The organism is Acetobacter sp. (assembly GCF_052102375.1).
In the GTDB taxonomy this organism is placed as follows: Bacteria; Pseudomonadota; Alphaproteobacteria; order Acetobacterales; family Acetobacteraceae; genus Acetobacter.
In genome coordinates, this window is the sequence record NZ_JBQDXI010000006.1 from 1 (window position 1) to 57,671 (window position 57,671).

Genomic DNA, 57,671 nt, shown 5'->3' on the forward strand with positions numbered 1-57,671 from the left:
TTCTATACCCACTCACAAACACCGTCAACACCCTATTTCATATTTCTTTCACTCTTTTGACTTAAAAATCATAACACTAATGAAACCATGCCGGTTTTCTGCCGTTTTTGTCTATTTTTCTTTCTCCACAAGCGTTTACCTGCTGCGTGGAATCGGTTTTTTGCCGGGATTAACGCCTGCTACAACGGGGAAGGACCTTATAAGAAAGGCCGACCAGTAAACTGGTCGGCCTTTCAAAAGAGCTCACTGTAATACGGCTTAACTATGCTGTGCCTGCCTGGCTGGTGCATCTGGGTATGTTGTCTCCCAACCCCCACCCAACGCGTTATAGAGACGCACAAGATTGTTAGCGATAACAGACGTGCTGTCCGCCAACTGCGTTTGTGACGCCAGAACACGCCGCTCTGCATCCAGAACCTGCAGAAAGCTTTGCAGCCCATGTTTATATTGCTCTTGCGCAAGATGCAGGGAGCGCTCGTCTGACGCCACCTGTGTCTTGAGCGCGTTATTGCGCTTTTGCTCAGCTTCATAAGCCGTCAGAGCGTTATCGACTTCGTTCCATGCTGTAAGGACGGTCTTACGGTACCGCAGCGCAGCCGTTTTTTGAGAGGCCTTCTTCATTTCAAGCTGGCCTTTCAAACGGCCCCCTTGGAAGATAGGCAATGTGATGGATGGCCCCACATTCCAGGCGCGTGCGCTCCAGAACCCAAGGTCGCGGAATGAGAAAGATTGGAAACCAAAACCGGCATCAATAGTGACTTTTGGGTAGAAGTCCGCCTCGGCTTGCCCGACTTCGGCTGTTGCTGCGTGCAATTCAGCTTCCGCCTGCCGAATATCAGGACGACGGCGCGCCACTTCTGATGGCAACCCTACAGGCACTGTAGCTGGCACCATAGGAATTGAAGCAGCCTGCTCCAGCTCAGCATTCAGGGAGCCAGGTGGAGTCCCCATAAGCAGGTTAATAGCGTTGATCTGTTGCGCAATACGCTGCTCAAACTGAGGAATGCGGGCGTTTGTTTCTTCAACCTGTGAGCGGGCGCTTTCAACATCCAGCTCACTGACTAGCCCACTTTTATAGCGGGATGAGCTGAGGTTAAGAAGATTCTGGGCGGCATCACGGTTGGCTTTGGTAATACGCAACTGCTCCTGTAACCCACGCAGGGACATATAGTCCTGAGCAAGTTCAGCTTGCCGCGCAATAAGAATGCCGCGTCTTTCTTCAAGCGTTGCGGTCAGATAAGCCTTCGCGGCTTCATACTGACGACGAACCCGGCCCCACAGGTCCACTTCCCAACTTGCCTGCAAGCCATCCTGCCATTGGTTGAGCAAGGGGATGGAGACATCTGAGGACAGGGAAGACAGCATCTCGGTCTGGTCGGGCTGTAGATAGTTGTCCGAGACATTCTTTTTCACGCGGTCGATAATACGCGAGATCTGCTTGCTGCTATATTGCGCCCGCTTGTAAGAGCCAGTTGCCGCAAGGTTGGGAAAGCGCTCTGCCCCAGCAATAATTAACTGACCACGACTAACCGCCAACTGCTCTGTTGCTTGCAGAATATCAAGGTTCTGAGAGGCGAGACGTTTTTGGAGTGACGTGAGTTCCGGGTCATGAAAGGCTGACCACCACTCCGGATCCGGGGCCTGGTCACTTGGCACGCTGAGTGCGCGGGATGACCCTTCCAGTTTGGCATGTTGCCATTGCTCTGGTGTCCATGTGGCTGGCTTTTTGAAATCCGGGCCAACCATGCACCCGCCCAGCAGAAATGCCAGAGCCAAAGTACTTGCTCCCAGCGCGTACCGTTTTGCCACCCGTCCGCTCCCAACGAAATTTCTAATTTATACCGAACCGTTCTTGCGCTGACCGATCGGTTCGGTCAGCATGCTAACCTAGCGTTTTTCGATGTTGCGTCAATCGTCATACTTGGGAATAAGCCTTTCATCATGTCTGCTGCACCTCCCCCATCCCACCTGACGCCCACGCCTTGCACGGGGGAGTCAGAAGCAAAACGACAACAGATCCTGTCTGGTGCCAAGGTGATTTTTGCCAACCACGGCTTTGAAGGGGCAAGTATGTCCGCCATTGCGCGGGAGGCAGGCGTTTCCAAAGGGACGCTTTACAATTACTTTACGAACAAAGCTGACCTGTTTGCGGCTTTTGTGGAGCAGAACTGCCGCGAAAAGCTGCCTGCGGCCCTTGCTCCCATCCAGACTGTTAACCTACCGGTCAAAGAAAAACTGGCTGCCATTGCGCGGGCCATGGTGCACCTGATTACGGCACCAGAAAGCATTATGCTGTACCGGATTATTGTTTCCGAAGCGCCGCACTTTCCCGAACTGGCTACCGTATTCTGGCAGCATGGCCCAAAGCTGGCGATTGGGACATTATCCAACTGGATTCAGGAACAGGTTGACCGCGGCGCTTTGCATGTGGACGACCCGGTTTTTGCCGCTGAGCAGTTTTTTACCCTCTGCCAGACACGCATTGGCCACCGCAAGCGTTTCAACATGCCTTTGGAAAATGAAGACGCTGACCGTGAAAAAGTGATTCATGCGGCCGTGCATGTCTTTCTTGCCGCCTATGGTACCGATAAAGCATCCTGACCTGTAAGGCCCGTTTTTACCACCCAACATGACAGCATAAAAAAGCCCGCATGACCTGAGGCACATGCGGGCTTTTTTAGTGTGAGCCTGAACGCTTATTTCAGAGAGTCTGTCAGCTGGGGCACGACCTCAAACAGGTCTCCCTCAATGGCGTAATCTGCAATCTGAAAAATCGGCGCTTCCGGGTCTTTATTGACGGCCACAATGACGCGGCTGTCTTTCATGCCAGCAAGATGCTGGATGGCACCGGAGATACCGAAGGCAAGATAGAGTTCTGGTGCAACAATCTTACCTGTCTGACCGACCTGATAATCGTTAGGCACGAACCCGGAATCCACAGCAGCGCGGGATGCGCCAATGGCGGCCCCGAGTGTATCTGCCAGAGGTTCAAGAATCTTGAATTTCTCTTCACTCTGAAGACCACGGCCACCAGATACGACCACACGTGCTGATTCAAGCTCAGGACGCTCGGATTCGGACAGGTGAACGGCCTCGAAAGTAGAAAGAGCTGGGTCTTCTGCCGGAGCAACCGCTTCAACCGGAGCAGAACCCCCTTCAGCTGCGGCGGCATCAAAGGCAGAACTACGAACCGTCAGCACTTTTTTGCTGTCAGACGATTTGACGGTTGCCAGCGCATTTCCTGCATAAATGGGACGGACGAACGTATCGGCGTCTACAATGCGGATCACGTCAGGGATTGGCTGTACGTCCAGCAGGGCTGCAGCGCGGGGTAGCACGTTCTTACCAACAGCACCTGCCGCAGCCACGATCTGATCATAACTGTCAGCCAGCGACACGATAAGAGCAGCCAGAGGCTCAGCCAGCTCATGCGCGTAGCGGGCATCGGCTGCATGCAGGACCTTTGAGACACCGGCAATTTTGGCAGCAGCCTGAGCTACAGACTCATCACCAGCGACCAGTACATGCACATCCCCAAACTGGGTTGCCGCGGTAATGGCAGAAAGTGCGGCCTGTCTGATCCGGCCTTCTTCGTGGTCAAGAAGAACAAGAGCGGTCATGATCAGATTACCTTCGCTTCGTTACGCAGTTTCTCAACCAGTTCCGCTACGGAACCAACTTTGACACCAGCCTGACGCTGTGCAGGCTCAGCCACAGACACAATGGTCAGGCGGCGCGTGGTATCGACACCAAGGTCTGCCACATTGAGCGTTTCAAGCGGCTTTTTGCGGGCCTTCATGATGTTGGGCAGAGAGGCATAACGTGGCTCGTTCAACCGCAGGTCAGCCGTTACAACGGCTGGCAGCTTGAGGGAGACATCTTCCGTCCCACCATCAATTTCACGGCTGACGCGCACGGTGCCATCGGCAACATCCACTTTACCAGCGAAAGTCCCCTGACCCCAGCCAAGCAGGCCAGCAAGCATCTGGCCTGTGGCGTTCATGTCATCATCAATGGCCTGTTTGCCAAGAATGACCATGCCGGGTTCTTCCTTGGCCACAATGGCTTTGAGCACCTTGGCCACTGCCAGAGGTTCCGGGCTTTCTTCTGCCAGAACCAGAATGGCACGGTCAGCACCCATGGCCATAGCGGTACGCAGGGTATCCTGCGCCTGCTGGACACCAATGGACACCACGACAACTTCAGTCGCGGCCCCTTTTTCCTTGAGGCGGACGGCTTCTTCAACCGCAATCTCATCGAAGGGATTCATGGACATCTTGACGCCAGCGGTTTCAACGCCGCTACCATCTGCCTTTACGCGGGGCTTGATGTTGTAATCCACAACCCGTTTGACAGGTACTACAATCTTCATGGCTTCTTTCGCTTGCAGATGCAGGATCGTTCAGAGGGGGGCATACAGCATTTTTAACAAAATTTACATACCGGCCGGATAGTTAGGCCCACCAGCGCCTTCAGGGACCGCCCAGTCGATATTTTGTGCGGGGTCCTTGATATCACAGGTTTTGCAATGCACGCAGTTCTGCGCGTTAATTTGCAGACGTGGGTCTGTCGTTTCTTCCACCACTTCATACACGCCCGCAGGGCAGTAGCGCGTTTCCGGCGCACGGAAGACATCCCAGTTCACGGTTTTCCACAGAGACTGATTTTTGACCCGCAGATGAACGGGCTGATCTTCCTCATGATTGGTGGCGGACAGGAAAACCGAAGACAATCGGTCAAATGTCAGTTGCCCATCTGGTTTGGGATATGTTGGCTTTTCACACAATGACGCCGGTTTGAGCACTTCATTATCTGAATGCTTGAAGTGAAGGGTCCATGGGGCATGACCTTTGAAGATCATGGCATCCAGCGCTGAATAAACAGCCCCTTTCTTCATGCCGAAACGGGCAAAAGCCGGCCGGATATTCCGGGCGGTACGAAGTTCTTCCCACAGCCAGGAGTCCTTGACCCGCTGTGTAAAGGACGCAGGTTCTACGCGCTCCGTCTGCATGGCATCCACCACAGCTTCTGCCGCCAACATGCCGGACTTCATAGCCGTGTGAGTACCTTTGATTTTGGGTACGTTGAGGAAACCTGCGGAGTCCCCAATCAAAGCGCCACCGGGGAATGTGAGACGTGGGATGGCCTGCAAACCGCCTTCGGACAGGGCACGAGCGCCGTAAGCAACGCGACGACCACCTTCAAGATGTTTGCGGAAGGCCGGGTGCAATTTCAGACGTTGCATTTCCTCAAAAGGAGAAAGCCACGTGTTGGGATAGTCCAGCCCTACGACAAATCCATAAGAAACCAGATTCTCGCCAAAATGGTACAACCAGGCACCGCCATAAGTCTGGTCGTCCATAGGCCAGCCAAAACTGTGCTGTACTAGGCCGGGTCTATGCTTCTCAGCAGGGATTTCCCATACTTCCTTGATACCGAGGCCGTATGTCTGGGGGTCTACCTCTTTACGCAGGTCATAATGCGCCATCACCTGCTTCGTCAGGGAACCACGGCACCCTTCAGCAAACAGAGTGTAGGTGCCGCGCAGCTCCATACCGGGCTGGTAGTTTGGGCCTTGCTGCCCATCCCGCGTGATACCCATATCGCCAGTTGCAACGCCAACTACCCGATTGTTTTCAATCAGCACTTCAGCCCCGGCAAAACCGGGGTAAATTTCAACCCCGAGTTCCTCAGCCTGTGCCGCAAGCCAGCGGCAGACTTCACCAAGGCTGACGATATAATTGCCGTGGTTGGCCATGTGCGGCATGAATTTGTCGAGCATGGGAACGCGCACACTGCCGGTTTCCGTCAGGTACAGCATTTCTTCTGCAGCCACTTTGGTGTTCAGAGGCGCTCCGCGCTCTTTCCAGTCCGGCAGCAGTTCTTCAAGGGCTCGGGGTTCGATCACCGCGCCGGAGACAATGTGTGCGCCAATTTCGCTGCCTTTTTCGATCAGGCAGACACTTGTTTCCGGGGAAAGCTGACGCAGACGTATGGCCGCAGCAAGGCCAGCGGGGCCGCCCCCCACAATAACAACGTCAAACTCCATTGACTCACGCACAGTGTCACTCATCCCAGCTCTCTACTCCCCGATAGCGGCGCGGGGCCCTCTTCATGCCTACTCAGGCTACATTGCAAAAGCACTCTCCCCCATTTGGGGGAGAGCTGCGCCAAACCTTGTTTTATAATGTTTATTGCTGCGCTGCCACAGGACCAAAGGCCAATTCGTGCACAGCCCGCCAGCTTGGATCAACATAATTCACAATAAGAGTCCGACGCGTACCCTCTATCGGGCGGCGGACAAAACCGTGCCATGTCTTGTCGGACGGAATAAACAGAACACCAGAATTAAACGAGCCAGAAGCACGCGCCAGAGACTCGCCATCTGGTGACATCAGGTCCGTGCCCCATTCCCCCGAATGATCATTGGTAGAAAGGGAAACCAGAAGCGTCAGTTTCTTGGCACCGATGTCCGTATGGGGCTCAAGCCAGAAGCCATCCGTATCCAGACATAGCTCCAGACGTAGGGCGGCATCATCCAATTGGGCACCGCAATGTTGGGCGAAAGCCTGACGGACAGTCTGACTTTCAAACACATGCGCCAAGCGGTCCAGACGCGCATCCTGCGCGCGCGTGGTTTTATCCACAAAGACACGGAATTTGTTGCGTGTCTCCCGCCGCCCCCCAACGTCCCCGGCACGGGCTTCTGTACCTGGGTCCCAAGCAACCAGAGCGTCGCAGGCATCAGGCTCCAGAACAGTATCCAGCATCCAGTGCTGGTAAGGGTGGTGTTTAACAGGCGTGGCCGCCAGCATTTGGGGGAATGCCGAAGCTGCGCCAGCACCTAAAACCTGGGCTTCAGACTGCATCTGCCCTGTCCTTCAGTTGCGGTATAAATGCCACTCCCTGCACACCACTCTGGCTACAGTATGGAGCAAACTGCCTTTTCCATGCGCCAAAATGGTCGCACGATCAACATATGCTTATACGCAACAAAGAGAGAGACGTTCAGATAGCGCGTGAAAAACGCTGCGGATCAGGCTGCCCGACAGAGGCCTGCGCCAGAGTTTTACGGTGCGTATCAAACAAGGCTGCAACATTACGCACAAAGGGCCGGCCTTTTTCTGTCATCTGCACTTTTGCGCCAGTTACAGTCACCAGACCGTCCTGCACAAAGGGGGCCAGTCCTTCCAATTCGGGTGTAAAAACATCCAGTCCAGCTTCCATTTGGGCCAGATCCACACCCATGTCACACATCAGGCGCTCAATCACTTTGCCGCGCAGATGGTCATCCGCTGTACGGGCAACACCCCGCGCGACTGGCAGATGGTCCGAATCCGCCAAAGCCCGAACATAGGGAGCAACTGCCGTAATGTTCTGCGTATAGCCGCCGGGCAACATGGAAATGGCGGAAGCACCCATGCCAATCAGCGCATCAGCCGAGTCGGTAGTATAGCCTTGGAAGTTACGGCGCAGGGTACCCTCGCTGGTTGCCTTGACCAGAGCGTCATCAGGCAGAGCGTAATGGTCCAGGCCAACAGGAACATAGCCGTGCTTCTGCAAGACAACGTCCATACAGGCCCGTTGCGCCAGACGCTCCATTGGGCCGGGAAGAGACGCCTCAGGAATCAGGCGTTGGCGCTTCTGTTTCCATGGCACATGCGCGTACCCGAAAACCGCCAGACGATCCGGGCGAAGAGAGGCAATTTGACGCACGGTCTCGGCCACGCTCTCTTCTGTCTGGTATGGCAGGCCGTAAATCAGATCGACATTGATGCCAGACACACCGGCTGCCCGCACGCTAGAGACACAGGCTTCCGTCTGTTCAAAAGATTGGTGCCGCCCACAGGCTTCCTGCACCTTTTCGTTCAGGTCCTGCACACCCAGACTAATGCGTGTAAAACCCAACTCCCCCAACAAAGCCGGGTAATTCTGTGGCACATGCCGTGGGTCAAGCTCCATGGAGCACTCTGCATCGGGCTCAACATGAAACATGGCGCGCACGGAGCGCATGATCTGCCGCAAAGCAGATTCGGGGAGTGTAGAGGGTGTGCCCCCGCCAAACTGCACGTGGCGTACGCGCCGCTGTGACCCAATGAGGGCTACAACACGCCTCAGTTCCTCGCGCAGCAGGTCTCCGTAGGCCTGACGCCCGTCATCACGCCGCATGACAGAGGTATTGCACCCGCAAAAGCGGCACAATTCATCACAGAAAGGCACATGAAAATACAAAGAGAGCGGTTGCTCTGCTGGCAAGGCACGTAGCCAGCCTTCTGCCTGAGCAGGACCGACTGCCTCCGTAAAGCTGGCGGCAGTCGGGTAGCTTGTGTAGCGCGGCAGGTTTCCGCCGTAACGGGTAATTAGGTCAGAAACAGATGCCGCGCCCATGGTCTTAGAACCGGTAAGCAATACCAGCAGAAACCACTGTCGGGTCGAGAGATTCGTGTGCACGAACCCGCAGGGTTTCGCCCGGATTTTGTGCCCAAGCATGCATACGCACAAAAACCTGCTTGACGTCAGCGTTAAAGAACCAGTTACCAACAAGCTGATAGTCAAAGCCTGCGTTAACAGCCGGACCACCTGTAAAACCAGCGTTTAGTTTGGTCAGGCCCAGTTCGCTACCTTTGTTCGCATGCATGCTATGGAACCACATAGCCGTTGCACCCACGCCAACATAAGGGTTGAAGCGTTTGTGTGGGCGGAAGTGCCATGCAAAAGTAAGGGTCGGTGGCAGCACCCATGCGCTACCAACCTCCAACTTATGAGGACCACCCAAAGCAGGCACATCGCTACCAATAGCCGCAACTTCATGCCGAGTGCTGGTTGCAATCAAGTCAACTGACACATTGTCTGTCAGGAAATATTCCAACGTCAACTCAGGCATTGCCTGGTTAGTAGTGGAAAGATGCGTGTTGTGCAGGGGGATAGAGGCACCGCCTGTGTGCACACTCACATTGCTATCACGGTCCTGCGGCAGAATACCCACACCGGAAAAGCGTATCATGAAGTCACCCCGGCCAAGGCCGATTTTGGTGCTGGCGCAGGTCTGGAAGAGACCACAATGCCCAGACGGACGGGGAGCAGACGGGATCTGCGTCATGACCGGTGCGTTGACATACTGAGCATTTGCCGAAGCTGGAGCCACGGCTGTCTGCGCCATGGCGCTACCGGACAGAGCCGCAACACCTGCGGTAATAGCTGTCAGTAATGAACGAAACTTGAGCATTGCCGTTATACTTTTCCAACTGCGTTGTAATATGTCAGCTGGAAAAATCATGCACAGGTCGCAGAGACCTTGATTTAGATCAATCTCTACTGGCTATGCGGAAAATACTGTGTCTTTAAAAGCACACTTCCGGCACAGGACTGTTTGTGGCGGGGGCAGCATAAAATGAGGCTGGGCAAAGCGTCCGCTTTGGCTTTGATTTATATCAAAAACAACGTAAGATTTATCTATACCTTCTATCTACCTGTTTTTTGGGCAGTTTTCTGCCCTGCAGGGCCGATTTTCCGGGATAGTCCACCTTATGTCCGCAGATACACAGACCCCAATTACCCCCACCAGAATACGAAGACGGCTGGTGCTGAGCGCTGGGGATGATCTGCGGAGATGTCTGGTATGCGATGTACGTGAAAAAAGCGTCTGTAACGCCATTGACGATGATGACCTTGCCGTTTTGGCACAGGCTTCAAAAACTCTCTCCTTCCCGCCCAGCACGACGCTGGTAGAGGAAGGTGCGCCTGCCACAGCTTTTTTCAATGTGACAGGGGGCACCGTAAAGCTCTTCAAATCCCTGCCTGATGGCCGACGGCAAATTACAGGCTTTGCAGATGTGGGCCATTTTCTGGGGCTGACAAACGCCGGCTTTTACTCTTTTGGTGCAGAGACGGTGGACGCTGTCACGGTTTGTCGTTTCTCGCGCACTCGTCTGGAGTCCCTGCTGACAGACTACCCCCAGTTTGAACGCCGCCTACTGGCAGGTATTGCGGACGAATTGGCAGGTGCTCAGGACCAGATGCTGCTATTGGGCCGCAAAACAGCACGTGAACGCGTGGCCAGTTTTCTGCTGTCCCGCACCATTCAGGCTCCGTGTCACAAGAAGCAAGATGATACACCACTTGTCTCCCTCCCCATGACACGGGTGGATATTGCCGATTTTCTGGGCCTGACCATTGAAACCGTAAGCCGGACCATCAGCGCCTTACGCCGGGAGGGGCTGATTGCGGGCACGGATCATCATGGCATTCGCATCCTTGCCCCCATTCAACTGGAAAGCTTGGCGTTAGGGCAGTAACACCGCCAAACCCTTGTCCGGGTGCCATGACGGATTATGCGGCGCCTCGGACTCCTTGCTGTTCCACCATCCGCCGCCCAGAGCCTGAAACAGAGCTACGGTATCTGCCAGTCTGTCAGCGCGGGATTGTGCCAGAGCAAGCTCTGTTTGCAGATGCGCCTGCTGGGCAGCCAGCATGACAATCTGGCTGATGGCACCGTATTTATATTGGGCTAGCGCAATACGCAGGCTGTCTCCGGCTGCGGTTGCGGCCTCAGCGTTATCCGCCAGTGTTGTGGCATCAAGCCGCAGGGCGGTGAATGTGTCCGCTACATCCTGCAATGCGGACAGAAGCGTGCTCCGATAGTCAGACGCAGCCTGATCATACGCAGCACGGGCCGCGTTTTCCTGGTGCCTGAGAAGCCCTCCGTCAAACAATGGCTGCGTTATCATGGCGGCAATGGTCCACTGCCCGTAACCGGGGGCTGCCATCTGCGCAATAGAGGCCGCAGCATAACCGGGGGTAGCGCCCAACTGAATATTGGGGAGCCGGTTGGCCACAGCGACCCCAACCTGTGCGCAGGCTGCGTGCCAGTTAGCCTGCGCGGTCCGGATATCTGGTCTTTGCTCTATTAACCGTGCGGGCACACTGACGGGAAGATCAGCCGGCAGTGTAAAGTCCTTAAGGCTGAACTCTGGCTGCGGCACGTCTGGCGTATCACCCACCAGTGCAGCAATCAGATGTTTTTGCTGTTCAAGCTGCTTTTGCAATGGGGCAAGCGTGGCTTCATTCTGGGCAAGAGCCGTGTGCTGCAAAGCCACGTCGTTTTGCGAAAACTCGCCAGCTTTTTCCTGTTTACGGGCGGAGTCCAACAGGTTCCGCTGTAGCTCAACAAGAGATTGCGTGGTGTCGAGCTGCTCTTTGAGAGTGGCGTAGTCAATCGCCGCCTGCACCACGGATGCTGTGAGGGTAAGCTGCACCGCACGTAACTGGTCCCGCTGTGCGTCCCGCAGGGCTGTGGCGGATTCTACCCCCCGGCGTACCCCACCCCATAGATCTGGCACGTAGGAGATATTCAACTGTGCCGTATGCACCGTGTAAAGCCACTGGTTGCTGTTGGGCACAGGTGAATAGGTGCGAGATGTTTTGTTACGGGTCGGGTTAAAACTGCCAGAAATACTGGGGTAATAAGCACTTTGCTGTGCCAGCCGGTTTTCCTGCGCAGCAGACAGAGCATTCCGAGCGGATTCGAGCGAGGGATTATTGGCCAGAGCCTTACGCACAAGCTGGTCCAGCGCCGGTGAGCGGAACAATGTCCACCATTGTGCCGGAATATCCTGCCCAACGTGGAAAACCTGCGCTCCGCCTTGCTGTCCGGCAGCATCCTGCTCGGCCTTGCCAGTAACCGCCTGTGTACGGCTCAGCTTATTGCCCTGCCCATACAGGCCGGAAGCCGGAGCTGCCGGTTTTTTAAAGTCCGGACCAACAGCACACCCTGCCAGCACCACCAAGCCAAAGCTGCACCCTGCCAGAAGAAACTGCCTCATGCTTTTGGCTCCCGTGCAACGGCACGCCGCTCGCACCATGCTTCCATCTCATAATAAAACGTGGGCAGGATGAAGAGCGTGAGAATGGTGGCAATGCCCAAGCCACCCACAACCACTGTTGCCAGACCACGCTGCACGTCTGTTCCGATGCCTGTTGCCAAAGCTGCGGGCAACATACCCATGCTGGCAACGGTTGCGGTCATCAGCACTGGCCGAAACCGCTCCCCTGCCCCTTCCTGCACCGCTTCTGCCAGAGCCACACCCTGTGCACGATGCCGGTTGATGTTGGACACCATGATAATACCGTTCTGCACAGCCACCCCGAACAGCGCGATAAACCCGACCGCCGTGGCCACGTTAAGGGTTTCGCCCCGGACCTGAAGGGCAACCAATCCGCCCAGCAGAGCCAGTGGCACAACAGCAAGCACCAGCACAGCCTGACGCAGTTTGCGGAATTCGCCAAACAGCAGAACGAGCATCACAGCAAGCATAATAGCCAAAGCCACACCCAAACGCGCCTGTGCGCGTTGTTGCTGCTCAAACTCCCCAGCCCATTCAAGACGATAGAGGCTGGGGTCAAAATGAACCTGACTGGCAATACGGCTCTGGGCTTCTGCCATATAGTCAGACAGCGGGCGTTTGCCGTTATCCACGCGCAAGGTGATTTGCCGCTGGGTCATTTCATGAGAGATCGTGCCCTCACCAGTCTTGAGGCTGAGGGCTGCTACCATTTCCAGCGGAATTTGTGCGCCATTGGCCGCCGTAAGGGGTAGATGCCCCAGAGCCCGCAAATTGCTGACCTGTTTGGAGGGCACACGCACAGTCATATTGTACGTGCGGTCTGCAATATAAATCTGGGAGATTGGTGCATCCCCAATTGCATTCCCCACAACAGCCATAATGTCTGCAACAGAAATACCGTAACGAGCAGCAGCACGCCGGTTGGCAACAATGTTGAGTTGCGGAATTTCAGGTTCCTGAAAGATCGATGCTTCTGTTGTACCGGAGACATGCTTAAGCACATCTACAATCTGGGTGCCAATATGCCGCAGTTCGCGGGCATTATTACCATAGACGCGCAAAACAAGTGCAGAGTGGGCCCCGCCTGCCTGATCGTTCATACCGTCCGCAATTGGCTGACTGATCCCGAAAGTGATACCCGGAATCTGCTTCAGCTTGGCACGCAGGCGGCTTACAAACTGCGCTTTGGTTTCTCCCTTAGGCCAATCTGAATAAGGCTTCAGGCCAACGGGCACTTCAATGTGAGACGGTGTCCATGGGTCTGTACCAGAGTCATTCCGGCCAAGCTGCGTTACGGCATAAGACGTTTCAGGGAAGGAGCGAATGGCCTTACGCACTTCATCTGCTGTGCTGCTGGCTTTTTCCAGCGACATACCAGACGGAAGCTGGACTTGAAGCCACAATGCCCCTTCATCCATATCCGGCAAAAATTCACGGCCTGTATGCGCACCCAGCACCAAAACAAGCACAAAGGCCGCTATCGCCCCGATATATGCCAGCAATGGTTTGCGCATAATATGGCCTAAGCCAGCATGGTACCAACTGTGCAGTTTTTCCAACGGTTTGTTGTGGAAAATCTTATGCGGCTTGCGCATGGCCAGAAAAGCGAGGGATGGCGTGAGCACTATAGCACTCAGCAAAGCTCCCAGCAGGGCAAAGCTAACGGTGTACGCCATGGGACGGAACAACCGCCCCTCCGCCCCGACAAAGGCGAAAAGCGGGCTATAGGCAACAATAATAACCAGCGTGGAAAAAACGATTGCCCGCCCGACATGCTTGGTCAGGCCTTCTACATCTTCCAGCGTCATCACGTGGTCTGGCCATGCCTCACGCATGCACAGGATGGTTTCCGTTACCACAATGGCGCCATCCACAATCACACCGAAGTCAATCGCACCCAGTGAAAACAGGTTGGCGGGCATATTCAGCATGCTCATGATGACGAACACGGCGGCCAGTGCCAGCGGAATGGTAACAGCCGCTACAATGGCGCTGCGGGGACTGCCCAGAAACAGAATAAGAATAACAAAAACCAGCCCCACACCTTCCAGAACAGTGTGCGTGACTTTTTCTGTTGTGGCGTGCACCAGATTGTCCCGGTCAAGATACGGCACAATATGCACGCCCTGCGGGCCAAGTTGCTTTTCAAGCTCATTAACCCGGGCATGAAGAAGGGTCAGCACATGGGACGCATTCTCCCCGGTGACCATAGAGACAATACCTTCCAGCGTATCCGGGTTTGAATCCTTACCCAGAATACCCTGCCGCACCTGATGACCCAGTTGCATGTGTCCAAGCTCACGCAGGAAGACAGGTACGCCATCATGCTGGGCGACGGGTATGTCTCCCATTTCTTCAAGGGTATGGATCATACCCACGCCACGCACGATGTAGGATTGCTCCCCCCGTGCAACGCGGCCGCCACCAGCATTGATGCTGCTGTTGCGGATGGCATCCAGAATATCGTTTACGCCAATATGAAAGCGGTCCAGTGCATCCGGGTCCAGCATAAGCTGGTATTCCCGCGTAAAGCCGCCAAAATTGCTGACGCTGGCAACCCCCTGCACCTTGGTAAGGGCCGGAACCACAATCCATTGCTGAATTTCGGAAAGCTGCATCAGATTTTTGCTGTCAGACTCCAGCGTATAACGCAGAATCTCGCCCGATGGGCTGGTGACCGGCCCCATGCTGGGCGTCACACCGGGTGGCAGCGTAACCTGTGCCAGTTGCTCCGTAACCCGCTGTCGGGCTGCATACACATCCACCCCATCCCGAAAAATCAGGTTAATCAGAGACAAGCCGAATGTGCTGCTGGAGCGGCTGCTGACCAAGCCGGGCGTGGCCGCAAGCTGCCGCTCTAAGGGAATAGTAACCTGCTGCTCCATTTCCTCCGCAGCAAGACCCGCACTTTGGGTACTAATCTGGACGGAAACAGCGCCGAGGTCTGGGTAGGCTTCAACCGGAAGGTCTTTCCATGCCCAGCCGCCCCATAAGGCCAGCACGGCCATGGCTGCAAAAACGATGCGCCGCTCCCGTAGGCAGACGGCAATAATTTTCTCAATCATCGTTCAGCAGAACCCCACCGCGGGTCACAATCCGTTCCCCGACCTTCAGGCCGGAGAGAACCTGCGTGTCCTCACCTTCATCGTAGGAAATGGTGACCACCCGGCGTTTGAAGGCCCACGGTGCGACTTCTACAAAGACAGTGACACGGTCATTATTCATTAAAAGAGCAGACTGCGGAACCATAAGGCCCGGCGGCTGTTTGAGCTGTATAGCCACAATGGCAAACATGTTGGGTTTGAGGTCTTCATCGGGGTTTGCCAGCGGTACGATAGCCCTCATGCGGCGCGTGTCTGCATGGAGATCTGGTTCTACTGCTGATACCTGCCCGGGAATAAAAATTCCGTCACGTGCAGGGAGGGTAACAGCAACAGGCTGCCCTACATGCACGTCATCCCCATCAGCTTCTGCCACGTTGGCAACGGCCCACACCTCGGAGATATCTTCCACCGTTAATAACGCAACGGTCTGGTCTGTAATATTAACACCGGGAGCGGTAGCCAAAGTAGCCACAACGCCATCCATCGGAGCACGAAGCACCAGCGTTCCATCTCCGCCAGACTGGTCTGTCAACGCGGCTAGACGCGCCTGTGCGCGGCGTTCCTCTGCCTCTGCCTGAGAGAGCAGTGCGCGCGCTGCTTCTACGTCCTTGGTTGCGGCCCCCCCTGCTTGTTTGACTTCCTGAGCACGCTGCATGGCGCTGCGGGCTTGCACCAGACCGGCCTTGGCTTTTGTTTCGTCCGTTGTGGCTTGCGCCGTATCGCCCGACAGCAGGGTTACTAAAACCTGACCACGCTTGACATGCTGACCGGATGTTACGGCAACAGACGCGACCCGGCCCGTAACCGGCGCAAAGACAGGCACCACACGGGACGGTTCCGCCATAATAGAACCGGGGACAGACAAGGTATCACGCGGGGCAGACCATTCGGCCGCTGTAACCTGTAGGCGCTGGCGGAGAGGAGACTGCTCCGGCACAGTCAGTACGCCATCTTTGCCAACAACAACGCCAGATGCAGCAAAGGCGGGCACCCCTGCACTCGTGGCCGCTATGGCCAACAAGGTGGAAAAAACTGCACAACGCATAGCGCGACGACCAGACAGGGGAACAAAAACCAGTTTCATCATACAATCCGCACCGACGCAGAGAATTTTGGCACTATGCAACAGCCAGAGCCTGCCCACACAGTGTCCTGCCTTTGACCGTGTCAAACAGGACGCAAACTGTGTAGCGAAGCCACCAAAGGTTTGCCAGAGCACCTAATTATACACAGGAATTGAATATCACTTACCTATATGTGTAGGTAAAAATAGGGTTTTTGTATGCCCTAAGCCTTTATCACATAGTTTTCATTTACCCTGATTAAAGCAGACAGATCTTTCGTTCTTTAAAGGGATCATTTTTTAATTAAAATTTTACAATAGTTTTTCCTATACCTAACAAAAACAACTCTTTCCCGCCCTATAAACCATTGATAGCGGCCAAATAAATTTCATCACCCCCATCAAGAGAGCCAGAAAAAGAAAAACGCCGACCCCAAAGGACCGGCGTTTTCCATAAACTTCCCGAGAGGGTGCTTTACTCAGTTATCGTCATCATCATTGTCATCAGGCTGGTTCGCGCTTCCACCACCATCAGGGGAGATAGCAATAAACAGTGACTGACCATCCCGCAGGATACGCAGCAGGACTGGCTTTTTGGCAGCCAGAGCGCTGCGGACAGCACTTACTGCGGCAGCAGGCACTTCAACAGTCTGTCCCCCAACGGCCTGAATAACGTCACCGGGGCGGATACCTGCCTGATCAGCTGGAGAGCCGGGCTGGATGTCATTAACAACAACACCTTTCACGGCATTGCTGAGCCCCAGCTGGTGACGAAGGTCACTAGACAGTGGAGCAAGAGATACGCCCAGATGCTGGCCTGAAGCCGCCGCACCACCGACACCGCCATCGTCACTGGCTTTTCCCAGATTACCGATCTTGAGCGTCAGATTTTGCGCTTTCCCACCACGAATATAGTCAAGTTTCACTTCCGTGCCCGGAGCGATAGACGCAACGCGCACGGCCAAGTCGTGCGGGGAAGCCACTTTCTGGCCGTTAAAAGCGGTAATGACGTCCTCAGCTTTCAGGCCTGCTTTTTCGGCAGGGCTGTCTGGGCTGACGCTGGCAATCAATGCCCCTGCAGGAGGCACACCGTCAGCCGTAGCTGGCAGGTTGAGAGCCTTGGACATGGCGGGAGAGATAACCTGAGCGTTTACGCCAAGGTAACCCCGGACCACGTGCCCGGTTTTGCGAATCTGGTCCGTAACGCTCCGCACCGTGTCGGACGGAATAGCAAAGCCAATCCCGATAGACCCACCACCTGATGGCGACAGGATGGCGGTATTCACCCCAACAACCTTACCGTCCTGCGTGAAGAGCGGGCCGCCGGAGTTACCGCGGTTAATTGGCGCGTCAATCTGAATGAAGTTGTCGTAGGGGCCTTCGTTAATGTCACGCCCGCGGGCAGACACAATGCCCGCCGTTACCGTACCACCCAGACCGTAAGGGTTGCCTACCGCAATGACCCATTCACCCGGCTGCACATCTTCGGATTCGCCAAGTTCGATAAACGGAAGCTTCTGGGAAGAGGTGACCTTGAGGAGAGCGAGATCAGTCTTGCCGTCACGGCCAATAACCTTGGCTGGCAGCGTCGTGCCATCATCCAGCGTTACCGTAACCTTGGTCGCACCTTTGACCACATGGTTATTGGTAACGACGTACCCATCGGCAGAAATAAGGAAGCCTGAGCCTCGTGCCTCAATTGTCTGGTGGGACTGCTGGGGTGCCATCTGGAACGGGAATGGGAACGGGAATGGCATGCCGCCACCAAAACCGCCACCGCCGCCCATGCCACCTTCTTCACCCTCGACCGCGCTGGCCTTGATGGTGGATGTAATAGACACAACGGCAGGTTTGACCTGTTTGACCAGCCCGACAAAGTCCGGGAGTTTCTGGCTGGGGCCGCTTGGCTTAATGGCTCCGGCAGCATCCTGTGCATGTGCAGCATGGGAGAGCATGATGGCAGACCCAACGCCTGCCCCGCCTTCTGCCACCAAAGCTGCACCGGCCATGACGGCCATAAGAGTAGTGCGGCGAGACCGCCCGAAAAATTTTGACACAGTTTTTTCCGTCATCACGTTTCCGACTGTTCCTTGCGTTGTCTGGCTGGGGCTTTCCCACCCAGGCGCGGCCCTGTGACACCTTGCTCCCGCTCCGTCAGCAAGAGGCTATCCGTCATAGAGCAAACGCCTGTGGCAATAAGATGGTTCTCCTGTTGTTAAAACAAAAGACTGCCCATTACGTTTTGTTTGTGTGTTTCTGACGCCGTAAAGTCGTAAAAAAATCTTTGAGCAGGGCTGCACACTCCTGCTCCCGTACACCGCCAATGACTTCCGGCTTATGCAAGGTTTCAGGCCGGTATGGCACTCTGGGGCCATGCTCCATACCGCCGCCCTTGGGGTCATACGCTCCAAACACCACTCGCCCCACCCGAAAATGCGTTATGGCGGCCGCACACATTGGGCAGGGCTCCAGAGTAACAAACAACGTACAGTCAGCCAGCTTCTGCCCACCGCGCAGGGCCACAGCCTGACGCATGGCCAACATTTCCGCATGAGCAGAAGGGTCTTGCCATGTCTCAACATGGTTGTGGGCCTGTGCCAGAATCGTCCCATCCGGTCCCGTCACCACCGCCCCTACGGGAACTTCACCCACTTCTGCTGCCGTGCGTGCCAAACCTAGGGCCTGCATCATCCCGTTTGTCATGAGCTCTTTTTCACAAAATATTTCCTTACTCACGCAACACTCTGCCGTCTGATGCATTATGCCTGAAATAAGGCAGTGTTTTTCCTTGCAATTGCGCGAAAATCCCTGCCATCATGCCACAGAGATGCCATGATTGCTTTTGTAACACAGCGTCATGCGCCAAGCCTATTTCAAGCGCGAAGGGATCAGTTCGATGCACAGTCTCACTCTCATCCTGGCAGCTGCTGCCATTGGTCTTGGTCTGTCAGTTGTTGACCGCGGTGCAACACCTGACTTTGCGCAGGGTAGAACCCACATTGCCCAGCATTCTTCAGTTCTGACAGGCTGATTAAACGCCTGCTCTGTACGACTTACGGGAACAGTCGGTCCCTGATACTGATAATAAACGTGCAAAACCACTGGCTCTATGGCAGTGAGCAGGAACTTATTCGCCTTCTTTGTTCAAGACTGCTCACCCATGACCGCACGCCGCCCTGTTATTGGCATTACGCTTGACCACGAGGCCGGTGGTAAAGACCGATATTCCCGTTTCCCGTGGTACGCCCTGCGGGAGAACTATATGTCTGCGGTCACAACGGCAGGCGGGCTACCGGTTGCAGTTCCGCTTTTTCCGCAGCTTGCTGCAGACTATATGCCGCACCTTGATGGCCTGCTGATTACCGGCGGTGCCTTTGACATTGACCCGGCTTTATATGGCGAGACACAACGCCATGACACCGTGTCTCTCAGGCCACGGCGTACTCAGGCAGAACTTGCCTACCTTTCTGCCGCTTTGCACCAGAACCTACCCGTATTGGGAATTTGCGGCGGCATGCAGCTTATTGCTGTGGCACTGGGGGGCACACTCATCCAGCATATTCCCGAGTCGTGCCCGGAGGCCCTGCCCCACGAGCAGCCCAACCCGCGTGATGAGGCCAGTCACACCGTAAGTATAACGCCCGACACCCTTCTGGCACACATAACCAGAACGCAGTCTATGGCAGTAAACTCGTCTCACCATCAGGCTGTTCGCACATCTGGTCGCGCCAGAATTAATGCTGTGGCAGAAGACGGTATTATTGAAGGCCTTGAAGACCCAACCCACCGATTTTGCCTTGGGGTGCAATGGCACCCGGAATTTGGCATAGACCCCTCAGACCGTAAGATTTTTAACGCCTTTGTTCAGGCGGCAGGAGAAAAAGTGTGACGCAGGAACCGCGCGGAGAGCGCATTGCCAAATGGCTTGGCCGCACCGGGGTTGCCAGCCGACGCGATGCAGAGCGGATGATTGAAGAAGGCCGTATCAAGCTGAACGGCCAGCCGGTAACGCACCCCGCAACCTTCATAACAGATGGGGACATTGTACAGGTTGATAACAAACCTGTATCCGCCCCAGACCGTACCCGTCTCTGGCGTTACCACAAGCCTGATGGCCTTGTTACAACCCACAAGGACCCGGAAGGCCGCCCGACCGTCTTTGCCTCTCTGCCAGAAGGCATGCCGCGTGTGATCAGTGTCGGCCGGCTTGACCTGAACAGTGAGGGGTTGCTGCTGCTTACCAATGACGGTGAACTGGCACGGCGGCTGGAACTGCCCTCCAACGGCTGGATCCGGCGCTACCGCGTGCGGGTTTTTGGGGTGGTGGATGAGGCACGTCTGGCGTCTTTGGCAGAAGGCAGCGTGTTTGAGGGCGTGCGTTACGGCCCGATTGAAGCTGCGCTGGATTCCCGCAAAGGCGATAATGCGTGGCTCACGGTTTCTCTGCGTGAAGGCAAAAACCGTGAAATTCGTAAGGTCATGATGGGTCTGAACCTGCATGTCAGCCGCCTTATCCGCACCAGCTATGGCCCCTTCCAGCTTGGCACGCTGCTGCGAGGAGAGTTGGAAGAAGTGCAAAGCCGCGTGATACGCGACCAACTTCCCAAGGCCTTGCCTGAAAAAACTGGCGCACGACCCGCACCACGTAAACCGCACCACGCTGGCTGATCGTGCGTATTATTGCAGGGGCCAGAAAAGGCCGCATTCTTACAGCCCCTGCGGGAGCTAATACGCGGCCAACAGCAGACCGGGTGCGGCAAGCTTTGTTTGACATGCTGCTTCATGCACCATGGGGAGGAGCCTCTCTCCTGACTGGCGTCCATGTGCTGGATGCCTTTGCTGGCACCGGTGCTCTGGCGCTGGAGGCTCTGTCCCGCGGCGCATCATCCGCCAGTTTTTTTGAAACCGACCGCGCTGCCCTGTCCGCTTTACGCAGCAATATTGCAGGTTGTGGTTGGAAAGAGAGCTGCAGCGTCTTCCCCCGGGACGTCACAAAACCACCGCGAGCAAGATCAGCCTGCTCCCTGATTTTTGTGGATCCGCCCTATCGGCAAGGCCTTCCTGCCCGCACTCTGGCGGCCCTTGCTGCACAGGGTTGGATTGCTAATGGCGCACTGGCCGTTATTGAAACCGCCGCAGATGAGGCCCTGCCACTGACAGATCTATCCAACCCCAGCCCCACACCTCCTGATGGCGTGGCAGGAGAACCGCTCCCGCCTCCGGCATACGCCGGGGTTCTGCTGGCTGAGCGCAAACATGGTGCAGCACGCCTTTCCGTGTGGCGGCTCTAAATCTGATTTGTTGCGCCTGCTCCCAATAGAAGGCTGGCAGGAGCAGGCGTGGTGCGCTAAACGGTCAGACACTCTTTTATGAATAGAAACACGATGAAACGGGGTCACTAATGGCTGGCAGCGTTAATAAAGTTATTTTGGTCGGTAATCTGGGCAAAGACCCGGAAGCCCGCACCAGCCAGAGCGGCATGAAAATTGTGTCCTTCCCACTGGCAACAAGTGACACCTGGAATGACAAGCAGTCCGGTGAACGCCGCGAACGGACAGAATGGCACCGTGTGGTGATTTTCAATGATCGTCTGGCGGATGTCGCGGAGCGTTTCCTGCGTAAAGGCCGTAAGGTTTACCTTGAAGGCGCATTGCAAACGCGCAAATGGACCGACCAGTCCGGGCAGGAACGCTACACAACTGAAGTGATCGTAGAACGCTTCCGCGGTGAACTGGTCCTGCTTGATAGCCGCGCTGGCAGCGATGAAGAGCAAGGCGGTGGTGGTGGCTATGGCGGCGGCGGTTACGGCGGCAGCAGCTATGGTGGCGGAAATAGTGGGTACGGCGGCGGTCAGCGCGGTGGTGATGACTTTGGCGGTGGCTCAGCCCCACGCCAAAACACACCGTCACGCGGCGGGAATGCTTCTGGCGGATGGGATGCCCCCAGTGGCAATAATGATCTGGACGACGAAATTCCTTTTTAAAAATCTGTCTTTTCCCTGCTTTGTGCCTTCTTCTGGCCAAAGCAGGGGTCTATGACCTCTTTTATAATGGATAGACAGCACCCTTCGACACACTTGAAAAATCGGTTTTGTGCTTCGCTCAGCATTTGCGCGACACTCTGCACACTCCTCTTGCCTTTTTTCATGTTTTTCAGTCGCGCACTCTGCGATATTACAGCGACTGTTTTAGGGTGTGCTTTTTTACTCTATTCGGGGCTGACAGGTCAGTGGCAGTGGTTACGCAAGCCTTGGGTGCTGGCTGCCACCGTCCTCTGTGCATTGAGCCTTATATCCTCTCTACATATGCAGAATATAGGCGCTATTGCGCAGGCAGCCTGCCTGCCACGCTTGTTCCTGATTACTGCGGCCACAGAAAGCTGGGTTTTGACCCGCAATAACCGGCGGGTTCTGCTTGGTAGTGTGTTTCTGCTTCTGGCATTGTGGTTGATAAGCCAGTGTTGGGAGCAGTATTTTACTGGAACAAACCTTATCGGGGCTCCGGCTTGGCATGATGGGTCTCTGACCGGTCCCTTTATAAAACCTCGTGCGGGTTTTACGTTTCTCATGCTTTTTTTCCCCGGTATTATGCCGGTTGTGCTTTACGCCCTAAAACGGCGGAACCGTATAGCAAAGCTGGGCGGCGTCGCCCTCCTGCTGCTTTCCGTGTTGACCATGGTACTTATTGGGCAACGCATGAGCACTGTTCTGATGATGTTTGGCTTGTTCCTGACAGCCCTGATGGTACGGCAATTTCGCTGGCCATTTGTGGGGGTCATTTTAGGGATGATCGCCTCTCTCATCAGCCTGCCAGTTGTTTCCCCCCCTACCTATGCCAAGCTGGTGATTAAATTTTCAGACCAGCTTCAGCATTTTTCAAGCAGTGACTACGGACAGCTTTTTAAAAAAGCTACCATCATGATTCTCAATCATCCCATTTTGGGGCTTGGGATGGATGGCTTCCGGCATTTCTGTCACCTGAACTTACAAAGCAATGCTCCGGCACTTGTGGGGCTAGCTCCGCTTGAAAGCCCTGCACCGCTGGGATGTAATATTCACCCACATAACTATTACCTGCAAATTGCAACCACCGCTGGTCTGCCTGGGCTTTTTGCTTTCTGTGCACTGGTTTTTTTCTGGCTGCATGCAGGCTGGCAACGCCTTAACCCCATCCAGCACCCCAGACAGGCCATGTTACTGGTTATGTGCTGCACGGTTTTGTGGCCTATTACCTCAACAAGTGCTTTCTTTACCTTTCCGACCGCTGGCTGGATTTTTCTTTTTGCAGGATGGCTTTTGGCAGAAAGTAAGGCCAATGCAAACGCGCCTGAAACCGTTAATGTCTGTTCGACACCTGAAAAACAGACATAAATATTTCCTTTAAATCTTAATAAAACCGACATATTGCTGCTCAGGTAAACGTGATTATAAATCTGAAATGCGTTTTCTTACCTGAGTAATGCATTATCTTCTTGGCGTATTGTTCTACCACCGCTATAAGCCGCGCATTCTTTCAAGGCAGTGCTTCTGTCATTGCAAAGGCTTATAACGACCATGATTACTTTACCGCCGGACTATCGCCCGTCAGACGACGAAGAGTTCATGAACTCTCTTCAGACGGAATACTTCAGACAGAAACTTCTCAAATGGCGTGCCGAACTGCTGAAAGAAGCAGGTGACACCCTAGCCAGCCTGTCTGAAGGCGGTATTCACGAAGCTGATATTACAGACCGTGCCAGCGTGGAAACAGACCGTGCGCTTGAACTCCGCACCCGTGACCGCGCCCGCAAGCTGATTGGCAAAATCAACCTTGCCCTTCAGCGCATTGAAAACGGGTCTTACGGCTACTGTGAAGAAACCGGTGAACCCATTGCCCTGCGCCGCCTTGAAGCCCGCCCCATTGCAACCCTGTCCATTGAGGCACAGGAACAGCATGAGCGGATGGAAAAAACGCACCGCGATGATTAATTCTGCACTTTTTGCAGAAACACACTTGCGGCGGAGCCTGTGAGAGGCTAGAAACCCGCCAGAAAGCTGCTGTAGCTCAGTGGTAGAGCACTCCCTTGGTAAGGGAGAGGTCGACAGTTCAATCCTGTCCAGCAGCACCATAAATTCTCTACATTTTGAAATTTCTGGTGGGACTGTAGTGTCTGTGGTTTAGGCATTACTGCGCCAACCACAATATCTGTCTGCTCCAATAAAAAAGGGATGCGACCTGAAGCATCCCCTTCTTGGCAGGCTTTCCCTTATGAAAAATAGACTGGCTAGCGTGGGCCACCGGGACCACTTGGTCCGTTCTGCCGCCCGTAGCCGAATCCACCCCCATTGTGACGAGAGCCACCGTGATCTGAAGGGCGGGCGGGCCCACGGCTACCCCGCGGCCCATTGCCGGATGGCCTGCCCGGCGGCATCTGGCGTGTAAACTGCGGCCGCACCCGGCGATCTGCATAACCCCAGCGAGACCCCGGTCCGTACCCATAATAATCATCGTAACGGGGGCCATAGCCGGAATATTGGTAGGAGGTATATCCCCCAACGGGGCCAGCACACGCTGAGAGAGAACCCGCCATAGCGAGACAAAGCAGCAAGGGTATGCGTTTCATTGTATTCTCTCCCCCAGTACGGGCGTGCGTTACAGTGATAGGACTTAGGCCTCTGCTTTGACCAAAATATGGTGCTTTTTGCCCGAAGAAAGGCGAATGGCACCCTCCACGGCATCAGCCTGCGTGACCAGTTGGTTCTCATCCGTCACAGGAATGGTGTTCACACGCGCACCACCCCCACGCACCAAACGTCGTGCCTCGCCATTAGTTTTCACAAGACCCGATTCAGCCAGCAGACGGAAAACAGGTATGCCCGCACTCAGTTCCGCTGCTGCAACGTGGTAGACAGGCAAGTCAGCCGCTGCAACGTGGCCTTCTTCAAAGGTCTTGCGGGCCGCCTCGGCGGCAGCCTCAGCGGCGGCGCGCCCATGGCATAGCGCCGTTGCCTCTGTGGCCAGAATTTTCTTGGCCTCGTTAATCTCCGCCCCCTCAAACCCTTCAAGGCGTGCACACTCATCTAGTGGCAGGTCCGTAAACAGACGCAGGAAGCGACCGACATCTGCATCTTCCGTGTTGCGCCAGAACTGCCAGTAATCGAACACAGGCAGACGGTGAGCAGAGAGCCAAACAGCGCCATTAGCTGTCTTACCCATTTTAGCGCCGGAAGATGTGGTTAAAAGTGGTGTGGTCAGGCCCATCACGCTTTTCTGGTCGGTACGGCGCACCAGATCCACACCCGAGACAATGTTGCCCCACTGGTCAGACCCACCAAGCTGCAACGTAACCCCGTAGCGGCGGTTTAGTTCACGGAAGTCGTACGACTGAAGAATGGAGTAATTGAACTCCAGAAACGTCAGCCCCTGCTCCCGGTCCAGACGGCTCTTAACTGAGTCAAACGCCAACATACGATTGATGGAGAAATGCACCCCTACATCCCGTAGCAGGTCAATATACGCCAGCTTGTCTAGCCACTCCGCATTATTGGCCAGAACAGCATCTGACGCGGCATCCCCAAATGCCAGAAACTGGCGCAAACACCCTTCGATACCCGCCAGATTGGTTGTGATTGTCTCTTCCGTCATTAGCCTGCGGGCTTCTTCCCGGAAGGACGGGTCACCAATACGGGCCGTTCCCCCACCCATTAGGGCTACAGGACGATGTCCGTGTTTTTGCAGCAAACGCAGCATCATGATCTGGATAAGACTTCCCACATGCAGGCTGTCTGCGGTGGGGTCAAAACCGATATACGCGGCCACAGACCCTTTTGCCATGGCGTCATCTAGTGCTTTTTCATCCGTGCACTGGAAGATAAAGCCACGCGCAGCGGCTTCCTGCATGAAAGGACTTGTGTACCCGTTCTCGACCATTTTCTTACCCTGTTATTACCCTGCGCCTGCGCTGAGCGCGGCCCTCTGGCCTTGCTCTAGCATGACGCCACGGGCGACCCAATCTTGTTCGCTGTCTTTTGTAGCCCGTTCAGGCCGTGCCACCTACGGTCAGGCCTGTCATTTTCAAAGTTGGCTGTCCTACGCCAACCGGCACGCCCTGCCCCGCTTTCCCGCAGGTACCAATGCCGGGGTCCAACTCCATATCCTTCCCGATCATGGAAACCTGTGTCATGGCCTCAGCCCCGCTCCCAATCAACGTAGCGCCTTTAACAGGTGCCGTGATTTTTCCATCTTCCACCAGATAGGCTTCCGAAGCGGAAAACACGAATTTTCCTGAAGTGATATCAACCTGACCACCGCCGAAATGCACAGCATATAGGCCACGCTTCATGGACCGGATCATGTCTTCCGTAGAGGCCTGACCTGGCAGCATGAGCGTATTGGTCATACGGGGGAGTGGCACATGTGCGTAAGACTGGCGACGACCATTGCCTGTAGGGGCCATGTTCATGAGACGGGCATTCTGCCGGTCCTGCAAATACCCGGTGAGGATACCATCTTCAATCAGGACAGTCCGGCTGGTTGGCGTGCCTTCATCATCCACAGTCAGGCTGCCACGGCGGTCAGGCAGGGAGCCATCATCAATCACCGTCACGCCGGGGGCTGCAATCCGTTTCCCCATAAGGCCCGCAAAGGCAGAAGTTCCCTTACGGTTGAAGTCACCTTCCAACCCATGCCCCACAGCCTCGTGCAGCAGAATACCCGGCCAGCCGGCACCCAATACAACTTCCATCTGCCCGGCAGGGGCCGGACGGGCTTCCAAAGCAACCAGCGCCTGACGCAATGCTTCATCTACTGCGCCCTGCCATGTTGGCTCTTCCAACAGACGGTTAATTTCATACCGTCCGCCCAGACCGTGGCTCCCGCTTTCACGTTTGCCACCCTGCTCAACCACAACAGAAACATTCAGACGCACCAATGGACGCAAATCTGCCACCCGCACACCATCTGCCCGAATAATCTGCACGGCCTGCCATTCACCAGACAGAGAGGCCATAACCTGCACAACCCGGCTATCCTTACCGCGCGCATATGCATCAATCTTGGAAAGCAGGCCAGACCGCGCTGCAAAGTTGCTATCACCCAACGGGTTAGCTTCCGTGTAGAGTCGCGTATTGGTGGAACGTGGCGGAGCGGCCAACGTGCCTGAGCGCCCTGCCCGCACGGCGCTGACCGCATCGGCTGCGCGTTTTAGCGCGGAGCGGCTAAGGTCATCAGAATGGGCAAACCCGGTCTCTTCTCCCAAAACCGAGCGAAGCCCAAATCCACAGCTTGTATCAAAGGACGCTGAGCGGATAACGCCATCATCCAGAGCAATACTTTCGCTTTCCCGGTATTCCAGAAAGAGTTCACCGTCATCCATCCCGTCCAGAGCATGACGGGTAAGGCTTTCTGCTTCATCCCGCGTCAAAAGAGCTTCTGGCCGTTTAAAAAACAGGTCATCCGTGACGGCCAGCGCACCGGGGCTTGTGGGGTAGGATGACATGAACACTTCTCCTGAACAGGATTACACGAAAGCAAGGGCATGACCCTCGAAGGGTACAACATAAACAGTTCAGGCGTGCGGCAAAACCCGCCTACCCGCTCTGCTCTTCTGTTTTTCTCCACACACGCCGTATGTGAAGCAGTGGCAGAGCAAGATATGGTTCTCTCCCACGGGAGAAAAAAGGGGATACCCTGACGGCCCGGCACCAAAGCACGAGAAACCAGATTTTGGCTCTCGTACAGCGCCTTCTGCTTTATCCTTAACAGACTCAGCCATGCCCAGCACAAAGGCACATGAAGGAATCAAGACTGTTTAAAAAAGCTTCTACAAGAAAATCTCTTTTACGCACTTACTCTACATTATTCTGGACCTTCAAACGCCCAGAATAATGCAAGCACTCAATTCCTGCTTATATCAGAGCCGCCACGTTAAATACCCGGCAACTCATTGACAGTCACCACGCGCCAGCCTTCTTCCAGCCGCTCCAGAATAGTAAGCGAAATATTCTGAATAGAAAAATGCAATGCTGTTTCAGCATGAATACGAAGCGCATGAGCCAAAGCAGCACGAATAGCGCCTCCGTGGCTTACGGCAACAACATCCTGCCCGGCATAGGTTTCTGCCAAGCGGTCTAGCCCACGCCCTACACGAGCACACACATCAATCATGCTCTCACCTTTGGGAGGGCACTCTGTGGCTGCAACAGACCAGAAAGGGTGTGCTGCCAGACGCAAATGCTGTGGCAACTCCCCATGTGGCATACCCTGCCATTCACCGAGGTCCTGCTCTATCAAAGCGGGTTCAACTGTCAGCTTACTTGGCCCGTAACCAGCCTCCTGAATGGCTTCTGCTGTTTTGCGTGTGCGAGAAAGGGGGCTGACAAGCCACTGCGCCTTCCTTGGGAGCCGCGCCGCCAAAGCTTCATACATCGGGCGCTGGGCAATCAGGCTATCCGGGCAGAGCGGCACATCCAGCGTGCCATACAAGCTCATACGCGCATTCTGTTCAACCAGCGCATGCCGGATCAGCCAGAAGCGCGTAATGCCTGATGCGAGTTGTGGGGTATCAAGGAAATTACCTTGATTGATTTGCTTGGTGGGGAGAGTCGCCGTTTGTATCGTCATGGTGTCCGTTGTGCGGTTATGAAGAACCTAGAGCAAGAGAAGACCGTGTATATCCTGTGCCTACACCAAAATCTGAATAAGTTGTGTGGCTGAGGGGCCTATAAGATGGCAATGGATCGGCCGCCTCAATATCTGGCCAAAAATCAAGAATTAAGCTTATTTTTTCAAGAACTTTTCGAGCATCTTCTGTTTCACGCTTCATACGCAGATCTACGCCAAGAGTTTTGTGAGAGGGTTCACCCGAAACCAGTCGCGCCCCGGCAGAAAGACGCAGCGCTCCCGCTTTGCCTCCCATAGCATGAGGGTGAGGCAATGCCACAGGCTGACCAATATGACATAAAAGCGCAGCCAACTCTTTGTGCTCTACCGGAACATAGGGCGAGAGATCAGCATTGAGCCAGTAATAGAGTTTTCGACATCGTACGAAGTCAAGGGGGTAGTCTATATCTGCTGCCTCTGGTGCACGCACCAGAAAGGAGAGAATGGTTTGCTGACGGTCCCAGTCATGAGGAAGCGGCTCCCGTTGCGGCACAAAGGGAGTAACAAGTTGCAGATCAACGTTTACAAGGATGGTCTGTGTCACCTCATGTAGAAAATACTGTAATCTTTTTTGTATTGTTGATGCAGGGACAGACGCAAAGGCCTCCATTTCCGCCCGTGCTGCTGTCCAACGCAGGAGAAGACCGTGATTACTCCCCGGCGCAAGACCAGCACAGCCTGAAGCTGACGGCCATTCGTTTTGATACGCATACGCTGCCAAACCTGAGGGGAGTGAATGATGGTCCAGACGGCTCCGCCACTCTGCCGGCAAAAACAGGGCTCCACAAAATGGCGGGCCTGTATAAAATTTGGAGCCCGTAATCATAACAGCCCAGTTTTTTGCCAGATAGGCCTGCACACGCTGCGGCATAAGACGAGCCTGACAGGCATCCACAACAATATCCAGATCATCGGGATAGGCTGCAGATAAATCAGACATAGCCTGCATATCTGGCGCAAGAAGGCCGGTTTTTGAAAGATCAAGCACATGCAGCAAAACACGCTGGCCGCTTGCAATAGCCTGAGCGACAGCCGCATGACACGCAAGCACAACCTCATCCGTTTTACGCAAACCACCCTCTTCATTCCTCAAAGAGAGCGTTACCGTGTTTTCACTTTCAGAAAAACCAACTATTTTTTCTAATTTTTTTACAACAATTCCACCGGATGTTTCAGTGTCAAAATGGCACCCTCGCGCTGCCAGAGGAATACCACGCCCTGTCTCATCGGGTTCGGTCAAAATCGTTTTAACTCTTTTTCCATTCATTTGTGAAAGGGCAAGAACAAACAAAGCACTATCCGTTCCTGATGCACAAAGAACAACTGAGCCCTGCTTCTGCAATCCAAAGAATGTTTTTAGAAAACCCCTCATTTCCTCAGCATGGTACGCCAGAAATTCTGCATGATGATTTTTTATGATAGCTTTCATGAAGGCTATGCGGAAATATTCAGTTGCAGAAAAGCCTCTTTCAGACAATGACGACGCAGTAGAGGATGCAAACGTTATAGCCCATGGGCGGGGACGGTGCGAGCAACCGTAATGGTTCAAACCAGTTTGAGGGAGAAGAGCCAAGCGCGCATCTCCTCCGTCTATCATCAAAGATTCTGCACATCCGATAAGAGACCACACATGCTGGAGCCACTCGTGACATCTGCTCCAAACTTCATCAGTCAGAGATGAAACTGGCGGAACATCAACTATACACGGCAGAAACTTGGCAACTAATGCCCCCAATTGCTGCCGGGAGGGAATAGGAGAGGAAGAAAAGGTAGAAACCCAAGCTTCAGGTACGGCACTATTCTGTCCGGCGTCCATAACCCAGAACCGCGCGGTGACACGTGCTGCAACAAGACACACTCTTACCATGTATTCTGGCGTGTGCTGGGCATCCTGCATCAGCACACTTAATTCCAAGGCATACCTTATATAAAGCGGAGCCAAATCCTGATCATACAAACAGGGGTTCCCCAGCACGAGGCGTCCATCATCATGAAGCTGGAAAAAAGTCTGGAGGGTGGAACTGGTAGAAACAGAACTATAACTTTCTAAAACCTTAAACTCAGGCCGCTTGAGAATGTGTTGTGCTGCGCCTGTCAGGTTTTCAACAAACATTTTTTCAATCCCTACCAGTGTTGGATGCACCATAACTTTCCATTGTAATGATGTCACAGAGACAAAATTTGCAAAATTGATATCATTACTGGCGAACACGAATCTTCTGGGCTATGTTTGTATTGTGCAATTTTGAAGTTGATTTTGGTCCACCAACAGCGGAATCTCAATGCGTATTTTATTGACTGGCGGGTGCGGATTCATCGGGTCTGCGGTAATCCGTCACCTTATGCGGGCAACAGAGCACTCTGTCCTCAATGTTGACTGCATGACCTATGCAGCCTCAACCGAAACAGTAGAAGATGCCGCTGCGACTGGACGCTACGAGTTCGCTCACGCCAACATTGTCGATGGCGCAGCAATGAGCCACCTGTTTGAAACGTTCCGCCCGGATGCTGTCATGCATCTTGCTGCGGAAAGCCATGTTGACCGCTCCATTGATGGTCCGGGCGTGTTTATTCAGACCAATGTTGTTGGCACCTACTCTCTGCTCGAAGCTGCACGTAAATACTGGCTGACGCTGGAGCCAGACGCCAAAAAGGCTTTCCGCTTTCACCACATCTCCACAGATGAGGTATTTGGGGCGTTAGAAGCCAATGACCCGCCCTTTACCGAAACCACACCTTACGACCCGCGCAGCCCGTACTCTGCCAGCAAAGCCGCCTCTGACCATCTGGTCCGGGCATGGTATCATACTTATGGGCTGCCAACGTTTGTGACCAATACCACGAACAATTACGGTATATGGCACTTCCCGGAGAAACTGATCCCTCTTGTCACCATCAACGCGATTGAGGGTAAAGAGCTGCCGGTTTACGGCAAAGGCGACAACGTTCGTGACTGGCTGTTTGTGGAAGACCACGCTGAGGCGCTGGTAAAAGCCGTGGAAAATGGTGTGCCCGGCGAAACCTACGCTATTGGCGCACGCCAACCGCGCACCAATCTTGATGTGGTCAAAACCATCTGCGCTGTTCTGGACGAGCTTCTGCCAGACCCCGCTGGCCCGCGTGAACGCCTCATCCGCTATGTATCAGACCGCCCCGGCCACGATTTCCGTTATGAAATTGACCCCTCCCACGCCGAGCAGGCGCTGGACTGGAAAGCAAAGCACACTTTTGAAACCGGCATCCGCCGCACTGTGCAGTGGTATCTGGATAACCGCGACTGGTGGGAGGGCATTCGTGCGCGCCGCTACACCGGCAACCGTCTGGGGACCGTCAAAGAATGACCCAAAAAGCTCCTGTACCTACCCCGATGAAGGGTATTTTGCTGGCTGGCGGTTCAGGCACACGCCTGTACCCTATGACGCTGGCTGCCAGTAAACAGCTGCTCCCTGTTTATGACAAACCCATGGTGTATTACCCGCTCTCCACGCTGATGCTGGCCGGGATTCGGGACATCATGATCATCAGCACACCTGCAGATCTTCCGCAGTTCAAACGGCTGCTGGGCGATGGATCTCAGTTCGGGGTGAATTTTGAATATCGTTCTCAGCCCTCTCCTGACGGCATTCCGCAGGCTTTTTTGATTGCTGAGGACTGGCTGGATAACGCGCCCTGCGCTTTGGCTCTTGGCGATAACCTGATTTTTGCAGATCATCTCAGCGCGGCTCTCCGTAGCGCCGCCCTTCGCCCCACAGGCGCTACAATCTTTGCGTATCAGGTTCGTGACCCAGAACGTTATGGCGTTGTCACCTTTGACAACACCGGGCGCGCCCTGAGCGTTGTGGAAAAACCTGTAGATCCACCATCCAACTGGGCAATCACAGGTCTGTATTTCTACGACCATCGCGTTCTGGATTTTGCAAAGCGGGTCAAACCCTCTGCACGTGGTGAGCTGGAAATTACCGACCTCAACCGCTTTTATCTGGAAGAAGGCACCCTCCATGTTGACCGGTTGGGCCGTGGTTGTGCATGGCTGGATGCTGGTATTCCTGACAGCTTGATGGAAGCCGGTCAGTTTGTGCACACCATTCAAGCCCGCCAAGGCATGCTTGTGGGCTCACCGGCTGAAGTTGCTTTCCGTATGGGATACATCACGGCAGATCAACTCCGCGCTCATGCCCAGCGCATGATCAAGACAGAACTAGGCCGCCTGCTCATGCAAGTTGCCGATTCCGTGCAGGATGGCGGCTAATTGCAGCTATCTTAAAACCTTCGTCCTCTGCATTTGATCAGGAGTCTGTGGCATGAAAGTTGAACGCCTCGCTATCCCCGATGTTATTCTCGTAACACCCCCACGTTTTGGCGATAATCGCGGTTTTTTTTCTGAAACCTATAATGTTGACCGGATGCGTGAAGTCGGCATTGCGCAGCCTTTTGTGCAGGATAACCAGAGCCTTTCCCGCCAGAAAGGCGTTGTACGTGGCCTGCATTGCCAACTTGACCCACACGCTCAAGGTAAGCTGGTACGCTGCACAAAAGGGGCCATCTGGGACGTTGCGGTGGATGCACGTATCGGTTCCCCTACCTATGGCAAATGGGTTGCTGCCGAACTTTCCGAAGAAAACTGGTCACAGCTGTGGATTCCACCGGGCTTTCTGCACGGGTTCTGCACACTGACTGAAAATGCTGAAGTTCAGTACAAATGCACCGGCCTTTACAGCAAGGTTTCAGAGCGCGCCGTAATCTGGAATAGCGCTGAGCTTGCCATTGAGTGGCCCATTAAACCGGAAGAAGCCGTGCTGTCAGAAAAAGATCTGGAAGCACCTGAATTCTCAGCCGCCAAGGGCTGGTTCCACATTTAAGGGCAGGAGTGTTTCATGAGTATTCTGGCATCCCAAGGCGGCCCCATTCTGGTAACAGGTGGCAAAGGGCAGCTTGCTACCTCTCTGGTCAATCTAGGAGGGCCCCGTATTCACTGCGTGGGTCGGCCTGAGTTTGATTTTAACAGGCCTGAAACTCTGGCTGTCACGCTGGACACCATTAAACCAGTAGCCGTTGTCAACGCTGCCGCATGGACAGCCGTTGATCTGGCAGAAACTGAAACTGATGCCGCAGCACGCGCCAACACAACCGGCCCGGCTGAACTGGCACGCCTGTGTGCTGTACGGGATATCCCGTTTATTCACGTTTCAACGGATTATGTTTTTTCTGGCGATAAAGGCAGCCCGTATGTGGAGACAGACCCTGTCTCTCCACAAACTGTCTATGGCCGCACGAAGGCGGAAGGGGAAACGCTAGCCCTTGCAGCCAACCCCAAGACTTTGGTGTTCCGGACATCGTGGGTCTATTCAGCACATGGCAAAAACTTTGTGCGCACCATGCTGAATGCGGGCGCTAAAAACCCGGCTCTTAAAGTTGTAGGGGACCAGCGCGGCAACCCCACTAGCTCTGATGACCTTGCACAGGCCATTCTCTCCGTGCTGGCTGTACTGGAAAAAGACGGCTGGAAAGACAGTTATGCTGGCATTTATCATGTCTGCGGTACAGGTGAGACAACGTGGTACGGCCTTGCCGTGGCTGCGTTGAAAGATGCGGAGGCCCATGGGCAGAAAATGCCTGAAGTTACGGCCATTCGTACAGAAGACTGGCCCACGCCAGCTAAACGTCCGGCCGATTCCCGTATGGATAACAGCAAACTGAAAACTGTATTCGGCGTAACTATGCCACTATGGGAAGAGAGTGTTAAAAAGACCGTAGACGAGATTTTCACGCAGAGCTAACTTTAGTCTTTCTAAAAGGATATGGTGTTAAAAAAAATGAACTGCCATATCCTTTTCCCCTATAAATATTCCTAATGCATCTTATGCAGCAGACTCTTGCGCCTAACACTACCAACCCGCAAAACTCTGATACTGTTTATATTCTTCTCTCTATTTATAATGGTGCGCTTTATTTAAACGCGCAACTTACCTCTCTGGAGCAGCAGAGCCACACCAATTGGGTTTTGCTGTGGAGAGACGATGGCTCAACCGACAATAGCCGTGCCATTATGCAGGCTTTTACTGCCAAAGTGAGCGATGCCCGATGCAAAGCCGTGACGTCGGAAAACGGCCAGCATAAGGGAATCCTAGCTTCCTACTTCATTTTATTGTCCGCTGTGCCAGACACGGCAATGGTTGCCTTTTGTGATCAGGATGATGTCTGGCTCCCTGATAAATTGACACGCGGCACGTACGCATTACGTGCAATACCCGTTGTACGGCCTGCCCTGTACTGTGCTCGCCAAACCCTGACAGATGCTCACCTAACCCCCATAGGGCTCTCTCCACCATTGCCTTCGGACACTACGTTTCTGGAAGCCATGGCACAAAATATTGCTACTGGTTGCACCATTATGCTCTCACCTGCGGCCTGCAAACTGCTCAAGCAGTCCCCTCCCCCTGCTGGAGGAATTCTTCATGATTGGTGGGCTTATCTTATGGTATGTGCTGCAGGGGGGAGTGTGGTGACAGATAACCAACCCGTATTGTTATACAGGCAGCATGCAAACAATGCCGTAGGATCCCGAGCACTTTTCTTGCACCGTGCATTGGCCGCTCTCAAACGCGGACCAAGCGTTTTTATGGCTATTTTCTGGGGCAATGTGCAAACCTTACTTGCGCGCAGGCATCTTGTTGCACCTCAAAACCTGAAAAGCTTGCTCATTCTTGAAAAAGGAGTGCAACCAGGCTTTGCAGGCTTTCTCAGCCGATTCTCCATTTTGCAGCAGCTTCCCCACTTGAAACGAAAGGGCATGCTGGAGCAACTTGTCTTTAAACTGTGGTTTTTGCTGGGTTAAAACGCAGAAATCTTTCGGTTTGCCAAAACTCTGCCTTACAAACCTTCTTTATAACCTCCGTTAGCGATAGAGTTGCGCTATCATTATCACCTGCAATTTTTGCTGCACGGACTATGACGGATCAGACACTATTGAGCAGTGTGTGAGCCATCAGTCCTATCGGAGTCAGGATCCAGACCTTTGGCGCGAACAAGCCACACACACTCTACCGACTATGTTGTGCCCTCCTACAAAAGCAAGCTGCGCTTAAAGCTTGAAGAAGGAGGAGGCATTCTGTTGTGCGTGCTTGCGTGTGCGCTTCTTGTTGCGTTGGTAACGTACAACCCAAAAGACCCGTCCTTTAATACGGCAACAGGCCAAGCCCCTACCAACCTTTTAGGAATGGTAGGAGCAGTTTTGTCTGACACACTGTTGCAAGGGATTGGCATTGCAGCCGTCATGCCAGCACTTGTCTTGATGGCATGGGGATGGCGCTTCATGAGCCACCGGCTGTTGGGGCATGAATCCCTGATGGTGTTTGGTCTGCGAGTGGTTGCGTTTCTGTGCCTTCTGCCCGTTTTTGGTGCGCTTTTTGCGGCGCTGCCTTTATTGTTTACCGCTCTGGCACCTATGTTGTGGCCCACAGCCGCAGGCCTTGGGGGGGGCATTGGGTTTTCAATAGCTCAGGCCTCTCTTTCTGCTGGCACAGCAGCTATCGGCCCTGCCGGGGGGATGGTTATCTGGATTCTGGGGTTATTGCTGGCCTGCCTGCTGACAGCTTTAGCAACAGGTTTACGCCGTCAGGAATGGTTAGCACTCTGGCGCGGCTTCATGGTGGTTGTGCGGCTGCCGGGCCAACTGGGTATGCGCTTTGTGCAGTATTACGCCAGCCGTAAACCCCACGCAGAGCCTGCCATAGCTTCTGGCCCGGTTGGCGGTTACGCCACTGGCGAGGAAACCTTATATTCCTCCAGTCAGAAACAGTCTGCCCACAGCCTGTTTGATGACCCGCTGGATGACGAAGACGACTTAGCATTTCATGATGAGCCCTCGCCCGCTACTCCCGGGACAGCTCTTGCGCTGCGTGAAGAGGCCTCACCGGCCCCATCCGTGCCCGCCGCAAAAACAACCATGCCTACAGTCCGGGAGGATAGCACTTACGCTGCACCCACGCCCGCACCTGTTGCTACACCACAGCCAGCACAGACAAAGAATGGCCTGCTGGGTCGGCTCTTTAACCCAGAGAAAACTGGCGCAGGGGCCGGCGCCAAAGCTATGGCAACCACCAAGAAAGGGGGATGGGAGCTTCCGCCACTTGGCCTGCTCAAGCCCCCTCCTTTAAGCGCCCAACATGGTCCCTCAGCAGACGCACTAAACGCTACTGCCCGCCTGCTGGAGCAGGTTCTGGCAGATTACGGCGTGCAGGGCACCATTGTGGGCATGAGCGCTGGCCCTGTTGTTACACTCTATGAGCTTGAGCCTGCCGCTGGCATTCGGTCTGCCCGTGTCATTGGCTTGGCTGATGACGTTGCACGGTCTCTCTCGGTTTTAAGTGTGCGTATTGCTACGGTGCCGGGCCGCAACGTGATTGGTATTGAAGTCCCTAACCAGACGCGTGAAACCGTTTACCTCTCCGAACTGCTGAACCAGCCAGAATGGCATAATGACCCCGCCCAGCTTTCTTTGGCTCTGGGGAAGGACATTGCGGGCGAGCCAACGTACAGTGATTTGGCGCGTATGCCTCACCTATTGGTGGCCGGGACAACGGGGTCAGGTAAATCTGTTGGCGTTAATGCCATGATCCTGTCGCTACTCTACAAGCTTTCGCCTGATGAGTGCCGCCTGATCATGATTGACCCCAAGGTGCTGGAACTATCGATTTACGATGAAATTCCTCACCTGCTGACACCAGTTGTGACCGAGCCTGCAAAAGCGGTAAACGCCCTGAAATGGGTTGTGCGTGAGATGGACCGCCGCTACCGCACCATGGCGCATCTACAGGTACGTAATATTGCCGGGTACAATGCCCGCGCTGCTGAAGCCCGCGCTGATGGTGAGATTGTTGTCCGCCGTGTGCAGACGGGATTTGACCCTGAAACAGGCACCCCCGTTTTTGAAGAACAGTCCGTAACCCTCGATCCCATGCCCTACATTGTGGTGATCATTGATGAGGTGGCTGACCTGATGATGACGGCGGGCAAGGAAATTGATGCCTGCGTCCAGCGTCTGGCCCAAAAGGCACGTGCTGCGGGTATTCACGTAATCATGGCGACACAGCGCCCATCCGTGGATGTGATTACCGGCACCATTAAAGCCAACTTCCCAACCCGTATCTCTTTCCAGGTTATCAGTAAATTTGATAGCCGCACCATTCTGGGGGAACAGGGCGCTGAACAGCTTCTGGGGCAAGGCGACATGCTCTTCATGCAGGGCGGTGGTCGCATTACCCGTGTTCATGGTCCGTTTGTAGCGGACAGTGAGGTTGAGCAGGTTGTCAACTTCCTGAAAGAGCAGGGCGAGCCAATTTATGATGACGATGTGCTCTCCGAACCTGTAGAGGACGCGCCAGCCAGCAGTGGTGGGAGCAGCCGCTCTGGCAACAGTGATGGCGAGTCCGATATGTATGATGAAGCCGTAGCGATTGTAACGCGGGAAGGAAAAGCCTCCACGTCTTTCGTTCAGCGCCATCTGTCCATCGGCTATAACCGGGCTGCCAAACTGATTGAACAGATGGAAAAGGAAGGCATTATCAGCCGGGCTGACCATGTCGGTCGCCGGAAGGTTCTGGTGGGTGCCTCCCGCGAGGAAGAATGACCTCTTCTGACACCCTCCCCTTCCCACTGGATATTCTCTACCAAGACCAGCATGTTGTTATTCTGAACAAACCTGCGGGCCTTCCTGTCCACACCGGCCCCGCAGGTGGCCTTTGCGTAGAGCAGTATTTTCCGCAGCTTTCCCGCCGGAAAGATGGGCCATGGCTTGCCCATCGGCTGGATACGGAAACGTCTGGATGCTTGGCCATAGCCTTACGCAAACAGCCGTTGCTCACCATGCAACAGGCTTTTGCTACCAAAACCGCCCAAAAAACCTATTGGGCCGTGATTGCTGGTGGCCCCGCCGCTAACAAAGGGGAAATTGACCTTCCCCTTTTAAAGCAGAGCAGCCGGGACAAAGGATGGCGCATGGTAACCTCCCCAAAAGGGGATCCAGCCCGCACGAGTTGGCGTGTTTTAGGGCGCGGAGCGGGCTTATGCTGGCTTGAACTGACACTCCATACAGGCCGTACGCATCAGGCCCGTGTTCACTGTGCAGCCATGGGCTGGCCTATTATTGGTGATAGCCTGTATGGCACACAGCACCCACAAGGCCTGCATTTGCTGGCGCGAAGTCTGGTACTGCCTTTTACACCACCACTGAGTGTTACCGCCCCGCCCCGAGCAGGCATGACCGCCGCCTTAAAGGCCTGTGGCTGGCAGAGCGATAACTAACATTCCACCCGTTTTTTGGCTTTTAAGACGAGGCCTTATGCCTTACCGGCATTGTTTCTGAAACGTACCGCGCCACTGCCATTCCCGCACAATATCCTCATGCAGCGCCAACCGCTTGCTGCGTATGGTAGCTGTATCAAACGCCAGAGCACGGTGCATACCCCGCTGCCCCAATTGGTGACGCAAGCTGGTGTCCTGCACCAGGTGATCTAAAGCCGCTACAAAGTTTTCCAGAGCATCCGGGTCACAGTAAGAACCCGCATCTGCCACAACATCCGGCAAGCCTCCATGAGCGGAAACCAGAACGGCTGCACCACACGCCATGGCCTCAAGAGCGACCATGCCAAACGGTTCAGCCCAGCGGCTTGGCACAACAACAATGGCGGCCCGCGCCATGGCCTGTAAAACGCTGGCATGAGGCTGGTAGCCACGCATGATGATACCGGCAGCCTGTGCCTTCGGCCTGAGTGCCACCAAAAAAGGTGTCTCTGGCGAATCCGGCCCAAACCGGTCAGCCCCGATCATCTCAGCCCGCCATCCCAAGTGCCTTGGCAAGACGCGCGCGCAGGCCTCTACAAACGCATCTGCTCCCTTATCGGCCACAATGCGACCAGCAAAGAGAATTCTTCTCTCTCTAACAGCGGGGCGGGGCGGCAGCACGGACAGGTCAAGGCTATTGGGCAGAACCCGAACACAGGCCTTGACGCCCTGACTGACAAAACGGCCCCTGACCCATTCAGACACAGCAACGACAGCCACAGCACAGCCTAGTTTTTCACGCTCTGCGGCACTCCGGGCAGCACGCATGGAGCAAGGGTCATTATGGAGCACCAGCATTATGGGCACGTTTGGTAAAAGCCCATGCAAAGCCAACGCAACATCTGGCCGGTTATGCACCTCTATGAGGTCAGGTTTTATGTATTTGAGGTGCTGCGCCACAGCCAAAGCGTAGCGTTTACTCAGACTATACGGTCTGAGAAGTGGTTTTACGGGAACAAAACGCACGCCAGAGAACGGTTGCCCCTGAGGTGCTTGACCAAGCACCGTTTCCCTACCGTCCGCCATGCGCTGCACCAGCAAGGCAATGGCCCCGGCTTCACCCTCCGCAAACGCTTCTGACGGCGGCAGGACTGTCGCAATGTTTAAGCGTACTTGCTCACTTGAGGCAGAATCCAAATCGGCAACCGGTGCAACACCCTCATGGCTGGAGCCCATGATATCAGGGAATGGACTCGTAAAATGCAAGCTGCCATGTCTCTGGCTCCCGGCCTGCAGCAGCGTGCCACTCCTGCATTAAGGGATGTACTGCAACCGCCTGCATGTAAGCCCGTGCCACGTCAGACAGGCCCTCTACTGCGTAGGATAGAAAGCGGTAAACCACCGGCGCAAACATGCAGTCTACCACGCCAAAATCGGCCCCAAACAGGTACGGGCCACTTTGGCCATAGCGTGTGCGGGTTTCTGTCCAGATATGGTTAATCCGCGCAATGTCTTTCAGTGTTTCCGCGTCTAGCTCAGTGTGCAGAGACCGACTATTACGCCCCAGATTCATTGGGAAACTAGACCGAACCCCGCGAAAACCAGAGTGCATTTCAGCAGAAATGGACCGCGCCCACGCCCGCGCCGCACGGTCGGCGGGCCAGAGAGGAACTGATGCATACTCAGCACAGTATTCTGCAATAGAGAGCGAATCCCATACCTGTATGCCGTTATGCTCCAGATACGGTACGCACCCATTGGGTGAAAGCTGCTTCAGCGCACGGGTCTGGCCCTGCCCTTCCAGCGGTATTACCTCAACAGCAACAGGCAGACCTGCCAGCTTGACAGGGAGCCAACCCCGTAGCGACCACGACGAATAGCGCTGCGTGCCAATAACAAGGCGGCCCTGAGTCTGACTGTCCGTCATGCTGCTTTTTCCTTACGCTGCTGTCGCCTGCTCTGTCCGGCAGATGAATCCGCCCCCAAGAATACGGCTTCCGTCATAGAACACACAGGCCTGCCCGGGGGCGGGCATGGCGGGCTCTGTCAACTGCACCAGTGCGCCCTGTGCTGTGGGAATAATCCGTGCGGGACGCGGCATCTCCCGCGCACGCATCTGAACATGACATTCCAGCCCTTCAGGCGGTGCATCCACAAGCCAGTTGACATCACGCACTGATAGGGAACTGACAAAAGACCTTTCACGCGGCCCGATAATCACGCGCCGGCGGCCGGGCTCAACCCCCACCACCATCTGGCGCTCCCCATTCAGGCGGGCGGCATTCCCAAGGCGTTTGCTCTGCCCTACGGTAAAGCGCATGACCCCCTCATGCTGGCCAACAACATTGCCCTGAGCATCCACAATTTCACCGGCACCCGCCATTTCAGGGTGCATTTTCTCAACTAGATCGACGTAGGACCCATCACTGACAAAGCAGAGATCCTGACTGTCCGGCTTACCTGCAACAATCAGCCCATATTTTTCAGCTTCAGCCCGAACAGCCGCTTTGTCCGGCATATCCCCCAGCGGAAAACGCAGATACTCCAACTGGTCACGCGTGGTGGCAAAAAGGAACCATGACTGGTCACGCGCACTATCCACCGGGCGGTGCAGTTCAGCTCCCTGCGGGCCTTCCACACGGCGCACATAATGGCCGGTGGCCATGGCATCGGCCCCGATTTCTTTGGCCAGACCCAGCAGGTCCGTAAATTTCACGCCCTGATTACACGCTACACATGGCACAGGTGTTTCACCTGCCGCGTAAGCGTCTGCAAAACGTTCAATGACGCTGTCCTGAAAGCGGCGCTCGGCATCAATCACGTAATGTGGAAAGCCCAGACGGTCTGCTACGGCGCGGGCATCCCGAATATCCTGCCCGGCACAGCATGCGCCTTTTTTGGCAGCGCCACGGGAGTCATAAAGCTGAAGGGTGGCGCCCACCACCTCGTGCCCTTCTGCCTGAAGGCGGGCGGCAACCACGGAACTGTCCACCCCTCCGGACATGGCCACAAGAATGCGCATGGGCGCTTTCCTTTCTTTCTCGTTTACGGTCAGGTTCAGGCTGTACGCGGCAGGCGTACCACCAGCCCGTCCAACCCTTCGGTCATAACAATCTGGCACCCAAGGCGGGATGTCTTTTCAAGACCGAAGGCCAGATCCAGCATGTCTTCTTCATCATCCGTCGGTTCGCTCAGTTTGGGCGCCCATGACGGGTCAACAATGACATGGCAGGTTGCGCAAGCCAAGGAACCTTCGCAGGCTCCTTCAAGGTCAACACCATGCTTATGCGCAATTTCAAGCACGGAAAGGCCGAGTGGCGCATCAACCGTACGTTCGGTTCCGTCCTGTTCAACAAACGTCATCTGGGGCATTCGTTTTTTATCCTGCCAAGGCTGTCTTTAACGCGGTGAGGCTCTCACACGCACAGTGATTCCTGAGGTGTGTGGGAAGCACGCACCTTTTGGGCGGCCTGTGCCAGCAACTCTGCCGCACGCTCCGCCTCGGCGGCTGAGGTAAAACGTCCGGGGGACAGACGCAAGCTTCTTGCTGCCTCGTCCCGCGTCAGCCCCATAGCTTCAAGCACATAAGAGGGGGCCAGTTCAGCAGAAGAACAGGCTGAACCAAGAGAGGCCGCCACCGCCGGTTGCGCCGCCAGAACATCCATTGCCCGTAGGCCTGTGGGAAGCCTGACACTAAACACACCCGGCAGCCGCTGGCTGTTCTGGGCGTTGACAAAACTACCCGGTAGGCAGCGCTGCAAGCGGTCAACAAAAACAGTTTGCAAATGTGCCAGATGGGCTGCGTCCTGCCCAAGTTGCTCCCGCGCTATGGAACAGGCCTCCCCAAACCCGACCACCAGAAAGCCGGGCAGAGTGCCAGAGCGCAGCCCCCGCTCCTGCCCACCGCCAGAGAATAACGGTTGCAGCCGCACCCGAGGCCTGCGCCGCACATAAAGTGCGCCCACCCCTTTGGGACCATAGAGTTTGTGAGACGACAGGGAGCCCAGAGCCACCCCCATGGCGTGCACATCCACCGGGATTTTCCCTGCTGCCTGTGCAAGGTCCGCATGCAAAAGAGCCCCTGCCTGCTGCACAAGTGGGGCAAGCGTTGCATAATCCTGCAAGACACCCGTCTCGTTATTCGCCGCCATGAGGGAGACCACAGCGGTGGGAACCTCAAGCGCACGGGCCAGCACGGCTGGGTCCAGCCGTCCATCCGGGCGCACAGGTAATATGACCGGATCAAACCCTTCATGCGCCAGATCACGCACGCTCTCCAGCACACATTTATGCTCTGTCACCACAGTCACCACCCGTTTGCGGGGGCTACCTTGTGTGGCCAGAAAGCGGGCAGCACCCTTAATGGCCAGATTGTTGGACTCGGTCGCGCCGGACGTAAAAATAATTTCCCGGGCCTCTGCGCCAATCAGCGCAGCAACCTGCGCACGGGCATGCTCGACAAGGGCTGCGGCCTCCCGCCCCGAGTCGTGGGTTGTGCTGTGCGGGTTCCCGTTTGTCTCCATCAGAGCTTTGCTCATCACAGCTACAACACGTGGGTCACACGGGGTTGTGGCTGCATGGTCAAGATAGAGAGGTTCCATCACCCTTTCCCCTGTACTGGCGGGATATACGCCCCGCTTCAAAAACTCAGAGCTGAAGCTGCGCTCTGCGCCATGCCCTGATAGGCCTTGATAAAGATATCTATGTCTTCATCTTGCACGTTCCAAGGGAGGGAAACACGAATGGCCTCACCAGCCTGATCGCCCAGCCCCATAGCCTGCAAAACATGCGAAAACGCGACCTTACCCGACGAACAGGCAGACCCGGCAGAAACGCAGATATGCGACAGATCAAGCCGCATCAGTTGCGTTTGCGCCTTACGGCCCGGCAATACCAGAGATGTTGTGTTCCCCAAACGGGGTGCGCCTGCCCCACATACCTGCGCCCCTACAGCACAAACAGCCTGCTCCAGCTTGTTCCGTAACGGACTGAGGTCTCTGGGTGTATGCAACGCTGCTTTCAGGGCTGCTGCCAACCCCGCAATGGCCGGAAGAGGTTGGGTACCGCCCCGTCGCCCCTGCTCCTGACCGCCCCCTTCAAAGAGAGGTTCAAGCCGTGCGGGGGCCGGGCCTGCCAGCAGCAAAGCTCCGGCACCTTTCGGCCCGCCCATTTTGTGACCAGACAGCGCCAGACTGTTGATGCCACTCTGGCTCACTGACATGATCATACGTCCCGCCGCCTGTACGGCATCTACATGCAGATGCGCCGCATACTTCCGGCATAAGGCGGCTATGTCTGCCAAAGGGTGCAAAACACCTGTCTCGTTATTAGCCGCCATCAGGCATACAAAGGCAGGAGCGGCACCCTGTGACTGGGCCAGAGCCTCTTCCAACGCATCGAGCCGTACCTGCCCGCTCCCGTCCACAGGGAGCCATGCCATGTCTGCCCCAGTTGGCACGCCTTTGCGCACGGCATCGTGCTCCGTCATGCCAACAAGAAAACGCCTGCTCTGCCCGAGTCCGTGCATGGCCAGCACATTGGCCTCAGTTCCCCCTGATGTGAAAATACAGTTAAGCGGTGCCACATCAAATGCATGGGCAACATCATCCCGCGCCTGCTCCAGTACGGCCCGTGCCATGCGGCCTGCACGATGGACGGAGGACGGATTACCGGTAAGTTCTGCCGCTTCCAGCATAGCATCCCGCGCCTGAGGGCGGAGGGGCTCGGTTGCGTTGGCGTCCAGATACACCACGTGGGGCGGGCGGGAGCCGCTTTGGGTGTTGGGGGTCATTGTTGCGCTCCCGTTGTAAAACAATTCTGCATAGCAGGCAGAAAACAGCCAATTGGACGATTTATGTGGAAATTTGGCATCTGCACCCGCTATAGAAGGGCCTATGGTCAATACCATACAGCACAGCAAGACCGCTCGCTACGGAAACACACGTTCCGCCGAGACCGGTCAAGGGACAGTAGGCAGGAAGTATGCCTGCATATTTCGGCACGTCAATGCCGGATTTTCTGTCTTCCCTTCCGCCTGTGGCCTGCATGGCACACTGCCCATAGCTGAGACCACCCTGCCTTCCGCTGTTTTACACGCCGGGAGCAGAACGCCTTTGAGAGTGTTTGCAGGTGCTTGATGCCTGCCTGTTCCGGCATGATGCGTGGCATCGCACCGTTTCGGGACACACGCCCAACCTGAGTACGCCATGCCCTCGGACGTATTCAAACAGTATGCGGAAACCCTATGCCTGAGGTTATGTTTGCCGGTCCGGACGGTCGTCTGGAAGGACGGTATCATCATTCAAACGAACCTAACGCGCCGCTTGCTCTCGTGCTGCACCCACACCCGCTGCATGGCGGCACGATGAACAACCGTATTACCTACGCCATGTATCGCTCGTTTGAGAAAATGGGCTTTTCTGTCATGCGCTACAATTCTCGTGGCGTTGGCCGCTCTCAAGGGCGTTATGACGGTGGTATTGGTGAAATTTCAGATGCCGCCGCTGCCCTTGACTGGATGCAGATGGTCAACCCCAATGCCAGCGGCCTATGGATTGCCGGTTATTCCTTCGGGGCTTTTGTTGGCATGCAGTTGCTGATGCGCCGCCCTGAAATTACTGGCTGGATCAGCGTTGCACCGCCCGCCACCTATTATGATTTTGGCTTTCTGGCACCATGCCCGTGCGGTGGCCTGATGATTGCTGGCGGCAAGGACGATATGGCTCCTGAGCCCGCTATTCATAAACTGGTGGATAAGCTGAACACCCAGAAAGGCGTTACGGTGGACTACCGGGTTTTCCCGGAAGCTGACCATATCTTTGCCAAACAGGCCGAGAAAATTACCGCAGCGCTGGAAGACCATGTCACAACTGCCATGGCCCAGCGCAACATGCCACTGGCTGCTGATTAACAGCACAGGTTTTTCGGGCAGGCTTTTCAGTCTGCCCGAAGCGTGGCTATACCGCCCCGACACACCCCAAAAATTCTGACCGCCGCAGCAAATTCAGTCTCTGGTGGTTTTGCGCTTATTAGCCAGTTCACGCACAACGCCATGCAGGGTACGTAATTCCTGCTCAGTCACTTCCCCACGGGTAAAGAAGTGCCGCAGGTTGCGTACCATACCGGGGCGCTTCTGTTCATTTCGCCAGAAACCACATTCATCCAGTTCACCAATCAGGTGACCCATGAAATTTTCCAGCTCACCTTTGGTCGCAACATGCGTCTCATTGGTCATCAGCTCACGCGGCGGCGTCTGGTCAGCGGCAACCCACCATTCATACGCCATGACCATAACAGCCTGCGCCAGATTGAGGGACATGAACGCCGGGTTAAGCGGGTAGCGTATCAGGCCATCGGCCCGCGCCATGTCCTCATTATCAAGCCCTGCCCGTTCTGGCCCGAACATCAACCCTACCTTGAGGCCACGATTGGTGGCAGCCCGCAGCTCAGCAGCACCCCCGCGTGCAGTCATGATAGGTTTGACAATGTGCCGGGGGCGCGGGCAGGTCGCGTACACATGGTGCAGGTCCGCCACGGCTTCATCCACGGTATCATAGACCGTGGCAGCATCCAGAATACGGTCGGCTCCTGACGCTGCACGCCATGCCCGATCCTGCGGCCATCCATCACGCGGGGCGACAAGCCGCATGTGAAACAGGCCGCCGTTGGCCATAGCGCGGGCGGTCGTACCAACATTTTCCGCAAGTTGCGGCCGCACCAGAATAACAACCGGGGTGTTTCCAACAGGCTCCAGCGGTGCGCCGCCGTCCCGCCCGGTCATGCGCGCCTCCAGTTTGTGCCGTCTTTCGTATCTTCCAGCACAATACCCTGACTCTGCAATTGGTCCCTCAGCGCATCTGCCTTGGCAAAATCCCGCGCTTTTTTTGCCGCCAGACGCTCAGCTATCAGGGCATCAATAGCGGCATCTTCATCTGACGCTTCTCCCTTGAACCATTTTTCCGGGTCTTCCTGCAAAAGACCCAGCATGGCGGCACCAGCCTTCAACGCGCCTGCCGCAGCGCGGTCTCCAGCAAGGGCCTGCCCTGCCAAAACATGCAGTTCCGCAATGGCCATAGGCGTGTTCAGGTCATCCGACAGGGCTTTCATAACCCCTTCCGGCACATCCGCCGCAGGCACAGGGCCTGCCCCCAAAGCACGGTAGAAGCGGTCCAGCGTTTTACGGGCATCCTGCAAGCCTGCCACAGTATAATTCAGGGTAGAGCGGTAATGCGCCCCCAGCAGCAGCAGGCGCAGTGCCTCCGCCGGGGCCTGTGCCAGTACGTCACGGATGGTCAGGAAGTTACAGAGAGACTTTGACATCTTCTCGCCTTCCACCAGCAGCATGGCGTTATGCACCCAGTAATTGGCAAATTTGCCTTGTGGGAAACAGCACAGGCTTTGAGCGCGCTCATTCTCATGGTGCGGGAACAGCAGGTCCGACCCACCCCCATGAATGTCAAAACTTTCACCCAGATAACGGTGCGACATGGCCGAGCATTCAATATGCCAGCCGGGACGGCCGCGGCCCCATGGGCTGTCCCATCCCGGTTGATCGGCATCGGACGGTTTCCAGAGCACGAAGTCTCCGGGGTCTTTTTTATAAGAGGCGACTTCCACACGGGCCCCGGCCACCAACTCTTCCGGGTCACGGCCAGACAAGGCACCGTAGGAGGGGAAAGACGCAACCGAGAACAGTACATGCCCGTCAGCCGCATAAGCATGCCCGTTCTCTATCAGGCGGCTGATAAGATCCTGCATTTCCCCAATATTATGGGTAGCGCGTGGCTCTATGTCCGGCGGCAGCACGTTCATGGCCGCCAGGTCAGCATGAAATTCATCCGTGGTACGGGCGGTCAGGGTCGCAATATCTTCGCCATTTTCACGGGCGCGGGCGGTAATTTTATCGTCCACGTCCGTAATATTACGCACAAAGGTAACACGCGGATAAGCGTGGCGCAGCAGGCGCACCAGCACATCTGCCGTCAGCATGGCCCGCAAATTGCCAATATGCGCAAGGTCATACACCGTTGGGCCGCAATAATAGACCTTCACATGCTCCGGATCGAGCGGAGTAAAGGGCACGGTCGCGCGGCGCTGACTGTCATGCAGGGAAAGATGGGGCATTGATCCTGACTCTGAGTGCGGCATGACGGACTAGATGCGCCAGCGCTTTGCGGGATGCAATATCATAACGTCCAAAAATCTGTGGCTTAACGTAAAACTGGGCCTTGACGTGGAGCAAAAATTCCCGTTTTAATCCGCCCACTACGCAGAACATGCGTTATGCCCTTATAGCTCAGTGGTAGAGCAACCGCCTTGTAAGCGGTAGGTCTTCAGTTCAAATCTGAATGGGGGCACCATTCTTTCCTAAAATTCAGCCAGCTACCAGCTTCCTTTGTGAAGCTGAGAGATCTGACATTCCGTCTTTTCCCACTGGAAAAAGTGCTAAAACACCCTTTTTGTCAGGCTGCGCCCTAGCGTTAGGCCTCTGGCGTCCACCCGTCCTGCGTCAACGCCACCCCGGCTAAATACAGGCTGCCACATATCAGCACGCGGGCCGGGCTGGTGTTCTGGGCATGCAGCTTAAGGCTTGTTAAGGCCTGCGCCAGAGTTGGTCCCACTTCTGCCTTACCGCCAGACGCCGCAACAATAGCGTCTACCGGTAGCGCAAGATGCTGTGTGGGTTCACTGATAGCCCAAACAGTGGTGGCGTAAGGCAATACGGGGTCAAGAAAGCCTGAGGCATCCTTGGTCTGTTTCATGCCAACCAGCAAATGCAGAGGGCGGTCGTTCCAGTTTTTCAGTTCTTTGGCGAGTGCGTGGCCTGCACCGGGATTATGGCCACCATCCAGCCAGACTTCCCATCCTTCAGGCACCTGCGCTGCAAGAGCGCCAGTCAGGCGCTGCATACGGGCTGGCCAGAAAACACGTGCAATACCATCCCATGCCTTGTCCGGCAGTGGCAGACCTGTCGCCCGCAGAGCGGCAACGGCCAGACCGGCATTTTCCACCTGCCACGGGCCGGAGAGAGCCGGGCATGGCAGAGTCAGGCTACCGTGAGCATCCGTGTAGGTCAGAGAAGTCGGTTTACCCTCGCCCTCTTCCCCACCATTGGCGACAATTTGCCATTCATGCCCACGCCGGTTGAGGGAGGCGCCAACTTTGGTGGCTTCCGCTTCAAGCACCTGCATAACAGAATCGGGCTGCGCCCCTGTCACAGCCGGGACACCGGGTTTAAAAATACCGGCTTTTTCCCCTGCTATAGCGGCAAGAGAATCGCCCAGAAAGGCCTCGTGATCCATGGAGACAGAGGTCACAATACAGGCTGCTGGGCGCTTGAGTACATTGGTCGCATCGCACCGACCACCAAGCCCAACCTCAATAATAGCCAACTCTGCCGGGTGACGGGCAAAGAGCAGAAAACCTGCAGCTGTCAGCACCTCGAAAACTGTAATCGGCGCACCAGCGTTGATATGCTCAATTTCTTCCAGCGTAGAAACCAGTTCGCTTTCGCTCACCAGTTTACCGGCAATACGGAAGCGCTCGGTTACATCCACCAGATGGGGGGATGTCATGACATGCACACGCCAGCCTGCTGCCTCACCAATGGCACGCAGGGTCGCACAGGTGCTGCCTTTGCCATTGGTACCAGCCACATGAATAACCGGCGGCAACTTTGCTTCCGGATTACCCAGCTTGGCCAGCAAAGCCTCCAGACGACCAAGCGAGAGGTCTATTAAGGCCGGATATAAACGGTTCAGCCTTTCCAGCACCTCCCCCGTACGTCCGGAGAACTCGGTAGTGGGCGGAACGCCGGGGGCTGATGCTGGCACGGTATTAGTCTCAGGCTGGAGCGGAAGCGGCTGGTTCTGGCGTTGCTACTGGCGGCGGGGCCGTGACATCGGCTGACGCACGGGTCAGCAACCCGATAACGCGACCGAGTGTTTCGCGCATCTCCTTACGGTTCACCACCATATCGAGCATCCCGTGGTCCAGCAGATATTCTGACCGCTGGAAGCCTTCTGGCAGCTTCTCGCGCACTGTATCCTGAATAACACGCGGGCCTGCAAAACCGATAAGAGCGTTAGGCTCCCCAATCTGCACATCACCCAACATAGCGAAAGACGCCGTAACGCCGCCTGTTGTCGGGTTAGTCAGCACCACAATATAGGGCAGACCTGCTTCCTTGAGCATCTGCACGGCAATGGTTGTACGGGGCATCTGCATCAGGCTGATAGCGCCTTCCTGCATACGCGCACCGCCGGAGGCCGTAAAAATGACAAGTGGAGATTTCTGTAGAACAGCCAGACGGGCCGCTGCCACAAACCGCTCCCCAAAGGCCGCGCCCATGGTGCCTGCCATGAACTCAAACGCCATAACAGCCACAACGGCGGAATGACCGCCAATGGTGCCATGCGCCACAATCAAAGATTCATCGACATGGCTTTTGGACCGCGCATCTTTCAGGCGGTCTGTATATTTTTTCTGATCCCGAAAGCCCAACGGGTCAACCGGAGCAGACGGCAGTTCAATACGGGTAAAGTCCCCATTATCAAACGTCCAGCTCAAACGGTCTGCTACCAGTGCCTTCATGTGATGGCCGCAATGGGGGCACACATTCTGGTTTTTGTGCAGTTCCTTGGTCAGCACCATCTGATTGCAGGACTCGCAGTTGGTCCACAGATTATCCGGCACTTCACGGCGTAACAGTCCGCGAATTTTAGGACGGACATATTCGGTGATCCAGCTCATCGTAACCCTTGTCACTGCGCGATAAAAAGAAGGGGCTGCACGCCCATGTTGGCCTGTGCATTACGCTGCTTATACCCTTCTGCCAAGCATTATGCACCATACTCAGGCGAGTGCACTGCCGGGCAAAAGGGCAAAAGCGTTAGGCAGACAAGCGCTTAAAGTGCGCCTTCAACCCATGCTTTAAGCTGGCTTTTTGGCAGCGCACCCACTTTGGTTTCAACCACTTTGCCATCCCGCACCAGCATCAGGGTGGGGATGCTGCGCACGCCATACGTGGTGGGTGTGTTGGGGTTTTCGTCAATGTTCACTTTGGCGACAGTAACCTTGCCAGCAAATTCTTTGCCAATTTCTTCCAGAGCCGGGCCGATCATTTTGCAGGGGCCGCACCATTCTGCCCAGAAATCAACCAGCACAAGGCCGGAAGCCTTCAGAACATCGGCATCAAAGCTGGCATCGCTTACAGCGCGTGTATGGTCACTCATTGTTTCTTCTCCTGTATTGGAATGGGGCAAACAGCCCCACCACTCTACCCGTTATGCCTGTTTTGGGGCGATGCAGCCTGCGGCCTCACCCCAAACGTATGTCCTTACACTTAGAGTGGTCTGGCACCGGGTCAAGATGGCGGATGTGTGGGGGCATGGGCATCCAGCACTGCATCGGGCAGAACATCGGCCCGCGGGCCCTCCGTCCAGACCAGCACACACACAACGGGCCGGTCAGGATACAACCCCTGCAACAGAGCACGATAAGCGGCCATCTGCCGCAAATACAGGACAGGCGTTCCCGCACTTGTGCGGGGCATGTGCCGTCCACTCTTGAAGTCACAGACCAGCACACGGTCTGGCAGCACCCGCATACGGTCCACCTGCCCTACAATGACCTGACCGGCGGCAATACCGGCCAGCTTCTGCTCCGGCCGGGCCTCTGGAGCAAAAAGCGGCGCCAGATCGGGCAATGCCAACACCCCTAGCACCTGCTTGGCAAGGTGAGCTGCATCCTCCGCTGGCAGGCCGCTGGCAGGCCGTGCCAGCCACTCTTGCGCCAGATGCGGCCAGTGGGCAGCTGGTTGTGCCGGGAGATATTGCAACAAGGCATGAACCAGATTACCGCGCCGGAACGCAGCCTCCCGCGCGGCCGCAGGTGTAATACTGGCAACATCAAGCGGAGAACGCACAGGCGGAAGCGGCCCGAGCATGGCATCATCTGGTCGACTGGGGGCCAGAGGCAGCGCAAGAGGAGGTTCCACAGGCAACGGTGTGGGGCGCCAGTCCGGAGCCTGCCCCATCCAGTCTGGCAAGGCAGGCGGTTCAGAGTGAACGCTCTCTACCGCGCCAGCGCTATGAGCGGCCGGTGCTTGAGACGGTAAAGGCAGTTCTTCCAGAACCAGCGCCTCACCACTCCAGTCCCCCTCCTGCCAAGCCTGAGCCTGTGCTCCTGCGGCTTCAAACCCCTGACGGCAGCGCTCATACCAGCTTTCAGGCGGAATATGGCGGCCCGGCATCCAACCACACACAATCAGCCGCTCGGCTGCGCGGGTTAGAGCAACGTAGAGTAGGCGGTTATATTCCTCGACCGCGCTAGCCTGCGTTTGGGCACGCAGGGTGTGGGTAAGGCCTGTAGCCAGAGCGCCGCGCGGCACATAGAGCGGCACATCCAAGCCGGTATGCTTGTCTTTGGTCCAGAAAAGGCGATCTTCGTACCGTGGTTTACTGACTGTGTCTGGCAGAATCACCAGTCTGGCCTGTAACCCTTTTGCGCCGTGTGCGGTCATGACTCTTACGGAGTCACCCCCAGCTTCGGCTTCACGTTTTACACTTTCTTCCGAATTACGGAGCCAATGCACAAACCCCTGCAAAGAAGGTGGGTGCTGCTCCTGATACCGCAGAGCAGCAGAGAGCAATTCATCTATCGATTCGGCCGCTTCTGGCCCAAGCCGTGCCAGTAAGCGGGCACGGCCTCCGGCACGCCCCAACGCCTCTGACAACAGTTCGTGCGGGGTCAGATAATCCACACGGTGGAACAGACTATCCAGCAAGGCCCAAGCCTTTTGCCAGTCAGGGCGCTCCTTATGCCGCTCCCGCAAGGCCGACCATAAGGGTGCTGCCGGGTTACGGCCCGTTGCCAGAACCATCAGGCTGTCATCTGACATCCCACCCAGAGGCGAGGTCAGCACGCACGCCAAAGTCAGATCATCCTGCGGGAGTAGCAGTGCTGAACACAACGCCATAAGGTCCTGCACAGCCAACTGGTCAGCCAGACCAGTCCGTACCAAAGTTGCCACCGGCACATTCTGGGTTTTCAGGGCACGGATCAGGGCCGTCACAAAAGGAGACCGGCGCGGCACCAGAATGAGCACATCACCGGGTGTAAGCGCCTTCTGGCCGGGTTGGGGTGGCGTTGCCAGTTCCCGCGCAATGTGGCGGGCCAGTGTATCGGCCAATTTTTGCCGGGGGTTTTGCCGCGTTGCATTGGCAACCGCTGGCGCCCATGGACTTGCCGGGTCCTCTTCTTCCACACCCGAGTCGGCTAACGGCCATAACTCAACGCGCCCCCCCTGCCCGGGGCGAGCAGACTGATGCTGCATGGCACGCCCATTTTCCTCCGCCACGCCTTGCGCTGCGTCCGAAAGAGAGAACACGGCGTCCACCAAACGCAGAACAGGCGTTGTGGACCGGAACGAGACAGTCAGTTCCGGCTCACGCCAGCGCAACCCCGCAGCCAGTGCCCTGTTCTGGAATACACGCCGCCAAGTCCGAAACGATTGCGGATCTGCCCCCTGAAACCCGTATATCGACTGCTTGTAATCCCCCACGGCAAAGACCGTTCGGGGGCTTTCTTCCAGTGTGCGGGTGCCTTCCCCGGCAAAAAATTCTTCCGTCAAATCACCAGCAATGCTCCATTGCTCGGCGGAGGTATCCTGCACTTCGTCCAGCAACAGATGGTCTATCCCGCCATCCAGCTTGTACATGACCCAAGCCGCGCCCGGCTCCCGCAAAAGACCTAAGGTACGACGAATAAGATCATCATACTCCACAAGCCCTCGCTGGGTTTTGCGGCTCGCATACAAGGCAGCAACAGGGGCTGCATTTTGCAACAGGGCCACGCCAAGACGCGCCAGCCCGCGAGCGCGCAGGACTTCCTCAACGCCTAGAATACGCTCGGCTTCCTGCACCAGATACTCAGCTTGTGTCGCGTATTTGGTGCTCAGCTTGGTTGTAATAAGCCCTCGGCTGCGTGGCTTGCCATCTTTGGTCAACAGGCCGTTACGCCATACTGCCCAATTCTCAGCCCGCTGCGCGGGCGGCAAGGCAAGCCAGTCCAGCAACAGCACCACGTTCCGTTTGACCGTGTCTGTCCCTTCATCAGCCAATATGCCCAGAAAGGTGCGCAACGCGGCCTCCCCGGCAAAATCCGTGCAGGCTGCCTGTTTTTGCTCAAGGTCAGACCCTTTGAGCGTGCTGGCAGACAGACCAAGCACCCGGCTGACGATGACTGGTATGTCCTGCGGCTGCTTGAGCGCCCAGTCCAGAATACGCTCTGCCTGTGGTTTGTGGCGTAACGTGCCAGCAAGAGAGACAAAATCTCCCAGCCCTATCTGCCCCGCCAATGGGGCCAGCGCCGAGGCATTCCGCTCACCCAGCACTGTCTCCACGCAGCCTAGCAGGGCAAGGGAGGCATCCGTTTCTTCCATGACCGTAAAATGCGGGTTCATGGCTGCCTCAAGCGGAAAACGCCGCAAAAGGGACTGGCAGAAGGCATGGATAGTGCCAATCCGCATGCCACCCGGCAGATCCAGCACATCGGCAAACAGAGCACGCGCGCGGCGACGTGTTTCCGCCGTGCAGGGCACAAACAAAGACTGTAGCTCACGGTCCAGTTGGGGGTCTGACAACGTGACCCATTCCCCAAGCCGTTTTTGCAGCCTAATGGCCATTTCCGCAGCCGCAGCCTTGGTGAAGGTTAGGCACAAGATGCGGGCCGGGTGGCTACCGGGCGTAATTTCCCCATTTTCAAGACGCCGGGGCAACATAAGGCGGAGCAGGCGGTCAATAAGAAGTTTGGTTTTTCCGCTTCCGGCCGATGCTGACACGAAGACGGATGCTGTGGGATCAGACGCAAGCCCCTGCTGGGTGTTGGCCTGTGCAATGGCATCGGAAGAAGACTGAACAGAGGTCATGCCTCATCCTCCGAGCGGGCGCTGTTCCATTCCGGCACACGGGCCAGACGGGCATAATCTGCAAACCGGGGCTCCTGCCCCGGATGAGGGTGGGATAGATACGGTTGTTCCGGGTTATCATAAGCGGCAACGCGCTCCCGCAGGTTAGCCCATGTCTGTTCAGCAAGGTCTGTCAGGGATACGCCTTTTTCCGCTGTAATAGTCACTTCTTCTCCCGGTTCAGCACCCCCTGTCAGACGCCAGTAAACCAGCCCAGCAATATCCGGCGCGGCACCTGTCTGGGGCAGGGGAAGGCCGGAAAAACCACCACGCACCACCATAGCGGCCTCCAACGGCAATTGTGGGCTCCAGCCATGCAGCACATCACGCGTGGACGGTAGCGTGCCGGTTTTGTAGTCCCGCACGATCAGGCGACCTTCTGCATCAAAATCTATGCGGTCAGCACGGCCTACAAGGCTAAAGGGTTTGTACGGTGCATCAGGAATATCCACCCTGCCCCGCAGTTCTGTTTTAATGGCATGGGGTGCCCCATTCTGCTCACGCTGTGCCTCCTCGGCCTGCACCACCCATGTTGCAATCCGCATCAAGCGTGGCTCCCACCACGCCCGCAAGGCAGGCCGGAGCGTATGCTCCTGCAACACGTCCCGGAAGAGCGCCTGCAATTCCATTTCCGCCTGTGCTGGCCACGTGGTCCCGTACTTTGCAAACCACCGTTCAAGCGCTGCATGCACGATCATGCCGTAATCAGAGGCATCTGCCGCTTCTTCAAGTTCCGGCAGGGGTAACAGGCGCAGAACATGGCGCGCATAAATAGCGTACGGGTCCCGCATCCATGTTTCTATTTCCGTCACACTCAGCCTGCGCGGGCGGAGTTCAACCGGCGGAGTCGGGCGTGGCGGAGAGGCCGCCTGTGCCGGACCTTGTGGCCTGTCCAAACCATGCAACCATGCGGTCGCAGGATGATGCGGTATTTTGGCACCCCGCCCCGCCAGAAAAGCATCCAGCCGGGACAACCAGCGGGCAGGCACAACAGGAGCGCCTTCCCGCCTGCGGGGGCAGGACAAAACAACCTCCGCCGCTGCTGTGGCGCTCGCAAAAAAATCATGTGCGGCCTGACCAATCGCCTGCTCGGGTGACGGTAGCCCTACCTCCTGCCGCATGGGACGGCTCATCCAAGGGCCTGCATCAGCGACAGGGGGCCATACCCCCTCCGCCAGCCCGCCGAGAATAACTGTATCCGCCGTCTGAAGCCGTGCTTCAAACAAACCCCAGATCAGAACACGTGGGTGCAGGGCGGCGGGGTCTCCTCCCCGGCGGCTGGCAACGCGTTCTTCCGCCAGAACGGCACTTAACAACCCATCCAGAACAGCGGGAGGTTGTGGGGGCAGGATATCGGTTGCCAGCATCAACTCTGTCAGTTTACCCGCCAGCAGGTTGCCTTCCTCCCCGCGCCACAAGCGCTGGGGCGCGTCCTCCGTGTCGGTCGCAACAAGGCGCTCAACCGTCTGAATAAGGGTAGCCAGCAAGTCTGGCACGGGCGCATGAAAACCCGGCTGACCCGCTGTAACATGCACAGGCAGAGAAAGAGCATCCGGGTGGGCAGTCTCATCCGGCCACGCCAGAACTGGTGCCAGACACACGGCAAGCCGGTCCATAAAGGCAAGGAGCGGCTCCGGCCCAAAAGGGCGGTCCGCTTCAGCGCCCGCCTCAACCTGCTGAGCTTTTTTCTCATGCCGGGCCTGCTCAGCCAGTGCATGCTCCACAGCCCTACGCAATGCTGCAAAACCCGGTGACGGTGCTGGGCCACGCAGGACCACACGCTCAAGCAAACGGGCTGAGGCACGGCAAACCCCGGCCGAAAGCCCGCAGGCTACAAGAGGGTGTTTGAGAACGGACAGTAGAGCAACCGGCGCATAACGGCTCTCCACCAACTGGGCGACAAGCCGCAACAGCACCCCGCCGGGTGTGCCAATCAGGGACGCTCCACCACTGTCATCCGCCAGCACGCCCCAACGCACAAGTTCCGTCACAACACGAGCGGCAAGACCGCGGTCTGGTGTAATCAGCGCCGCACGCTTTCCGGGCTGCACAATCACGTCCCGCATGATCATGGCTATTGCCACAGCTTCTTCCTGCTGATCTGCCGTGTCCAGCCGGGAGACATGAGGCAGGGTAACTGGACCATCCTGCGCCCAGTCTTCCAACGCAGAAGCAGGCAGCAAAGCGCGCTGCAAGGCGTGTGTTCGCTCAGGAAAACCGCCCTGCCCCTCCCACAGGCTGACATCTGCCCGCGTGGCTCCCAAGGCGGCCAAAAGACAACTCAACCCTGCTTGAGGGTGGCTATCTGACAGTGTGGTAAAGACGTCCTCCGGCATGGCCATATCCAGCCCTGGCACCACCACCAGCCCTGCGGGGCAGGCCATAACTGCCCGCAGAGCCTCAGCTGTGGCAGGCATGATATTGGTAAAACCCGCCGCCCAGAGAGGCGTGGCATCCCCTTGTTCAGCCTGATTGCGCCATAACGCCGCCTGCGCCCGCAGCAGCGCCACCTGCCGTGCAACAGGGTTCATAACCCCCTGCTCCTGCAACCATTTCGGCCAAGATTTTGTAACAATTTCCAAAAACTGAAGAATGATCTGCCAATGTTCGGCAAAACCTTCCTGCACGGCATTGGGTAGCCGCTCAGCCAGATCGACCTCCGCCCACTCGGCCTCATCCATCAATTCAGTCAAAGCCTTGGCCAGTGGCCATGCCTGATCCAGCGTTGGCCGCGTACCAAACGCTTTATCTGCCTGCAGAACCAAGCGGGTTAGG

General features: G+C 55.9%; 47 protein-coding genes and 2 tRNA genes (1 of these 49 running past the window's edge). 19 read left to right on the plus strand and 30 right to left on the minus strand.

Features of this window, described 5'->3' with window-relative positions; translation table 11 throughout:
* Positions 1-258: 258 nt before the first annotated feature.
* Complete coding sequence (locus tag ACTIDN_RS03755; protein ID WP_415508850.1) at positions 259-1,746, minus strand: efflux transporter outer membrane subunit; 1,488 nt, start codon at positions 1,744-1,746, stop codon at positions 259-261.
* A 195-nt stretch (positions 1,747-1,941) separates the two neighbouring features.
* Between ACTIDN_RS03755 and ACTIDN_RS03760 the strand changes: the two genes are divergently transcribed.
* Positions 1,942-2,601 (plus strand): TetR/AcrR family transcriptional regulator, encoded by a 660-nt coding sequence (locus ACTIDN_RS03760; protein ID WP_048839753.1) that lies wholly within the window; start codon positions 1,942-1,944, stop codon positions 2,599-2,601.
* Positions 2,602-2,696: 95 nt separating this feature from the next.
* Here ACTIDN_RS03760 and ACTIDN_RS03765 read toward each other — a convergent pair whose 3' ends face one another.
* The 6 genes from ACTIDN_RS03765 to ACTIDN_RS03790 all read right to left on the minus strand — a co-directional run bounded on the left by ACTIDN_RS03765 (position 2,697) and on the right by ACTIDN_RS03790 (position 9,226).
* Positions 2,697-3,620, minus strand: coding sequence for an electron transfer flavoprotein subunit alpha/FixB family protein (locus ACTIDN_RS03765; protein ID WP_441376029.1), 924 nt, complete (start codon positions 3,618-3,620; stop codon positions 2,697-2,699).
* Between the two features lie 2 nt (positions 3,621-3,622).
* Positions 3,623-4,372, minus strand: coding sequence for an electron transfer flavoprotein subunit beta/FixA family protein (locus tag ACTIDN_RS03770; RefSeq protein WP_084597683.1), 750 nt, complete (start codon positions 4,370-4,372; stop codon positions 3,623-3,625).
* Positions 4,373-4,435: 63 nt separating this feature from the next.
* Entirely contained in the window at positions 4,436-6,073 is a 1,638-nt protein-coding gene (locus ACTIDN_RS03775) for an electron transfer flavoprotein-ubiquinone oxidoreductase (protein ID WP_441376030.1), read from the minus strand.
* 118 nt (positions 6,074-6,191) lie between these two features.
* Positions 6,192-6,869 (minus strand): 2OG-Fe(II) oxygenase, encoded by a 678-nt coding sequence (locus ACTIDN_RS03780; protein WP_441376031.1) that lies wholly within the window; start codon positions 6,867-6,869, stop codon positions 6,192-6,194.
* Positions 6,870-7,008: 139 nt separating this feature from the next.
* A complete protein-coding gene (gene hemN, locus ACTIDN_RS03785) occupies positions 7,009-8,388 on the minus strand; it encodes an oxygen-independent coproporphyrinogen III oxidase (protein ID WP_441376032.1) in 1,380 nt (459 codons plus the stop codon).
* 4 nt (positions 8,389-8,392) lie between these two features.
* Positions 8,393-9,226, minus strand: coding sequence for an OmpW/AlkL family protein (locus ACTIDN_RS03790; RefSeq protein ID WP_441376033.1), 834 nt, complete (start codon positions 9,224-9,226; stop codon positions 8,393-8,395).
* 301 nt (positions 9,227-9,527) lie between these two features.
* Between ACTIDN_RS03790 and ACTIDN_RS03795 the strand changes: the two genes are divergently transcribed.
* Positions 9,528-10,295, plus strand: a complete 768-nt coding sequence (locus tag ACTIDN_RS03795; protein WP_441376034.1) for a Crp/Fnr family transcriptional regulator — start codon at positions 9,528-9,530, stop codon at positions 10,293-10,295.
* On the opposite strand, the gene ACTIDN_RS03800 is transcribed toward ACTIDN_RS03795, so the two are convergent.
* From ACTIDN_RS03800 to ACTIDN_RS03820, 5 genes are all read right to left on the minus strand, one after another.
* On the minus strand, positions 10,284-11,822 hold the full coding sequence (locus ACTIDN_RS03800; protein ID WP_441376035.1) for an efflux transporter outer membrane subunit: 1,539 nt from the start codon (positions 11,820-11,822) through the stop codon (positions 10,284-10,286). The genes ACTIDN_RS03795 and ACTIDN_RS03800 overlap by 12 nt on opposite strands.
* Positions 11,819-14,908 (minus strand): efflux RND transporter permease subunit, encoded by a 3,090-nt coding sequence (locus tag ACTIDN_RS03805; RefSeq protein ID WP_441376036.1) that lies wholly within the window; start codon positions 14,906-14,908, stop codon positions 11,819-11,821. The genes ACTIDN_RS03800 and ACTIDN_RS03805 overlap by 4 nt, the downstream gene beginning before the upstream one ends.
* Positions 14,901-16,034 (minus strand): efflux RND transporter periplasmic adaptor subunit, encoded by a 1,134-nt coding sequence (locus ACTIDN_RS03810; protein ID WP_441376037.1) that lies wholly within the window; start codon positions 16,032-16,034, stop codon positions 14,901-14,903. Before ACTIDN_RS03810 ends, ACTIDN_RS03805 begins: the two co-directional genes overlap by 8 nt.
* A gap of 455 nt (positions 16,035-16,489) precedes the next feature.
* Entirely contained in the window at positions 16,490-18,082 is a 1,593-nt protein-coding gene (locus tag ACTIDN_RS03815) for a trypsin-like peptidase domain-containing protein (RefSeq protein WP_441376038.1), read from the minus strand.
* A gap of 163 nt (positions 18,083-18,245) precedes the next feature.
* Entirely contained in the window at positions 18,246-18,713 is a 468-nt protein-coding gene (locus tag ACTIDN_RS03820; RefSeq protein WP_441376039.1) for a nucleoside deaminase, read from the minus strand.
* 193 nt (positions 18,714-18,906) lie between these two features.
* Here ACTIDN_RS03820 and ACTIDN_RS03825 point away from each other — a divergent pair, with 193 nt between their 5' ends.
* The 8 genes from ACTIDN_RS03825 (at position 18,907) to ACTIDN_RS03860 (ending at position 24,116) form a co-directional block, all read left to right on the plus strand.
* Positions 18,907-19,041, plus strand: coding sequence for a hypothetical protein (locus ACTIDN_RS03825; RefSeq protein WP_415508837.1), 135 nt, complete (start codon positions 18,907-18,909; stop codon positions 19,039-19,041).
* Positions 19,042-19,170: 129 nt separating this feature from the next.
* Positions 19,171-19,899: a gamma-glutamyl-gamma-aminobutyrate hydrolase family protein gene (locus ACTIDN_RS03830; RefSeq protein ID WP_441376040.1), complete on the plus strand. Its 729-nt coding sequence runs from the start codon at positions 19,171-19,173 to the stop codon at positions 19,897-19,899.
* Positions 19,896-20,678, plus strand: a complete 783-nt coding sequence (locus ACTIDN_RS03835) for a pseudouridine synthase (RefSeq protein ID WP_048838890.1) — start codon at positions 19,896-19,898, stop codon at positions 20,676-20,678. The genes ACTIDN_RS03830 and ACTIDN_RS03835 overlap by 4 nt, the downstream gene beginning before the upstream one ends.
* On the plus strand, positions 20,678-21,301 hold the full coding sequence (gene rsmD, locus ACTIDN_RS03840) for a 16S rRNA (guanine(966)-N(2))-methyltransferase RsmD (protein WP_441376119.1): 624 nt from the start codon (positions 20,678-20,680) through the stop codon (positions 21,299-21,301). The genes ACTIDN_RS03835 and rsmD overlap by 1 nt, the downstream gene beginning before the upstream one ends.
* Positions 21,302-21,411: 110 nt before the next feature.
* A complete protein-coding gene (ssb, locus tag ACTIDN_RS03845) occupies positions 21,412-21,993 on the plus strand; it encodes a single-stranded DNA-binding protein (RefSeq protein WP_441376041.1) in 582 nt (193 codons plus the stop codon).
* A 162-nt stretch (positions 21,994-22,155) separates the two neighbouring features.
* Complete coding sequence (locus ACTIDN_RS03850) at positions 22,156-23,379, plus strand: O-antigen ligase family protein (RefSeq protein WP_441376042.1); 1,224 nt, start codon at positions 22,156-22,158, stop codon at positions 23,377-23,379.
* A gap of 183 nt (positions 23,380-23,562) precedes the next feature.
* Positions 23,563-23,976, plus strand: coding sequence for an RNA polymerase-binding protein DksA (dksA, locus tag ACTIDN_RS03855; RefSeq protein ID WP_048838893.1), 414 nt, complete (start codon positions 23,563-23,565; stop codon positions 23,974-23,976).
* 65 nt (positions 23,977-24,041) lie between these two features.
* Positions 24,042-24,116: transfer RNA gene (locus tag ACTIDN_RS03860), tRNA-Thr, on the plus strand.
* 156 nt (positions 24,117-24,272) lie between these two features.
* On the opposite strand, the gene ACTIDN_RS03865 is transcribed toward ACTIDN_RS03860, so the two are convergent.
* The 5 genes from ACTIDN_RS03865 to ACTIDN_RS03885 form a co-directional block, all read right to left on the minus strand.
* Positions 24,273-24,611: a hypothetical protein gene (locus ACTIDN_RS03865; RefSeq protein WP_441376043.1), complete on the minus strand. Its 339-nt coding sequence runs from the start codon at positions 24,609-24,611 to the stop codon at positions 24,273-24,275.
* A 44-nt stretch (positions 24,612-24,655) separates the two neighbouring features.
* Positions 24,656-25,918: a tyrosine--tRNA ligase gene (tyrS, locus tag ACTIDN_RS03870; protein ID WP_441376044.1), complete on the minus strand. Its 1,263-nt coding sequence runs from the start codon at positions 25,916-25,918 to the stop codon at positions 24,656-24,658.
* 109 nt (positions 25,919-26,027) lie between these two features.
* Complete coding sequence (tldD, locus tag ACTIDN_RS03875) at positions 26,028-27,485, minus strand: metalloprotease TldD (protein WP_086651335.1); 1,458 nt, start codon at positions 27,483-27,485, stop codon at positions 26,028-26,030.
* A 428-nt stretch (positions 27,486-27,913) separates the two neighbouring features.
* Positions 27,914-28,609 (minus strand): histidine phosphatase family protein, encoded by a 696-nt coding sequence (locus tag ACTIDN_RS03880; RefSeq protein WP_415509005.1) that lies wholly within the window; start codon positions 28,607-28,609, stop codon positions 27,914-27,916.
* A 16-nt stretch (positions 28,610-28,625) separates the two neighbouring features.
* Positions 28,626-30,794, minus strand: a complete 2,169-nt coding sequence (locus ACTIDN_RS03885; RefSeq protein ID WP_441376045.1) for a hypothetical protein — start codon at positions 30,792-30,794, stop codon at positions 28,626-28,628.
* A 136-nt stretch (positions 30,795-30,930) separates the two neighbouring features.
* On the opposite strand from ACTIDN_RS03885, the gene rfbB reads away from it, so the two are divergent.
* The 7 genes from rfbB to ACTIDN_RS03920 all read left to right on the plus strand — a co-directional run bounded on the left by rfbB (position 30,931) and on the right by ACTIDN_RS03920 (position 38,950).
* The gene (gene rfbB, locus ACTIDN_RS03890; RefSeq protein ID WP_441376046.1) at positions 30,931-31,989 is read left to right on the plus strand and encodes a dTDP-glucose 4,6-dehydratase; all 1,059 of its coding nucleotides are present in this window, start codon (positions 30,931-30,933) and stop codon (positions 31,987-31,989) included.
* A gap of 26 nt (positions 31,990-32,015) precedes the next feature.
* Positions 32,016-32,897 (plus strand): glucose-1-phosphate thymidylyltransferase RfbA, encoded by an 882-nt coding sequence (rfbA, locus tag ACTIDN_RS03895; RefSeq protein WP_415509016.1) that lies wholly within the window; start codon positions 32,016-32,018, stop codon positions 32,895-32,897.
* A 52-nt stretch (positions 32,898-32,949) separates the two neighbouring features.
* Positions 32,950-33,507, plus strand: a complete 558-nt coding sequence (gene rfbC / locus ACTIDN_RS03900) for a dTDP-4-dehydrorhamnose 3,5-epimerase (protein ID WP_441376047.1) — start codon at positions 32,950-32,952, stop codon at positions 33,505-33,507.
* A gap of 15 nt (positions 33,508-33,522) precedes the next feature.
* A complete protein-coding gene (gene rfbD / locus ACTIDN_RS03905) occupies positions 33,523-34,425 on the plus strand; it encodes a dTDP-4-dehydrorhamnose reductase (protein WP_441376048.1) in 903 nt (300 codons plus the stop codon).
* 83 nt (positions 34,426-34,508) lie between these two features.
* Positions 34,509-35,483 (plus strand): glycosyltransferase family 2 protein, encoded by a 975-nt coding sequence (locus ACTIDN_RS03910; protein ID WP_441376049.1) that lies wholly within the window; start codon positions 34,509-34,511, stop codon positions 35,481-35,483.
* A 180-nt stretch (positions 35,484-35,663) separates the two neighbouring features.
* Positions 35,664-38,276, plus strand: a complete 2,613-nt coding sequence (locus ACTIDN_RS03915; RefSeq protein ID WP_441376050.1) for a DNA translocase FtsK 4TM domain-containing protein — start codon at positions 35,664-35,666, stop codon at positions 38,274-38,276.
* On the plus strand, positions 38,273-38,950 hold the full coding sequence (locus ACTIDN_RS03920) for an RluA family pseudouridine synthase (protein ID WP_441376051.1): 678 nt from the start codon (positions 38,273-38,275) through the stop codon (positions 38,948-38,950). The genes ACTIDN_RS03915 and ACTIDN_RS03920 overlap by 4 nt, the downstream gene beginning before the upstream one ends.
* Before the next feature lie 42 nt (positions 38,951-38,992).
* Here the strand turns inward: ACTIDN_RS03920 and ACTIDN_RS03925 are convergent, their stop codons facing one another.
* The 6 genes from ACTIDN_RS03925 to ACTIDN_RS03950 are packed head-to-tail and all read right to left on the minus strand — an operon-like array spanning position 38,993 to position 44,720.
* Positions 38,993-40,126, minus strand: coding sequence for a glycosyltransferase family 4 protein (locus tag ACTIDN_RS03925; protein ID WP_441376052.1), 1,134 nt, complete (start codon positions 40,124-40,126; stop codon positions 38,993-38,995).
* 43 nt (positions 40,127-40,169) lie between these two features.
* Positions 40,170-40,856 carry a glutathione S-transferase family protein gene (locus ACTIDN_RS03930; RefSeq protein ID WP_441376053.1) on the minus strand — a complete coding sequence of 229 codons (687 nt, stop codon included), beginning with the start codon at positions 40,854-40,856 and terminating at the stop codon, positions 40,170-40,172.
* Between the two features lie 12 nt (positions 40,857-40,868).
* Positions 40,869-41,951: a tRNA 2-thiouridine(34) synthase MnmA gene (mnmA, locus tag ACTIDN_RS03935; RefSeq protein WP_415509015.1), complete on the minus strand. Its 1,083-nt coding sequence runs from the start codon at positions 41,949-41,951 to the stop codon at positions 40,869-40,871.
* A 35-nt stretch (positions 41,952-41,986) separates the two neighbouring features.
* On the minus strand, positions 41,987-42,301 hold the full coding sequence (locus ACTIDN_RS03940; protein WP_048838908.1) for a ferredoxin family 2Fe-2S iron-sulfur cluster binding protein: 315 nt from the start codon (positions 42,299-42,301) through the stop codon (positions 41,987-41,989).
* A gap of 44 nt (positions 42,302-42,345) precedes the next feature.
* Entirely contained in the window at positions 42,346-43,530 is a 1,185-nt protein-coding gene (locus ACTIDN_RS03945; protein WP_441376054.1) for a cysteine desulfurase family protein, read from the minus strand.
* A gap of 38 nt (positions 43,531-43,568) precedes the next feature.
* Positions 43,569-44,720 (minus strand): cysteine desulfurase family protein, encoded by a 1,152-nt coding sequence (locus ACTIDN_RS03950; protein WP_441376055.1) that lies wholly within the window; start codon positions 44,718-44,720, stop codon positions 43,569-43,571.
* Positions 44,721-45,173: 453 nt separating this feature from the next.
* On the opposite strand from ACTIDN_RS03950, the gene ACTIDN_RS03955 reads away from it, so the two are divergent.
* Positions 45,174-45,839 carry an alpha/beta hydrolase gene (locus tag ACTIDN_RS03955; RefSeq protein WP_048838910.1) on the plus strand — a complete coding sequence of 222 codons (666 nt, stop codon included), beginning with the start codon at positions 45,174-45,176 and terminating at the stop codon, positions 45,837-45,839.
* 93 nt (positions 45,840-45,932) lie between these two features.
* On the opposite strand, the gene ACTIDN_RS03960 is transcribed toward ACTIDN_RS03955, so the two are convergent.
* Positions 45,933-46,709 (minus strand): RNA methyltransferase, encoded by a 777-nt coding sequence (locus ACTIDN_RS03960; protein WP_048838911.1) that lies wholly within the window; start codon positions 46,707-46,709, stop codon positions 45,933-45,935.
* Positions 46,706-48,052, minus strand: a complete 1,347-nt coding sequence (gene cysS, locus ACTIDN_RS03965; RefSeq protein WP_441376056.1) for a cysteine--tRNA ligase — start codon at positions 48,050-48,052, stop codon at positions 46,706-46,708. The genes ACTIDN_RS03960 and cysS overlap by 4 nt, the downstream gene beginning before the upstream one ends.
* A 161-nt stretch (positions 48,053-48,213) precedes the next feature.
* Between cysS and ACTIDN_RS03970 the strand changes: the two genes are divergently transcribed.
* Positions 48,214-48,288, plus strand: a tRNA-Thr gene (locus ACTIDN_RS03970).
* A gap of 120 nt (positions 48,289-48,408) precedes the next feature.
* Here ACTIDN_RS03970 and ACTIDN_RS03975 read toward each other — a convergent pair.
* From ACTIDN_RS03975 to addB, 5 genes are all read right to left on the minus strand, one after another.
* Positions 48,409-49,761 (minus strand): bifunctional folylpolyglutamate synthase/dihydrofolate synthase, encoded by a 1,353-nt coding sequence (locus tag ACTIDN_RS03975; protein ID WP_441376057.1) that lies wholly within the window; start codon positions 49,759-49,761, stop codon positions 48,409-48,411.
* A 10-nt stretch (positions 49,762-49,771) separates the two neighbouring features.
* Positions 49,772-50,680 carry an acetyl-CoA carboxylase, carboxyltransferase subunit beta gene (accD, locus tag ACTIDN_RS03980; RefSeq protein ID WP_441376058.1) on the minus strand — a complete coding sequence of 303 codons (909 nt, stop codon included), beginning with the start codon at positions 50,678-50,680 and terminating at the stop codon, positions 49,772-49,774.
* A gap of 155 nt (positions 50,681-50,835) precedes the next feature.
* Entirely contained in the window at positions 50,836-51,162 is a 327-nt protein-coding gene (trxA, locus tag ACTIDN_RS03985) for a thioredoxin TrxA (RefSeq protein WP_048838914.1), read from the minus strand.
* A 131-nt stretch (positions 51,163-51,293) separates the two neighbouring features.
* Entirely contained in the window at positions 51,294-54,857 is a 3,564-nt protein-coding gene (gene addA / locus ACTIDN_RS03990; protein ID WP_441376059.1) for a double-strand break repair helicase AddA, read from the minus strand.
* Positions 54,854-57,671, minus strand: partial view of a double-strand break repair protein AddB gene (gene addB, locus ACTIDN_RS03995; protein ID WP_441376060.1) — the 3' portion only. Its footprint extends 350 nt past the window's final position; only the last 2,818 of its 3,168 coding nucleotides appear in the window; its start codon lies beyond the right edge, outside the window — the gene reads right to left on this strand; the stop codon is at positions 54,854-54,856. The genes addA and addB overlap by 4 nt, the downstream gene beginning before the upstream one ends.

Coding starts and splice junctions, on each gene's coding strand:
- rfbB (WP_441376046.1), top strand. CDS start 30,931: ATGCGTATTTTATTGACTGGCGGGTGCGGATTCATCGGGTCTGCGGTA.
- ACTIDN_RS03795 (WP_441376034.1), top strand. CDS start 9,528: ATGTCCGCAGATACACAGACCCCAATTACCCCCACCAGAATACGAAGA.
- ACTIDN_RS03780 (WP_441376031.1), bottom strand. CDS start 6,869: ATGCAGTCTGAAGCCCAGGTTTTAGGTGCTGGCGCAGCTTCGGCATTC.
- ACTIDN_RS03880 (WP_415509005.1), bottom strand. CDS start 28,609: ATGACGATACAAACGGCGACTCTCCCCACCAAGCAAATCAATCAAGGT.
- ACTIDN_RS03850 (WP_441376042.1), top strand. CDS start 22,156: ATGTTTTTCAGTCGCGCACTCTGCGATATTACAGCGACTGTTTTAGGG.
- ACTIDN_RS03775 (WP_441376030.1), bottom strand. CDS start 6,073: ATGAGTGACACTGTGCGTGAGTCAATGGAGTTTGACGTTGTTATTGTG.
- ACTIDN_RS03910 (WP_441376049.1), top strand. CDS start 34,509: ATGCAGCAGACTCTTGCGCCTAACACTACCAACCCGCAAAACTCTGAT.
- ACTIDN_RS03920 (WP_441376051.1), top strand. CDS start 38,273: ATGACCTCTTCTGACACCCTCCCCTTCCCACTGGATATTCTCTACCAA.
- ACTIDN_RS03940 (WP_048838908.1), bottom strand. CDS start 42,301: ATGCCCCAGATGACGTTTGTTGAACAGGACGGAACCGAACGTACGGTT.
- ACTIDN_RS03865 (WP_441376043.1), bottom strand. CDS start 24,611: ATGAAACGCATACCCTTGCTGCTTTGTCTCGCTATGGCGGGTTCTCTC.
- ACTIDN_RS03885 (WP_441376045.1), bottom strand. CDS start 30,794: ATGGTGCATCCAACACTGGTAGGGATTGAAAAAATGTTTGTTGAAAAC.
- accD (WP_441376058.1), bottom strand. CDS start 50,680: ATGAGCTGGATCACCGAATATGTCCGTCCTAAAATTCGCGGACTGTTA.
- ssb (WP_441376041.1), top strand. CDS start 21,412: ATGGCTGGCAGCGTTAATAAAGTTATTTTGGTCGGTAATCTGGGCAAA.
- ACTIDN_RS03810 (WP_441376037.1), bottom strand. CDS start 16,034: ATGATGAAACTGGTTTTTGTTCCCCTGTCTGGTCGTCGCGCTATGCGT.
- ACTIDN_RS03790 (WP_441376033.1), bottom strand. CDS start 9,226: ATGCTCAAGTTTCGTTCATTACTGACAGCTATTACCGCAGGTGTTGCG.
- ACTIDN_RS03830 (WP_441376040.1), top strand. CDS start 19,171: ATGACCGCACGCCGCCCTGTTATTGGCATTACGCTTGACCACGAGGCC.
- rfbD (WP_441376048.1), top strand. CDS start 33,523: ATGAGTATTCTGGCATCCCAAGGCGGCCCCATTCTGGTAACAGGTGGC.
- ACTIDN_RS03815 (WP_441376038.1), bottom strand. CDS start 18,082: ATGACGGAAAAAACTGTGTCAAAATTTTTCGGGCGGTCTCGCCGCACT.
- ACTIDN_RS03760 (WP_048839753.1), top strand. CDS start 1,942: ATGTCTGCTGCACCTCCCCCATCCCACCTGACGCCCACGCCTTGCACG.
- addA (WP_441376059.1), bottom strand. CDS start 54,857: ATGACCTCTGTTCAGTCTTCTTCCGATGCCATTGCACAGGCCAACACC.
- tyrS (WP_441376044.1), bottom strand. CDS start 25,918: ATGGTCGAGAACGGGTACACAAGTCCTTTCATGCAGGAAGCCGCTGCG.
- ACTIDN_RS03820 (WP_441376039.1), bottom strand. CDS start 18,713: ATGACAAACGGGATGATGCAGGCCCTAGGTTTGGCACGCACGGCAGCA.
- tldD (WP_086651335.1), bottom strand. CDS start 27,485: ATGTCATCCTACCCCACAAGCCCCGGTGCGCTGGCCGTCACGGATGAC.
- rfbA (WP_415509016.1), top strand. CDS start 32,016: ATGAAGGGTATTTTGCTGGCTGGCGGTTCAGGCACACGCCTGTACCCT.
- ACTIDN_RS03800 (WP_441376035.1), bottom strand. CDS start 11,822: ATGAGGCAGTTTCTTCTGGCAGGGTGCAGCTTTGGCTTGGTGGTGCTG.
- hemN (WP_441376032.1), bottom strand. CDS start 8,388: ATGGGCGCGGCATCTGTTTCTGACCTAATTACCCGTTACGGCGGAAAC.
- dksA (WP_048838893.1), top strand. CDS start 23,563: ATGATTACTTTACCGCCGGACTATCGCCCGTCAGACGACGAAGAGTTC.
- ACTIDN_RS03930 (WP_441376053.1), bottom strand. CDS start 40,856: ATGACGGACAGTCAGACTCAGGGCCGCCTTGTTATTGGCACGCAGCGC.
- ACTIDN_RS03755 (WP_415508850.1), bottom strand. CDS start 1,746: ATGGTTGGCCCGGATTTCAAAAAGCCAGCCACATGGACACCAGAGCAA.
- ACTIDN_RS03805 (WP_441376036.1), bottom strand. CDS start 14,908: ATGATTGAGAAAATTATTGCCGTCTGCCTACGGGAGCGGCGCATCGTT.
- cysS (WP_441376056.1), bottom strand. CDS start 48,052: ATGCCCCATCTTTCCCTGCATGACAGTCAGCGCCGCGCGACCGTGCCC.
- ACTIDN_RS03765 (WP_441376029.1), bottom strand. CDS start 3,620: ATGACCGCTCTTGTTCTTCTTGACCACGAAGAAGGCCGGATCAGACAG.
- ACTIDN_RS03955 (WP_048838910.1), top strand. CDS start 45,174: ATGCCTGAGGTTATGTTTGCCGGTCCGGACGGTCGTCTGGAAGGACGG.
- ACTIDN_RS03960 (WP_048838911.1), bottom strand. CDS start 46,709: ATGACCGGGCGGGACGGCGGCGCACCGCTGGAGCCTGTTGGAAACACC.
- rfbC (WP_441376047.1), top strand. CDS start 32,950: ATGAAAGTTGAACGCCTCGCTATCCCCGATGTTATTCTCGTAACACCC.
- ACTIDN_RS03950 (WP_441376055.1), bottom strand. CDS start 44,720: ATGACCCCCAACACCCAAAGCGGCTCCCGCCCGCCCCACGTGGTGTAT.
- mnmA (WP_415509015.1), bottom strand. CDS start 41,951: ATGCGCATTCTTGTGGCCATGTCCGGAGGGGTGGACAGTTCCGTGGTT.
- ACTIDN_RS03825 (WP_415508837.1), top strand. CDS start 18,907: ATGCACAGTCTCACTCTCATCCTGGCAGCTGCTGCCATTGGTCTTGGT.
- ACTIDN_RS03945 (WP_441376054.1), bottom strand. CDS start 43,530: ATGGAACCTCTCTATCTTGACCATGCAGCCACAACCCCGTGTGACCCA.
- ACTIDN_RS03770 (WP_084597683.1), bottom strand. CDS start 4,372: ATGAAGATTGTAGTACCTGTCAAACGGGTTGTGGATTACAACATCAAG.
- trxA (WP_048838914.1), bottom strand. CDS start 51,162: ATGAGTGACCATACACGCGCTGTAAGCGATGCCAGCTTTGATGCCGAT.